The sequence below is a fragment of the Aeromonas sp. 6P genome, from assembly GCF_051919525.1.
Lineage (GTDB): Bacteria > Pseudomonadota > Gammaproteobacteria > Enterobacterales > Aeromonadaceae > Aeromonas > Aeromonas veronii.
Genome location: NZ_JBQBEO010000002.1, coordinates 4,236,573 through 4,290,464, shown reverse-complemented (window position 1 = coordinate 4,290,464; position 53,892 = coordinate 4,236,573). Strand labels below are relative to the sequence as shown.

At 61.0% G+C, this 53,892-nt stretch carries 56 protein-coding genes, 1 tRNA gene, 4 pseudogenes and 1 riboswitch (2 of these 62 running past the window's edge); of the genes and pseudogenes, 18 read left to right on the top strand and 43 right to left on the bottom strand.

Annotation, left to right across the window (positions count from 1 at the left end; translation table 11 throughout):
* The 4 genes in view from ACTG2J_RS19995 to ACTG2J_RS19980 are tightly spaced (at most 39 nt apart) and all read left to right on the top strand, a layout consistent with a single transcriptional unit that may run on beyond the window.
* On the top strand, window positions 1-77 hold the 3' portion of the coding sequence (locus ACTG2J_RS19995; protein WP_439989192.1) for an ABC transporter permease. Its footprint begins 823 nt before the window's first position; only the last 77 of its 900 coding nucleotides appear in the window; its start codon lies beyond the left edge, outside the window; it ends in the stop codon at window positions 75-77.
* Window positions 70-846, top strand: a complete 777-nt coding sequence (locus ACTG2J_RS19990; protein ID WP_421300734.1) for an ABC transporter permease — start codon at window positions 70-72, stop codon at window positions 844-846. The genes ACTG2J_RS19995 and ACTG2J_RS19990 overlap by 8 nt, the downstream gene beginning before the upstream one ends.
* Window positions 847-852: 6 nt before the next feature.
* Complete coding sequence (locus ACTG2J_RS19985) at window positions 853-1,860, top strand: ABC transporter ATP-binding protein (RefSeq protein ID WP_439974655.1); 1,008 nt, start codon at window positions 853-855, stop codon at window positions 1,858-1,860.
* Between the two features lie 39 nt (window positions 1,861-1,899).
* A complete protein-coding gene (locus tag ACTG2J_RS19980; RefSeq protein WP_252656328.1) occupies window positions 1,900-2,553 on the top strand; it encodes an HAD family hydrolase in 654 nt (217 codons plus the stop codon).
* 115 nt (window positions 2,554-2,668) lie between these two features.
* Here ACTG2J_RS19980 and ACTG2J_RS19975 read toward each other — a convergent pair whose 3' ends face one another.
* The gene (locus ACTG2J_RS19975; RefSeq protein WP_139442752.1) at window positions 2,669-4,303 is read right to left on the bottom strand and encodes a sensor domain-containing diguanylate cyclase; all 1,635 of its coding nucleotides are present in this window, start codon (window positions 4,301-4,303) and stop codon (window positions 2,669-2,671) included.
* A gap of 83 nt (window positions 4,304-4,386) precedes the next feature.
* Between ACTG2J_RS19975 and ACTG2J_RS19970 the strand changes: the two genes are divergently transcribed.
* Both ACTG2J_RS19970 and ACTG2J_RS19965 read left to right on the top strand, forming a co-directional pair.
* Window positions 4,387-4,827, top strand: coding sequence for a DUF2214 family protein (locus tag ACTG2J_RS19970; RefSeq protein ID WP_047438803.1), 441 nt, complete (start codon window positions 4,387-4,389; stop codon window positions 4,825-4,827).
* Between the two features lie 137 nt (window positions 4,828-4,964).
* On the top strand, window positions 4,965-5,864 hold the full coding sequence (locus ACTG2J_RS19965) for a DMT family transporter (RefSeq protein WP_439989193.1): 900 nt from the start codon (window positions 4,965-4,967) through the stop codon (window positions 5,862-5,864).
* A gap of 66 nt (window positions 5,865-5,930) precedes the next feature.
* Here ACTG2J_RS19965 and ACTG2J_RS19960 read toward each other — a convergent pair whose 3' ends face one another.
* The 3 genes from ACTG2J_RS19960 to ACTG2J_RS19950 form a co-directional block, all read right to left on the bottom strand.
* Entirely contained in the window at window positions 5,931-6,557 is a 627-nt protein-coding gene (locus ACTG2J_RS19960) for a glutathione S-transferase family protein (RefSeq protein WP_162628443.1), read from the bottom strand.
* A 105-nt stretch (window positions 6,558-6,662) separates the two neighbouring features.
* Window positions 6,663-7,931, bottom strand: coding sequence for an O-acetylhomoserine aminocarboxypropyltransferase/cysteine synthase family protein (locus ACTG2J_RS19955; protein WP_113740225.1), 1,269 nt, complete (start codon window positions 7,929-7,931; stop codon window positions 6,663-6,665).
* 150 nt (window positions 7,932-8,081) lie between these two features.
* Entirely contained in the window at window positions 8,082-8,258 is a 177-nt protein-coding gene (locus tag ACTG2J_RS19950) for a hypothetical protein (RefSeq protein ID WP_005355239.1), read from the bottom strand.
* Between the two features lie 100 nt (window positions 8,259-8,358).
* On the opposite strand from ACTG2J_RS19950, the gene sgrR reads away from it, so the two are divergent.
* From sgrR to ACTG2J_RS19930, 4 genes and pseudogenes are all read left to right on the top strand, one after another.
* Window positions 8,359-10,062 carry an HTH-type transcriptional regulator SgrR gene (sgrR, locus tag ACTG2J_RS19945; RefSeq protein ID WP_162628444.1) on the top strand — a complete coding sequence of 568 codons (1,704 nt, stop codon included), beginning with the start codon at window positions 8,359-8,361 and terminating at the stop codon, window positions 10,060-10,062.
* Window positions 10,063-10,207: 145 nt separating this feature from the next.
* Window positions 10,208-12,385 (top strand): catalase/peroxidase HPI, encoded by a 2,178-nt coding sequence (katG, locus tag ACTG2J_RS19940; RefSeq protein WP_113740227.1) that lies wholly within the window; start codon window positions 10,208-10,210, stop codon window positions 12,383-12,385.
* Between the two features lie 264 nt (window positions 12,386-12,649).
* Window positions 12,650-13,041, top strand: a pseudogene (locus tag ACTG2J_RS19935) (acyl-CoA thioesterase).
* Between the two features lie 44 nt (window positions 13,042-13,085).
* Window positions 13,086-13,787, top strand: coding sequence for a hypothetical protein (locus ACTG2J_RS19930; RefSeq protein ID WP_113740287.1), 702 nt, complete (start codon window positions 13,086-13,088; stop codon window positions 13,785-13,787).
* A 36-nt stretch (window positions 13,788-13,823) separates the two neighbouring features.
* Here ACTG2J_RS19930 and ACTG2J_RS19925 read toward each other — a convergent pair whose 3' ends face one another.
* The 3 genes from ACTG2J_RS19925 to tyrS all read right to left on the bottom strand — a co-directional run bounded on the left by ACTG2J_RS19925 (window position 13,824) and on the right by tyrS (window position 16,915).
* A complete protein-coding gene (locus tag ACTG2J_RS19925; RefSeq protein WP_439997836.1) occupies window positions 13,824-14,573 on the bottom strand; it encodes a lipase secretion chaperone in 750 nt (249 codons plus the stop codon).
* Window positions 14,570-15,481 carry a lipase family alpha/beta hydrolase gene (locus ACTG2J_RS19920; protein ID WP_031227935.1) on the bottom strand — a complete coding sequence of 304 codons (912 nt, stop codon included), beginning with the start codon at window positions 15,479-15,481 and terminating at the stop codon, window positions 14,570-14,572. The genes ACTG2J_RS19925 and ACTG2J_RS19920 overlap by 4 nt, the downstream gene beginning before the upstream one ends.
* Before the next feature lie 168 nt (window positions 15,482-15,649).
* On the bottom strand, window positions 15,650-16,915 hold the full coding sequence (gene tyrS / locus ACTG2J_RS19915) for a tyrosine--tRNA ligase (RefSeq protein ID WP_113740229.1): 1,266 nt from the start codon (window positions 16,913-16,915) through the stop codon (window positions 15,650-15,652).
* Window positions 16,916-17,061: 146 nt separating this feature from the next.
* On the opposite strand from tyrS, the pseudogene ACTG2J_RS19910 reads away from it, so the two are divergent.
* A pseudogene (locus ACTG2J_RS19910) lies at window positions 17,062-17,909 on the top strand (helix-turn-helix transcriptional regulator).
* Between the two features lie 12 nt (window positions 17,910-17,921).
* Here ACTG2J_RS19910 and ACTG2J_RS19905 read toward each other — a convergent pair.
* Both ACTG2J_RS19905 and ACTG2J_RS19900 read right to left on the bottom strand, forming a co-directional pair.
* Window positions 17,922-18,698 carry a substrate-binding periplasmic protein gene (locus tag ACTG2J_RS19905; RefSeq protein WP_257686502.1) on the bottom strand — a complete coding sequence of 259 codons (777 nt, stop codon included), beginning with the start codon at window positions 18,696-18,698 and terminating at the stop codon, window positions 17,922-17,924.
* Window positions 18,699-18,807: 109 nt separating this feature from the next.
* Window positions 18,808-20,040 carry a hypothetical protein gene (locus tag ACTG2J_RS19900; RefSeq protein WP_164535862.1) on the bottom strand — a complete coding sequence of 411 codons (1,233 nt, stop codon included), beginning with the start codon at window positions 20,038-20,040 and terminating at the stop codon, window positions 18,808-18,810.
* A 223-nt stretch (window positions 20,041-20,263) separates the two neighbouring features.
* Between ACTG2J_RS19900 and ACTG2J_RS19895 the strand changes: the two are divergent.
* Window positions 20,264-20,580 (top strand): annotated as a pseudogene (locus ACTG2J_RS19895) (DUF1496 domain-containing protein).
* Window positions 20,581-20,891: 311 nt separating this feature from the next.
* On the opposite strand, the gene ACTG2J_RS19890 reads toward ACTG2J_RS19895, so the two are convergent.
* Window positions 20,892-22,340 (bottom strand): catalase, encoded by a 1,449-nt coding sequence (locus ACTG2J_RS19890; RefSeq protein ID WP_005336438.1) that lies wholly within the window; start codon window positions 22,338-22,340, stop codon window positions 20,892-20,894.
* A gap of 161 nt (window positions 22,341-22,501) precedes the next feature.
* Here ACTG2J_RS19890 and ACTG2J_RS19885 point away from each other — a divergent pair, with 161 nt between their 5' ends.
* Window positions 22,502-22,999 (top strand): GNAT family N-acetyltransferase, encoded by a 498-nt coding sequence (locus ACTG2J_RS19885; protein ID WP_113740233.1) that lies wholly within the window; start codon window positions 22,502-22,504, stop codon window positions 22,997-22,999.
* A 4-nt stretch (window positions 23,000-23,003) separates the two neighbouring features.
* Complete coding sequence (locus ACTG2J_RS19880) at window positions 23,004-23,864, top strand: AraC family transcriptional regulator (RefSeq protein WP_113740234.1); 861 nt, start codon at window positions 23,004-23,006, stop codon at window positions 23,862-23,864.
* 97 nt (window positions 23,865-23,961) lie between these two features.
* On the opposite strand, the gene ACTG2J_RS19875 is transcribed toward ACTG2J_RS19880, so the two are convergent.
* Window positions 23,962-24,549 carry a superinfection exclusion B family protein gene (locus tag ACTG2J_RS19875; protein ID WP_005336432.1) on the bottom strand — a complete coding sequence of 196 codons (588 nt, stop codon included), beginning with the start codon at window positions 24,547-24,549 and terminating at the stop codon, window positions 23,962-23,964.
* A gap of 172 nt (window positions 24,550-24,721) precedes the next feature.
* A riboswitch (yybP-ykoY riboswitch) is annotated at window positions 24,722-24,829 on the top strand.
* Window positions 24,830-24,916: 87 nt separating this feature from the next.
* On the opposite strand from ACTG2J_RS19875, the gene ACTG2J_RS19870 reads away from it, so the two are divergent.
* The gene (locus ACTG2J_RS19870; RefSeq protein ID WP_162628445.1) at window positions 24,917-25,903 is read left to right on the top strand and encodes a sodium:calcium antiporter; all 987 of its coding nucleotides are present in this window, start codon (window positions 24,917-24,919) and stop codon (window positions 25,901-25,903) included.
* 67 nt (window positions 25,904-25,970) lie between these two features.
* On the opposite strand, the gene ACTG2J_RS19865 is transcribed toward ACTG2J_RS19870, so the two are convergent.
* The 3 genes from ACTG2J_RS19865 to pepA all read right to left on the bottom strand — a co-directional run bounded on the left by ACTG2J_RS19865 (window position 25,971) and on the right by pepA (window position 31,026).
* Entirely contained in the window at window positions 25,971-28,823 is a 2,853-nt protein-coding gene (locus ACTG2J_RS19865) for a valine--tRNA ligase (RefSeq protein ID WP_439997835.1), read from the bottom strand.
* A 64-nt stretch (window positions 28,824-28,887) separates the two neighbouring features.
* Window positions 28,888-29,343, bottom strand: coding sequence for a DNA polymerase III subunit chi (locus tag ACTG2J_RS19860; protein WP_204420108.1), 456 nt, complete (start codon window positions 29,341-29,343; stop codon window positions 28,888-28,890).
* A gap of 174 nt (window positions 29,344-29,517) precedes the next feature.
* Window positions 29,518-31,026, bottom strand: coding sequence for a leucyl aminopeptidase (gene pepA, locus ACTG2J_RS19855; protein ID WP_005336423.1), 1,509 nt, complete (start codon window positions 31,024-31,026; stop codon window positions 29,518-29,520).
* A gap of 172 nt (window positions 31,027-31,198) precedes the next feature.
* On the opposite strand from pepA, the gene lptF reads away from it, so the two are divergent.
* Together lptF and lptG are read left to right on the top strand one after the other, a co-directional pair.
* Complete coding sequence (gene lptF / locus ACTG2J_RS19850; RefSeq protein WP_043821844.1) at window positions 31,199-32,311, top strand: LPS export ABC transporter permease LptF; 1,113 nt, start codon at window positions 31,199-31,201, stop codon at window positions 32,309-32,311.
* A gap of 25 nt (window positions 32,312-32,336) precedes the next feature.
* The gene (gene lptG / locus ACTG2J_RS19845) at window positions 32,337-33,407 is read left to right on the top strand and encodes an LPS export ABC transporter permease LptG (RefSeq protein WP_164535868.1); all 1,071 of its coding nucleotides are present in this window, start codon (window positions 32,337-32,339) and stop codon (window positions 33,405-33,407) included.
* Window positions 33,408-33,481: 74 nt separating this feature from the next.
* Here the strand turns inward: lptG and ACTG2J_RS19840 are convergent, their stop codons facing one another.
* Window positions 33,482-34,015 (bottom strand): RDD family protein, encoded by a 534-nt coding sequence (locus ACTG2J_RS19840; RefSeq protein ID WP_162628446.1) that lies wholly within the window; start codon window positions 34,013-34,015, stop codon window positions 33,482-33,484.
* Window positions 34,016-34,158: 143 nt separating this feature from the next.
* On the opposite strand from ACTG2J_RS19840, the gene ACTG2J_RS19835 reads away from it, so the two are divergent.
* A tRNA-Leu gene (locus ACTG2J_RS19835) sits at window positions 34,159-34,244 on the top strand.
* A gap of 145 nt (window positions 34,245-34,389) precedes the next feature.
* On the opposite strand, the gene ACTG2J_RS19830 is transcribed toward ACTG2J_RS19835, so the two are convergent.
* From ACTG2J_RS19830 to ACTG2J_RS19695, 28 genes and pseudogenes are all read right to left on the bottom strand, one after another.
* Complete coding sequence (locus tag ACTG2J_RS19830) at window positions 34,390-35,562, bottom strand: phage late control D family protein (protein ID WP_439997834.1); 1,173 nt, start codon at window positions 35,560-35,562, stop codon at window positions 34,390-34,392.
* The gene (locus ACTG2J_RS19825) at window positions 35,559-36,050 is read right to left on the bottom strand and encodes a phage tail protein (RefSeq protein ID WP_159142678.1); all 492 of its coding nucleotides are present in this window, start codon (window positions 36,048-36,050) and stop codon (window positions 35,559-35,561) included. The genes ACTG2J_RS19830 and ACTG2J_RS19825 overlap by 4 nt, the downstream gene beginning before the upstream one ends.
* Window positions 36,051-36,052: 2 nt before the next feature.
* On the bottom strand, window positions 36,053-36,637 hold the full coding sequence (locus ACTG2J_RS19820; RefSeq protein ID WP_279454102.1) for a Rha family transcriptional regulator: 585 nt from the start codon (window positions 36,635-36,637) through the stop codon (window positions 36,053-36,055).
* A 385-nt stretch (window positions 36,638-37,022) separates the two neighbouring features.
* Window positions 37,023-39,479, bottom strand: coding sequence for a phage tail tape measure protein (locus ACTG2J_RS19815; protein WP_439997833.1), 2,457 nt, complete (start codon window positions 39,477-39,479; stop codon window positions 37,023-37,025).
* Window positions 39,476-39,607 carry a GpE family phage tail protein gene (locus ACTG2J_RS19810; RefSeq protein ID WP_439997832.1) on the bottom strand — a complete coding sequence of 44 codons (132 nt, stop codon included), beginning with the start codon at window positions 39,605-39,607 and terminating at the stop codon, window positions 39,476-39,478. Before ACTG2J_RS19810 ends, ACTG2J_RS19815 begins: the two co-directional genes overlap by 4 nt.
* Before the next feature lie 8 nt (window positions 39,608-39,615).
* Window positions 39,616-39,900, bottom strand: a complete 285-nt coding sequence (locus ACTG2J_RS19805; RefSeq protein WP_439997831.1) for a phage tail assembly protein — start codon at window positions 39,898-39,900, stop codon at window positions 39,616-39,618.
* A 63-nt stretch (window positions 39,901-39,963) separates the two neighbouring features.
* Window positions 39,964-40,482: a phage major tail tube protein gene (locus tag ACTG2J_RS19800; protein ID WP_167573843.1), complete on the bottom strand. Its 519-nt coding sequence runs from the start codon at window positions 40,480-40,482 to the stop codon at window positions 39,964-39,966.
* Window positions 40,483-40,494: 12 nt separating this feature from the next.
* Complete coding sequence (locus ACTG2J_RS19795; protein ID WP_439997830.1) at window positions 40,495-41,673, bottom strand: phage tail sheath protein; 1,179 nt, start codon at window positions 41,671-41,673, stop codon at window positions 40,495-40,497.
* Window positions 41,674-41,850: 177 nt separating this feature from the next.
* Entirely contained in the window at window positions 41,851-42,171 is a 321-nt protein-coding gene (locus tag ACTG2J_RS19790; RefSeq protein WP_439997829.1) for a hypothetical protein, read from the bottom strand.
* Window positions 42,168-43,616, bottom strand: coding sequence for a phage tail protein (locus tag ACTG2J_RS19785; RefSeq protein WP_439997828.1), 1,449 nt, complete (start codon window positions 43,614-43,616; stop codon window positions 42,168-42,170). Before ACTG2J_RS19785 ends, ACTG2J_RS19790 begins: the two co-directional genes overlap by 4 nt.
* Window positions 43,617-43,625: 9 nt before the next feature.
* A complete protein-coding gene (locus ACTG2J_RS19780) occupies window positions 43,626-43,931 on the bottom strand; it encodes a hypothetical protein (RefSeq protein WP_439997827.1) in 306 nt (101 codons plus the stop codon).
* A gap of 219 nt (window positions 43,932-44,150) precedes the next feature.
* Window positions 44,151-45,623, bottom strand: a complete 1,473-nt coding sequence (locus ACTG2J_RS19775) for a phage head spike fiber domain-containing protein (protein ID WP_439997826.1) — start codon at window positions 45,621-45,623, stop codon at window positions 44,151-44,153.
* Window positions 45,610-46,314, bottom strand: a complete 705-nt coding sequence (locus tag ACTG2J_RS19770; RefSeq protein WP_439997825.1) for a phage tail protein I — start codon at window positions 46,312-46,314, stop codon at window positions 45,610-45,612. Before ACTG2J_RS19770 ends, ACTG2J_RS19775 begins: the two co-directional genes overlap by 14 nt.
* Window positions 46,311-47,209, bottom strand: a pseudogene (locus ACTG2J_RS19765) (baseplate J/gp47 family protein). Before ACTG2J_RS19765 ends, ACTG2J_RS19770 begins: the two are co-directional and overlap by 4 nt.
* The gene (locus ACTG2J_RS19760) at window positions 47,206-47,550 is read right to left on the bottom strand and encodes a GPW/gp25 family protein (RefSeq protein WP_439997824.1); all 345 of its coding nucleotides are present in this window, start codon (window positions 47,548-47,550) and stop codon (window positions 47,206-47,208) included. The pseudogene ACTG2J_RS19765 and the gene ACTG2J_RS19760 overlap by 4 nt, the downstream one beginning before the upstream one ends.
* Before the next feature lie 11 nt (window positions 47,551-47,561).
* A complete protein-coding gene (locus ACTG2J_RS19755; protein WP_439997823.1) occupies window positions 47,562-48,128 on the bottom strand; it encodes a phage baseplate assembly protein V in 567 nt (188 codons plus the stop codon).
* Window positions 48,129-48,201: 73 nt separating this feature from the next.
* Window positions 48,202-48,654, bottom strand: coding sequence for a phage virion morphogenesis protein (locus ACTG2J_RS19750; protein ID WP_439997822.1), 453 nt, complete (start codon window positions 48,652-48,654; stop codon window positions 48,202-48,204).
* Window positions 48,655-48,656: 2 nt separating this feature from the next.
* Window positions 48,657-49,106, bottom strand: a complete 450-nt coding sequence (locus tag ACTG2J_RS19745) for a phage tail protein (protein WP_439997821.1) — start codon at window positions 49,104-49,106, stop codon at window positions 48,657-48,659.
* The gene (lysC, locus tag ACTG2J_RS19740; protein ID WP_236760672.1) at window positions 49,081-49,308 is read right to left on the bottom strand and encodes an Rz1-like lysis system protein LysC; all 228 of its coding nucleotides are present in this window, start codon (window positions 49,306-49,308) and stop codon (window positions 49,081-49,083) included. The genes ACTG2J_RS19745 and lysC overlap by 26 nt, the downstream gene beginning before the upstream one ends.
* The gene (gene lysB / locus ACTG2J_RS19735) at window positions 49,202-49,672 is read right to left on the bottom strand and encodes an Rz-like lysis system protein LysB (protein ID WP_439997820.1); all 471 of its coding nucleotides are present in this window, start codon (window positions 49,670-49,672) and stop codon (window positions 49,202-49,204) included. The genes lysC and lysB overlap by 107 nt, the downstream gene beginning before the upstream one ends.
* 141 nt (window positions 49,673-49,813) lie before the next feature.
* Entirely contained in the window at window positions 49,814-50,638 is an 825-nt protein-coding gene (locus ACTG2J_RS19730; RefSeq protein ID WP_439997819.1) for an N-acetylmuramidase domain-containing protein, read from the bottom strand.
* Window positions 50,635-50,943, bottom strand: coding sequence for a phage holin family protein (locus ACTG2J_RS19725; RefSeq protein ID WP_439997818.1), 309 nt, complete (start codon window positions 50,941-50,943; stop codon window positions 50,635-50,637). Before ACTG2J_RS19725 ends, ACTG2J_RS19730 begins: the two co-directional genes overlap by 4 nt.
* A 1-nt stretch (window position 50,944) precedes the next feature.
* A complete protein-coding gene (locus tag ACTG2J_RS19720; RefSeq protein WP_439997817.1) occupies window positions 50,945-51,307 on the bottom strand; it encodes a putative holin in 363 nt (120 codons plus the stop codon).
* Between the two features lie 21 nt (window positions 51,308-51,328).
* Window positions 51,329-51,559, bottom strand: a complete 231-nt coding sequence (locus ACTG2J_RS19715) for a TraR/DksA C4-type zinc finger protein (protein WP_167565885.1) — start codon at window positions 51,557-51,559, stop codon at window positions 51,329-51,331.
* Window positions 51,560-51,561: 2 nt separating this feature from the next.
* A complete protein-coding gene (locus ACTG2J_RS19710) occupies window positions 51,562-51,765 on the bottom strand; it encodes a tail protein X (RefSeq protein ID WP_159144500.1) in 204 nt (67 codons plus the stop codon).
* Window positions 51,765-52,235: a head completion/stabilization protein gene (locus tag ACTG2J_RS19705; protein WP_376902007.1), complete on the bottom strand. Its 471-nt coding sequence runs from the start codon at window positions 52,233-52,235 to the stop codon at window positions 51,765-51,767. The genes ACTG2J_RS19710 and ACTG2J_RS19705 overlap by 1 nt, the downstream gene beginning before the upstream one ends.
* Window positions 52,236-52,340: 105 nt before the next feature.
* Complete coding sequence (gene gpM / locus ACTG2J_RS19700; RefSeq protein WP_330124719.1) at window positions 52,341-53,123, bottom strand: phage terminase small subunit; 783 nt, start codon at window positions 53,121-53,123, stop codon at window positions 52,341-52,343.
* A 10-nt stretch (window positions 53,124-53,133) separates the two neighbouring features.
* A protein-coding gene (locus ACTG2J_RS19695; protein WP_439997816.1) for a phage major capsid protein, P2 family crosses the window boundary here: on the bottom strand, window positions 53,134-53,892 show its 3' portion. The gene runs 267 nt beyond the window's last position; the window shows 759 of its 1,026 coding nt (coding positions 268-1,026); the start codon falls outside the window, past its right edge; its stop codon occupies window positions 53,134-53,136.

The window sequence follows — 53,892 nt, the reverse complement described above, 5'->3', positions numbered from 1 at the left end:
TGCTGGGGGTGGTGACGGCCGCCAACCAGTGGCTGCTGAAAAAGAGCTATGTGAACAAGGGGCAATCCCATGCATGATTTGACGCCGCGCTGGCCCAAGTGGGTGCTGGGTGGGCTGGTCGCCACCCTGCTGCTACCGCTGCTGGCTACCTTTCTCTACTCCATCTCCACCCGCTGGGGGGCGACCCTGCTGCCGGACGGCTTCACCCTCGACTGGTATCTCAAGCTGTGGGGCGACCCGCGTTTTCTGGCTGCATTTGGCCGCAGCCTCCTGGTCTGCTTCGCCACCCTGCTGCTGGGGACCGTGGTGCTGGTACCGACCGTGCTGGTGGTGGCCTACTACTTCCCAAAGCTGGATCCCTGGATGAACCTGTTGATCCTGCTCCCCTTCGCGGTGCCACCTGTGGTCTCGTCAGTGGGGCTGCTGCAGATCTACGCCGATGGCATTCTGCCCATCATCGGCACGCCGTGGATCCTGATCGGTACCTGGTTCACAGTGGTGCTCCCCTTTATGTATCGGGCGCTGGCCAACAGCCTGCAAGGGGTACCGCTCAGGGATTTGATGGATGCCGCCCATCTGCTGGGGGCAAGTAGTCGGCGCGCCTTTCTGTTGGTGGTGATCCCCTGCCTGCGCAAGGGATTGCTGGCGGCGCTGTTTCTCTCTCTCTCCTTCCTGCTCGGCGAGTTCGTGTTTGCCAACATGCTGGTGGGCACCCGCTACGAGACCCTGCAGGTTTACCTCTACAACATGCGCGCCACTTCTGGCCACTTCACCAGTGCGCTGGTGATGAGCTACTTCCTGCTGACCCTGCTGCTCACTTGGGCGGCCAACAGATTTCATCGGTGATCCAAGATGTTTCATTTAGAAGTCAATCAGTTGCATAAATCCTACGGCGAGACCCCGGTGTTCGAGGGGATCGAATTCGGCATCCGCAAGGGGGAGCTGGTGACCCTGCTCGGCCCCTCCGGCTGCGGCAAGTCGACCCTGCTGCGGGCGCTGGCCGGGCTCACTCCGGTGGATGGCGGTCAGGTGCGGGTGGCCGGTGAGGACATCACCTGGCAGGCGCCCCAGAAGCGGGGCATCGGCATGGTGTTCCAGAGCTATGCGCTGTTCCCCAATATGACGGTGTGGGACAACGTCGCCTTCGGCCTCAAGATGAAGCCCCAGCCGGGGCGCGAGCTATCGACCAGCGTGAAAGAGGCACTGGCGCTGGTGGAGCTGACCGGCTTCGAGCGCCGCTATCCGGCCGAGCTCTCCGGCGGTCAGCGCCAGCGGGTGGCACTGGCGCGCGCCCTGGTGGTGCGGCCACGTATCCTGCTGCTGGACGAGCCGCTCTCGGCGCTGGATGCCCGCATCCGCCGCAGCCTGCGCCAGCAGATCCGCGAGATCCAGCAGCGCCTCGAGCTCACCACCATCTTCGTGACCCACGATCAGGAGGAGGCGCTCACCCTGTCGGATCGGATCTTCCTGATGAACAAGGGATCCATCGTCCAGAGCGGCACGCCGGAGCAGATCTACACCCGTCCCGCCAGCGAGTTTGTGGCGAGCTTTATCGGCAACTACAACCTGCTGAACGCAGAGCAGGGCAAGTCCCTGTTCGGCCCCCGTTTTCAGGGCAAGCTGGCGCTGCGGCCGGAGTCCATCACCCTGCTGCCCGCCGGGGCGACCAGCAGCGAACCCAGCCTGCCCGGCATCATTCGTCAGCAGCAGTTGCTCGGCAACGTGATCCGCTATCAGGTGGAGTGCGAGGCGGGGCTGTTGACGGTGGATTGCCTCAACCGCTGTGCCGGCGATCTGCTGTCGGTCGGCAGCGCCGTGACCCTGGTGGTGGCCCGGGATCAACTCTGTGAGGTAGCATGACGCCTCGTTTCATTTTCGTTGTTATCGCAAGGAGCCCTCATGGCACTGGCACTGTTTGATCTGGACGAGACCCTGATTGCCGGGGATTGCGCCAGCCTCTGGCTGGAGTACATGGTGGCCGGGGAGCTGGCCCCGGCGGGCATGGTGGCCGAGGAGCAGGGGATGATGTCCCTCTACCATCAGGGCAAGATGGACATGCATCAGTACATGGCCTTCACCCTGCAGCCGCTGGCGGGCAAGTCGCGCCAGTGGCTGGAGCAGCAGTGCCACCACTTCGCCGAGCAGGTGCTGCGCGAGCGCCTCTACCCGGAGGGGTTGGCGCGCATCGAGTGGCACCGCCAGCGTGGTGACGAGCTGGTACTGATCTCCGCCTCCGGCGAGCATCTGGTGGCCCCCATGGCGAAGATGCTGGGGATGGATCACTGCGTCGCCATCCTGCTCGATGAGGAGGAGGGGATGCTGACCGGCCAGACCCGCGGCACCCTCAGCTTTCGCGAAGGCAAGGTGGCCCGCATCAACCAGCTCTTTGCAGGCAGGGACCATCTCTGGCAGGGGAGCTTTGGCTACAGCGATTCCCACAACGATCTGCCCATGCTGCGGGCAGTGAGCCATCCTCATGCGGTCAATCCGGCCCCCGCGCTCCGTCAGTGCGCCTCGGAGCTGGGCTGGCCGGTGTGGGAGTGGCAGCGCTGAGTCGTGCGCCACACAGGCTTAACGTGCGGCAAGGAGCACGATAAACAAAGAGAGAGGCAGGAGCCTCTCTCTTTGTTTTTGCTGACAGCGTTGTGGTTGATGTTGGCGGTGGTGGCTACCCCTCGTTGGTTTGTTGCCGGGGCTCGCCAAAGGCGGGAATGTCCTCCTCGGCACTCTGGTGAGGGGTGTGGCGCAGCGGGAAGCAGATACGGTTTTTCCCCTCCCGCTTGGCCTGATAGACCCCCTTGTCGGCCAGCTCCACCAGCTCTTTGGCCGAGAGCCCGGAGCGGCTGAAGGCCACCCCGCCGCTGATAGTGATAGTGAGATCGGGTTCGCGCCACTCCAGCTGCTCCACCCCGAGCCGGAACGCTTCCAGCAGGGAGGGGAGCATCGGCTGCTCTTCGCCGTAACGGAAGATCAGCACCAGCTCCTCGCCGCCATAGCGGCAGAACCAGCCCCACTCGTGGAACAGATTCATGCCCAGCTTGCTCACCCGCTTGAGCACCACATCCCCCGCCTGATGGCCGTGGGTATCGTTGACTCGCTTGAAATCATCCAGATCGAACATCACCACCCCGAAGGGAGCGCCACTGTTGAGCTGCTTCTGCAGGCACTCGTCGAAGAAGCGACGATTGTAGAGCCCGGTGAGCTTGTCCTGATTGGCTTGCAGCCGGATCTGGGCAAAGTCCTGGCTGGCGGCATCCATCTCTTCATAGACCTTGGCCAGCTCCAGCATGCGGCGGCCGTTGTAGGCGATACCGCCGGAGCGGCTGGCGCGGATCAGCAGGGTGATCTCCCCCAGCATGCGGCGGAAGTAACGGGACCAGAGCAGGGCCAGCAGCAGATAGAGAATGCAGGCGACGGCAATCATCAGCTGCACGTTGATGGAGACGCTGTCGATCACCTGTTGCATGCTGGCAGTCGGCTCGACGCTGAGCAGGATCCAGCGCTGCTCGGGGATGCGGTAGTAGGAGACCATCAGGCCGCTGGCATCATCGAGGAAAAAGCCCTGCGGCTGTTGCATCCGGGCCAGCCAGTCGGGGTGGGCGAGGGGTTTGAATACCCGTTCGCGATCCGGATGGGCCAGCACCAGCCCGTCATGGTTGAGCAGGAGCTGATAGCCATTACCCAGATGGTGACTCTGAGCATGCCGACTGTTTAGCCAGCTGGCGAGGGGGGTGAGCTGGGTATCCAGCGAGAGTACGCCAACCCGCTTGCCGTCAGGATCTTTAATTACCCGAGCCAGCGCCATGGTGAGAGTGCCCAAGGTGTAGTCGTAATAAGGATCAGTCCAGACAATCTGTCCGGGATGGCTGGCGGCCAGCAGATACCAGGGGCGGGTTCTGGGATCGAACTTCTCGTCGGCCTGCCAGGATGGGTGGATCAGCATCTTGCGATGCTCGGTGCCCACGTAGACGTAATCGAGCTCCATCACCTTGTGATAGGCCTGCCACTGTTGCAGGTAGCGCTCGCCGTTGCGGATCTCCGGACCGCTGAAATCCCGATAATTTACCTGCTGATAAATGAGCGTAAACTGGCGTTTGAGGGTCGCCAGATAGGGTTCTATCAGGGTATGGAAATACTGGGTGTTGCGAGCAATCAGATATTGTTGCTGCTCGTGGCGCAGGGTGCGCTCCATATGCAGGTAGTAGATGCTGCCGAGCAGCAACACAGGGATAAAGAGCAAGAGGAAGCCCAGCCGCATGCGGGTGATCAAAGACCAAGTGTTCTTGGGCTTGGCGGGGGACATGAACAGATCCTTTTCGTCTCGGGTGACACCAGCATATATGATGCTGTGCGGCTCGTCTAAAGGCAGAAAATGAGATGTTTCCGATGCTGAACCACACTCTGCTCTCAATGATTCATTATGGCAGCATAGCGGTGCTGATCCTTGCCCTCTGTGTCGAGTATCTGATCTTTCGGCGCGGCCTGAACATGCTGCGAGTGCGCCGCCTGCTGCTGGCAGATGGGGTGGCGGCGCTGGCGCTCTTCTCCATCTTTGCGACCGGGTGTCTGCTGGCCCTCGAGCATGCCAGCTCGGTGGCAGAGATCTTTGCCCATCCTTCCCACGGCCTCAAGATGGGGCTGTTTCTGCTGATTGTCGGCTCCCTCGTTTATCCCAGCCGCCTCTTCTATCGCTGGCGTCGCGCCCTGCGTCTGGGCAAGGCGCCGATGATCTCCATCCAGCAGCACTTCCGGGTGGTGTGGATCCTGCGGGGCAATCTGCTACTGATTGCCCTGTTGGCCGTGTTCACCAAGTCCTCGCTGCTGTAACACTCGCGGTGCTCAAAAGCAGTGCAAGGCAGAGCGTTGAGAGCGAGAGCGAAGACAAAGAGTGGAGACAAGAGGATAGGGAGGCGGGTATCTTGGATCAGATAACCCGTCACGCGCCGATTTAAGGAAGAATCGCCATGCGCTCCAATCTGATGTTGCTGATGGCTGCCACCATCTGGGGTATGGGCTTTGTCGCCCAGCGCCTCGGGATGGAGCACATGGGGCCCTATACCTTCAATGGCCTGCGCTTTCTGCTCGGCGCCCTCTCCCTGCTGCCGCTGCTCTGGTGGCTCAAATCCCGACAACCTGTTGCCGTCGCGGGTGACCATCGCCAGCTGCTGATCGGTGGTGTGCTGGCCGGGCTGGTGCTGTTCTGTGCCGCCTCCCTGCAGCAGGTGGGGCTGCTCTATACCACTGCCGCCAAGGCCGGTTTTATCACCGGGCTCTACATCATTCTGGTGCCGGTACTGGGGCTGCTGCTGCGCCACAAGAGCGGCCTCAATACCTGGATTGGTGCCCTGATTGCTCTGACGGGACTCTATGTGTTGAGCGTCACCGACGAGTTCACCATCGGCTTTGGCGATCTGTTGCAGGTAGTTGGTGCCCTGTTCTGGGCTGTGCATCTGCTGCTGGTGGATCACTACTCCAACCGGGTTGCCCCCATCAAGCTGGCTGGAGTGCAGTTCGTAGTCTGCGGCCTGCTCAGCCTCGCCACTGCTTTTGTTATCGAAACCCCGACTGTTAGCGGCGCCGTGGCAGGTTGGCAGGCGCTGCTCTATGCCGGGCTGGTGTCGGTCGGGGTGGGTTATACCCTGCAGGTGGTAGGGCAGCGGGGTGCTCATCCGGCCCACGCCGCCATCATCCTCAGTCTGGAGACCGTCTTTGCCGCCGTGGGTGGCGTATTGTTGCTGGATGAAACGCTGGACGAGCGCGCCATCGCCGGTTGCGCCCTGATGTTGGCGGGAATGCTTATCTCCCAGATCAGGCTGCGCTGGTGGTGGAAGTCGCGCCGCGACAAGTTGCCTGCGACCAAGTAAACCGCAGCCCGCTGCATAACAAAAACGCCCCGACAGTCGGGGCGTTTTGCATGATGGCGATTCGGATCAGGGGCGCTGATCCAGCTCGCGCTCCAGCTCCATGGCCTTCTGACGGGCCGGATGGGTGTTGAGGCGTTCCCAGTAGGCTTGCAGGTGCGGGAAGTGGGCCAGCTGACCGCTTTGCGCCAGCAGATCCACCAGGAAGGAGTTCATGATGTCGGCGCCGGAGAGGCGATCCCCCACCAGATAGTGGCGATTCGCCAGTACCTCATTGAGGTAGCCCAGCACCTTGGCACACTCCGCCTTGGCGTAGTCCGGCAGGAAGCGCATCGGGCTGCCATCCTTGCGCACGAACATGTCTAGCAGCAGCGGCAGAATGCCGGAGCTCTCGGCAAAGTGAAGCCACTGCAGGTATTCGGGATACTCCGGGCTATCTGGTGCCGGTGCCAGCCGATCAGCGGCATAGCGGACAATCAGGTACTCGGTGATGGCGCCCGATTCCGCCAGCACCCGGCCGTCGAACTCGATGACCGGCGATTTGCCGAGGGGGTGGATGGCTTTTAGTTCGGGCGGTGCCAGAAAGGTGGTGGCATCGCGCTGATACGCCTTGATCTCATAGGGCTGGCCCAGCTCTTCGAGCAGCCAGATGATGCGTTGGGAGCGGGATTTGTTCAGGTGGTGCAGGACTATCATAACGACCTCGATTCGGTGGCAGGATGGGGTATACGAGCGGACGAGGGGGCGGTTCACCGGTAGTAAAAAAAGAGCGGGCTGATGCCCGCTCCCTCGTTGACTGACTCAGGCCTCCAGCGCCTGATCCAGATCCGCCAGTATGTCCTCGATCGCCTCGATCCCCACCGACAGCCGGATCATCTCCGGTTTCACCCCGGCCTTGGCCTGCTCTTCTTCGCTCAACTGGCGATGAGTGGTGGAGGCGGGGTGGCAGGCCAGCGACTTGGCATCGCCGATGTTGACCAGCCGCTTGAAGATCTTCAACGCATCGTAGAAACGTACGCCGGCTTCATAACCATCCTTCAGGCCGAACGAGAGAATCGCCGAGGGGCGACCTGCCATGTACTTCTCCGCCAGCAGATAGTGGGGGTGACCCGGCAGACCGGCATAGCTGACCCATGCCACCTTGGGGTGATGCTTGAGGTGGTTGGCGACCCGCAGGGCGTTGTCGACGTGGCGCTCCATGCGCAGGCTGAGGGTCTCCAACCCCTGCAGCAACAGGAAGGCGTTCATCGGCGCCAGTGCTGCGCCGGTATTGCGCAGCGGCACTGTGCGTACCCGCCCGATAAAGGCGGCCGGGCCAAAGGCCTCGGTATAGACCACCCCGTGGTAGGAGGGTTCGGGTTTGGTCAGCTGGGGGAAGCGCTCGGCGTGATCCGCCCAGGGGAACTTGCCCGAGTCGACCACCACGCCGCCCAGCGAGTTGCCGTGGCCGCCGACATATTTGGTCAGGCTGTGGACCACGATGTCGGCACCGTGTTCGATGGGCTTGCACAAGACCGGCGTGGCGACCGTGTTGTCGACGATGAGCGGCACGCCGCGGGCATGGGCTGCCTTGGCCAGTGCGGCCAGATCGACGATGTTGCCCGCCGGGTTGCCGATGCTCTCGCAGTAGACCGCCTTGGTCTTGTCGTCGATCAGGGCGGCGATGGCTTCGGCACTGTCATCCTTGGCAAAGCGCACCTCGACCCCGAAATTCGGCAGCATGTGGGCGAACAAGGTGTAGGTGCCACCATAGAGCTGGGGTGTGGAGACAATGTTGTCACCGGCGGCGGTCAGCGCCTGAATGGCGTAGGTGATGGCGGCGGAACCTGCCGAGACCACCAGCGCGGCGATCCCCCCTTCCAGCGCGGCCATCCGCTGCTCCAGCACATCATTGGTGGGGTTCATGATGCGGGTGTAGATGTTGCCCGGCACCGCCAGATTGAACAGATCCGCCCCGTGCTGGGCGCTCTCGAACTCGTAGGCCACCGTCTGGTAGATGGGCACGGCGACCGCCTTGGTGGTGGGGTCGCTGGAAAAGCCGTGGTGCAAGGCCAGGGTCGCATCTTTCATCACACACTCCTTGTTGGATGTTGCTTGTCGCAGTTATAGATGGATAGACGTCCAATCTATCAGGCTCGTGGCCGATGTAAACAGCAAGATCCGGCAAAGCAGTGTCTCCCGCAGGGGATGCGTGTCCCGAGTGGTTGGCATGGCCCTCATTCAGAGGCGACGGCGATACTCCTTGTCATCGATCTGGTTCATATCCCACTGCATCAGGCGGTTGAGCTGCTGCATGGGATCCTCGATGAGCGGCAAGGGGCGTGGCAGGATCCGCTTGAAGTAACGGCGCAAGGTCTGCTGGATCCGGTTCGGTTTGATGGGGTTGGCGTGGCTCATGATGGTGCTCCTGTGCAGTGGTTCTCACGTTCATCAGCAGTATTGAGCTAAAATGCGGAAGTAAAAACTGATGACTTATAGCAACAGGATTTCCTCTTTTATGCCGACCGGTCGCCTCTATCAGCAATTTCAACGACTCGCCCAGCTGCTTGGCTGCGATGAGCGGGAGATCAGCCTCGCCGAGGTGGCGGATCTGCTCTGCTGCACCCCGCGCAACGCCCGCCTGCTGCTGCGGCGGATGCAGGATCAGGGCTGGCTCAGCTGGTCGGCGGAAGCGGGTCGGGGGCGGCGCTCCCGGCTCACCCTGCTCGATAGTCAGGAGAGCCTGACCCGGCGCCGCTTGCGGGATCTGCTCAGTCAGGGCCAGCTGGCGCAGGCGGTGCGGTTGGCCGAGGATCGCCTCGATCTGCTCACTCCGTTGCTGATCGAACAGCTCGGTCAGGCCACCCGCGAGGGGCGCCAGATCCTGCGGGTGCCCTACTACCGGCCGTTGCCGCAGTTGCTGCCCACCGGCCCGATGCGCCGCTCCGAAATTCACCTGAGCCGCCAGATCTTCAACGGCCTCACCCGGCGAAATGAGGAAAATGGGGAAATCGAAGGGGATCTGGCTCACCACTGGGAGTGTCTGGGCCCCTGTCACTGGCGTTTCTACCTGCGCCCGGCGGTGCGTTTTCACCACGGTCGCGAGCTGGTGGTGGAGGATGTGATGGAGAGTCTGTTGGCCCTGCGGGATCGCCCGCTGTTCGCCCATCTGGATCGGCTGGAGAGCCCCTGGCCGCGCACGCTGGATCTCTATCTCGACAGTCCGGATCCCTGGCTGCCCCACCTGCTGGCCGAACCGGTTGCGACCATTTTGCCACGGGAGCTCAAGGGGGAGACGGGCTTTGCCCTGCAACCTGTGGGCACCGGCCCTTACCGGGTGGCCGCCAACGATCCCCTGCATCTTTGCCTTGCGGCGTTTGACGACTACTTCGGCCTGCGCGCCCTGCTCGACGAGATCGATATCTGGATGCTGCCGGAGCTGGCGGAGCGACTGGAGACCCACCTGCAGCTGGGGCGCGACAGCCCTGAGCTCGGTACTATGCGCGGCGAGTCGGAGCTGGAGTCGGGCTGCTACTTCCTGCTGCAGGACGATCGTTCCGGATCCTTGCGGGATCCCGCCCTGCGCCAGTGGCTCGGCCAGCTGCTCAATCCGGTGGCCCTGATGGGGCGGGTCGCCCCCGAGTTGCAACGGGGCTGGACCAGCGCCCTCGGCCTGCTTCCTCACTGGCGCGAAGCGTTGCCCGCGCCCTTGCCCACACCTGCGCAGTTGCCGGGGAGACTGGTGCTCGCCTGCTTCAACCAGCATCTGGAGTTCAACGAGTGCGCCAACGCCATGAGCAGCCTGCTGGCCGAACAGGGGATCAGGCTCGAGGTGCGCACCCTCGATTACGGTCGCTGGGTGAGTGGCGAGGATGAAGACGTGGATCTCTGGCTCGGCACCCTCAACCTCGAACATGCCGGCCCCTTTGCCCCCTACGTCTGGTTGCAGGGCACCCCGTTGCTGCGCAAGGTGTGGAGCAGTCAGCATGAGTTGTGGCAAGGGTTGATGCAGTGGCGCGCCAGCGGTGAGGAGCCTGGCCCCCGCGCCCTGCTGGCAACGGTGCAGCAGCAGAGCTGGTTTGTGCCGCTGTTTCACCACTGGCTGGAGCTGGAGAGCCGGATCGGCGTGCACGGGGTGCGGATGACAGCGCTCGGCTGGTTCGATTTTCGCAGCGCCTGGCTGCGGCCCGAGCCGCCCCATCAGCCCGCAGAGGCGCCATAGTTCGTCCAATTTCTGTCGCGGCCGACGAGTGCTCCGTGGCCGCTTGCGTGAAAGATCCGTAAATCGGCCGCTGCTGCACAGTTTGTGTCACGCCTCTGTGCCATGCTGTTTCAGGTTATGGACAGCAGAGCAAATGAGGAAAACGATGAGCAACAATTCAGACAGTTCCGCAGGAAAATGCCCGGTCATGCACGGGGGAACCACCTCCGTCGAGACGTCCAGAATGGAGTGGTGGCCGAAGAGCCTCAACCTCGACATTCTTCACCAACACGATACCAAGACCAATCCGCTGGGGGCCGGTTTCAACTATCGGGAAGCCTTGAAGGGGCTCGATATGGCGGCCCTCAAGCAGGATGTGACCGCCCTGATGACCGACAGTCAGGAGTGGTGGCCCGCCGACTGGGGCCACTACGGCGGCCTGATGATCCGCATGGCCTGGCACTCGGCCGGGACTTACCGCATCGCCGATGGCCGCGGCGGCGGTGGCAGCGGCAACCAGCGCTTTGCCCCTCTCAACTCCTGGCCGGATAACGCTAACCTCGACAAGGCCCGTCGCCTGCTGTGGCCCATCAAGAAGAAGTACGGCAACAAGATCAGCTGGGCCGATTTGATCATTCTGGCGGGCACCGTGGCTTATGAGTCCATGGGGCTCAAGACCTTCGGCTTCGCCTTTGGCCGCGAGGATATCTGGCATCCGGAGAAGGATATCTACTGGGGATCGGAGAAAGAGTGGCTGGCGCCCAGCGGCAAGCCGGGCGGTCGTTACTCCGGCGAGCGGGATCTGGAAAACCCGCTGGCGGCGGTGATGATGGGGCTTATCTACGTCAACCCGGAAGGGGTGGATGGCCAGCCCGATCCGCTGAAAACCGCGCAAGATATGCGAGTCACCTTCGCCCGCATGGCGATGGATGATGAAGAGACGGTAGCGCTGACCGCCGGTGGCCACACCGTCGGCAAGGCTCACGGCAACGGCGATGCCAAACAGCTTGGGCCCGAGCCGGAAGGGGCCAGCCTCGAGGAGCAGGGGCTCGGCTGGATTAACCACCACAACCGCGGCATCGGCCGCAACACTGTGACCAGCGGCATCGAAGGGGCCTGGACCACCCACCCGACCCAATGGGACAACGGCTACTTCGAGCTGCTGTTCAAGTACGACTGGTGGTTGCAAAAATCACCGGCGGGGGCCCATCAGTGGGAACCGATCAATATCGCCGAAGAGGATATGCCGGTGGATGTGGAGGATCCGTCGATCCGCTGCAAACCCATGATGACGGATGCCGATATGGCGCTCAAATTCGATCCCGAGTATCGCAAGATTGCCGAGCGCTTCCGCGATGACCCGGCGGCCTTCTCCGACGCCTTTGCCCGCGCCTGGTTCAAGCTGACCCACAGGGATATGGGGCCGAAGAGCCGCTATGTCGGCCCCTATGTGCCGACAGAAGATCTGATCTGGCAGGATCCGGTGCCTGCCGGACGTGCCGATTATGACGTGGCGACGGTGAAGGCCAGGATCGCCGCCAGCAGCCTCTCCATCAGCGAGCGGGTGAGTACCGCCTGGGATAGCGCCCGTACCTTCCGTGGCTCTGATAAGCGGGGCGGTGCCAACGGCGCCCGCATCCGGCTGGCACCGCAGAAGGATTGGCCGGGCAACGAACCGGCGAGGCTGGCGAAGGTGCTGGCGGTCTATGACAAGCTGGCGGCCGAGTGTGGCGTCAGCGTCGCGGATCTCATCGTGCTGGGGGGCAACCTCGCCATCGAGCAGGCTGCCCAGGCCGCCGGAGTGACGGTGAGCGTGCCGTTTGCGCCGGGCCGGGGAGACGCCACTCAGGCCCAGACCGATGTGGCCTCGTTCGAGGTGTTGGAGCCGCTGGCCGATGGCTTCCGCAACTGGCTCAAGCAGGACTATGTGGTAACGGCGGAGGAGCTGCTGCTGGATCGCGCCCAGCTGATGGGGCTCACCGCCTGCGAGATGACGGCGCTGGTCGGCGGGATGCGGGTGCTCGGCACCAACCACGGCGCTACCGGGCACGGAGTCTTTACCGATCGGGTCGGGGTACTCAGCAACGACTTCTTCGTTAACCTGACCGACATGGGCTACCAGTGGCTGCCGAAAGCGAGCAATCTCTACGAGATCCGCGATCGCCGCAGCGGCGCCCTGAAATGGACGGCCACCCGGGTGGATCTGGTGTTCGGCTCTAACTCGGTGTTGCGCGCCTATGCCGAGGTCTATGCCCAGGATGACAACAAGGAGAAGTTTGTCTGTGACTTCATCACCGCCTGGAACAAGGTGATGAATGCGGATCGCTTCGATCTGCTCGGCTAGTCCCCAAGCCGTTTGGTTATCTGCACCAGCCCCACACAGCCAAGATGTGCGGGGCTTTTTACTGCCCGCTTTTCTGTGCAGCCCTACAATCCGCCGCGCTGCGACACCCGCTGGCCGGTCGCGCAGGGCCGTGGGCATCCCTGTGCTTGGGCCAGCAGTATCATGTAACATGCTGATCCGCTGGTGATGCCCGGCGGCCACCCATTGGCCACTGATGTCCCATGAACGGACAAGGACAGAAACAAAGAGACAAGGAGTCAACCCATGCTGGAAATGCAGATCCAACCCCGCTTTCAGGAGACGGATGCCCTCGGCCATATCAACAATACGGTGCCGGCGGTCTGGTTCGAATCGGCGCGGGATCCCCTGTTCCGGATCTTCTCCCCCGATCTGGATGTGCATAACTGGCATCTGATCATCGCGGGCTACACAGTGCAGTTCAAACGGGAGCTGTTCTACGGCCAGCCGGTCACCATCAAGACCGGCGTACGCCGCATCGGCACCAGCTCATTTACGGTCTGGCAGGAGGCCTGGCAGGGCGGCGAACTGTCACCGCCGAAACTACCCTGATCCATTTTGACTACCGGGCCCGCCAATCCCTGCCCCTGAGCGATGCTCACCGGGAAGGACTGCGGGCCTGGCTGACAGAGAGTTAACCACGGGCCGGATGGCCCATCACAGGAGTGTTATGTACAACTCAATGCGCAACACAGCGATCGCGCTGACCCTGGGATTCTGCTCCCTCCCTTCTCTGGCCGCTTCTCTCGCCGAGCAGTTTACCCTGATGGAGAAGGGGGCCGAGAGCGCCCTCGATACCCGTCAATTCAGCCATGACGGCGTCGATATCAAGGCCTGGATCGATGGCGCCCCCGTTATCATCGCCGTGCCCATCATGAACGAGCTGGGCAAGCTGGAAGGGGAGAGCCGCTACTACTTCAAGGGCGGCAAGCTGTTCGGGGTCAAAGAGCCCGCCGCCCAGTTCGCCTTTGACGACAGCGGCAAGCTGACCCAATGGCTGGACGAGAAGGGGCAGCCCGCCGAGTTCGTCAGCAAGATGAGCATGCAGCAGCGTCAGGAGTGGCTCACCAAGCGAGCCGCCGAGTTGAGCAAGCTGTTTGTGGTGAGCGCGACCGAACAGAAGGCGGCCAAGGGGGGCGTCAAGCTGAAGGGGGCGGATCTCGCTCACTGGCTCTGCAACGGCAAACTGATGGATCTCGCCCACGGCGACAAGGTGATCTTCGAGCAGGATAAGCTGAAGATTGGCGAGCAGGGGATCGAAGGGGAGGTCTCTCTGCGTCAGGAGAAGGGGTGGCAGGAGCTGAGCCTCAAGTGCGAGGTGCAGGGCACTCAGGTGACCCGCCTCACCTGGCAGCCGCTGCCGGGGGCCAACAAGCCGCAATAAGCGCAATAGCAAGGGGGCCCATCACGGGCCCCCTTCTCATTCGGTGTGTGGCTCCCCCAGCTTGAGCCGGGTGAGTGCCTCGACCCGGCGCCACTGTCCTGGCTCGAACCAGCGTGCCAGCAGTTCCTGCTGCTGTTCGGCCCGGGCCTCGTTCGGCAGTTGTCTGAGCTCGGCCAGAAAGCCGCTGAGCTGCTCCTCGAACCCTTGCCGGTTCTGCTCCAGCTGGCGCATCCGATCCACCGCTTCCGGCCCCCCCGTCTCCAGCAGCAGAGCCTCCCGTTTGGCTGGCTCCATCTGCGCCAGCTCTTGCAACTCCTCAAGCAGGCGGCTGTTGGCCTCCGCCTCGCGAAACCAGCCCGGTTGCTCCGCCAGCCAGAGATCCAACTCGCTGGCCAGCTGCGACTTGTCGCTGTCTCTTGCCTCCGCCAGCGCCCTGCGGCGCAGGGTCAGCTGCTCCATCAGTCGATCCTCGGCAAACAGCTGGGCCTGCTCCGCCGGGGTAAAGCTCTGCTGGCGCAGCTGCTCCCGCTCGTCAAACAGGATCTGCAGGCTGGCGAGGGAGATCTCGGTGGGCACCGTCAGGCTGCTCTGGGCGGAGACAAAGGTGCGATAGCGCGCCTGCAGGGCATCGGCGGTCTCCTGCTCGGGATCGTGCGGGTGGCTCTGTGCATGCTGGCTGGCTTGAGCGGGGGATGAGTCTGCCGTCGGTGCCGTGGGCCAGAGCAACCCCCCGCCAAGCAGCAGGGTGATGGCGCAGGGCACGACGAGCAGGGTGGCTATCTTCATAGTCCCAGCTCCTTGAGACGGTTGGCATGCTGGCGATAGAGGGTGACCGGATCGGTCTCGAACAGATGGTGGATGCCGAAGGACTGGTTCACTTCGTCCAGATGGTTCATCCGGTAGTCGGTGCCGATCACCTTGCCGAGGTGGCTGCTGCAGACCCCGACCAGTCCGTCATTGGGCTCCTTGAAGAAGGCGCCGGTCAGCGCCAGCGCCGGATCCACCGGATCCAGCAGATTGGTCAGGTTGCCGCGCCCGCTCCAGGAGAAGTAGTAGACGCCGTTGCTGGCCTGCATCGGCCCCTCGCCGCAATAGCGGCTGGGCAGCCCCTCCGGGTAGCGCTGGTTGAACTGGCTGGCCCCCTTGCTGGTGAGGGCATCGAGGGCGGCGACCGGATCTTGCGGCAGCTGGCTTCCCCCCGAGAGCAGTGAAATCATGCCGGAGAGGGCGTGGGCCGCGGCGGCAGCCAGCTTCTCGGCGGCGCTGCCGGGGGCGGCATTGGCCCGCACCAGATCGGCAATCTCAGAACCGTAGTTGACGCCGCCGACGCTGGTGGCGGAGGCGACCAGCTCGGGGGCGACCGAGGCGACATAGCGGATGGTAGGGCCGCCGTGGGAGTGGCCGATCAGGTTGACCTTCTCGGCGCCGGTGGCAGCCAGCAGCAGCTCAACCTGGGCGAGTAGCTGCTCCCCCCGTTGTTCCGAACTGGCGGTGGCCGATACCTGAGCCACGTAGACTTTGGCACCATCCCGGCTCAGGGCCTGGGGAATGCCGTAGAAGTAATCGACCCCGAGCAGCTTGTCGAAACCGAACAGGCCGTGCACCAGCACTATGGGGTAGCGGGTCTGGGTGTATCCGCTGGCGTGTGCCAGCATGGGCAGGGTGCAGAGCAGCACCAGAAGCCATCTCTTCATCATCAGCATCCTTGTTGATTCGTGAGGAACAGATTGTGTGGCGTACTCCATGTTCGCCGGTGCCAGTATGGTGGCTGCTGACGGGAGAGGCTGTGAGGGGGATCGCAACTCGGGAGTCAAAAGGGATTCAAGGGGCGGGCAGGGAGGCTGTGCTCCCCGCCCTGTGGCTTATTGCCACTCCACCAGGTGATACTGCTTCTTGCCCCGGCGCAGCAGCAGGTAGCGACCAAACAGCCGATCAGTGGCGCTCAGCTGATCATCTTGCTTGAGCACACCATTGAGACTGATGGCGCCCGCCGCCAGCAGCTCGCGGGCGATGCGTTTGGAGTTAGCCAGACCGCAGCTGATCAGCAGGCTGACCAGATCCGTCTCGCCGTTGACGGTGCTGCTCGGCATACCATCCTGCGCCAGCTGGGCCAGATCGCTCTCGCCGAGGCGAGCCACATTGCCGCTAAACAGCAGCTCGCTGATGCGCTGCACCGCCGCCAGCGCCGCCTTGCCGTGCACCAGCTCGGTCAGCTCGTTCGCCAACACCTGCTGGGCCTGCTTGCGCCCCTGCCGCTTGGCGTCTTCCGCCTCCAGTGCATCAATCTCGCTCAGCGACATAAAGCTGTAGTAGCGCAGGAAGCGGTAGACATCCTCATCCGCGGTGCCGAGCCAGAACTGGTAGAAGGCGTAAGGGGAGGTGAGCGCCGGATCGAGCCAGACCGCGCCCCCTTCGGTCTTGCCGAACTTGGTGCCGTCTGCCTTGGTGATAAGGGGCAGGGTCATGCCGTGTACCTGCGCCTGATGGAGGCGACGGGTCAGATCCATGCCGCTGGTGATATTGCCCCACTGGTCATTGCCGCCAATCTGCAGGGTGCAGCCGAGCCGCTGGTGCAGCACTGCAAAATCGTAGGATTGCAGCAGAGCGTAGGAGAACTCGGTGAACGAGATGCCCTGATCCGGACGGGCCAGCCGCTGGCGCACCGATTCCCGCGCCAGCATGGCATTGACCGAGAAGTGCTTGCCGATATCCCGCAGAAAATCGAGGGCGGACATCTGCCCCATCCAGTCGCCATTGTTGACCAGTTGCGGGGCCGACAGGCCCTCATCGGCGGGCAGCAGCGCCCTTATTTGGGCAGACAGGCTGGCGACCCAACCCTGCACGGTATCGGCACTGTTGAGGCTGCGCTCGGTCGCCTTGAAGCTGGGATCGCCGATAAGGCCGGTCGCCCCGCCCACCAGAGCCACCGGGGTGTGGCCCGCCAGTTGGAAGCGGCGCAGCATCAAGAGCGGCACCAGATGACCGATATGCAGGCTGCCGGCAGTGGGATCGAACCCGCAATAGACGGTGCGCGGGGTGGCAAGATGATCGGCCAGGGCCGCGGGGTCGGAATTCTGGGCCACAAGGCCGCGCTCAGTCAGCTCATCGAGCAGGTGGGGGTTGATCATGGGTGCTCCAACAACAGGGGGAAAAGCCGTCATCCTCGCCGTTCTGGCTGGTGGCAGATATGTCCCCTGAGGGACAGTTTTGCCACTCTCGTGCTAGCATGCAGCCATAGCGGGGAATCGCTCCCCGTCACCGGAAACGAGCCACCATGACCCAGCCATTCACCACAGATGCCTTGACCCGCCGCATGACCGAGGTGGTCGATGCCCTGCACAGCAGCGCCTTTCCGGCGGCGCTGGTGCGGCTGATCCAGCAACAGGTGGTGTTTGATTGCGCCCTGCTGCTCGGGGTGGGGCTGCGCCCCGTCTACCTCTACGACAACCTCAACCATCAGCGTGCTCTGTTGTTTGACCGCTACCTCACCAGCCACTTCAGTCAGGATCCCTTTATGCAGGCGCTGGAGCAGGGCTTGCCTGCCGGCGTCTGGACGCTGGCGCAGGTCTCCCAAGGGCGGCTCGATCCCGAATATCGCCACCACTTCTATCAGGCCACCGGCTGGCAGGAGGAGGTGGGGCTGATCCTGCCGGTGCGGGACGGGCTGACGCTGATGCTGTTTCTGGGGCGACTCGACAAGCGCAGTACCCTCAGCCGTGACGAGCAGGCAAGGCTGGAGCAGCTGTTCCCGCTGGTGCATTCGCTCTGTCGTCAGCAGTGGCGGCAGAGTCAGCCACTTCTGGCCCAGAGCACTGCGCAGCCAGACAGCGCCAGCCTCCGGAGTGCGGTGGAGCAGGCTATGTCGAGTGTCGGGGGGATCGGCTTACCCGGCGCGAGCGGCAGGTGGCGGAGTTGCTGCTGCAGGGGCTGGATACCGAGGCGATTGCCGCGGAGCTCGGGATTGGCAGCGGTACGGTGAAGAATCACCGCAAGCACCTCTACGGCAAGTTGCGGCTCGGCTCGCGGGCCGAGCTGTTCAATCTCTTTCTGAACCACCTCATTACGGCTCCGGTGGAGGCATCACAGGCATCATCGGCGGGAGATAGAGAGGGCCCGCCATAGGGCGGGCCGGGGTTACTCGAGACGCGGGAGGGTGGGAGTGGTTTCGGGCAGGATACTGAGCAACTGGTAGCGCTTCATCAGCTGCTTGTATTCATCCCCCTGTCTGACCTTGTCCAGCGCCTGTTGCAGGCGGGCAACCTGTTGCTTGTTTGCCCTCAGGTTGAAGGCGAAGCAGTTATCCTGCTCTTCAATAATCGCGACGGTGACAAAATCCTCGCTGGGGAAACCCAGCTCCTTGGCCTGATGGCGCAGCATCACCTCGTTGCCCGCCACCAGATCGGTGCGTGCCATGATGAGCTGGCGCACCACCTGATCCATGCGCTCTACCGACATCATATTGCCCGGGCTGATCCCGCGGTTGAGCAGCAACTGCTCCCCGACATCCGCCTGCATCACACCAATCTGCAGCTTGGCGAGATCCGCTTTGCTGGCCACTTTGGGGGCATCCTGCTTGCGGCCGACCAGCGCGACCCTGGAGTGGCTGATGGGGCAGACCCAGAGGAAGTGGGGATCCCGCTCCTTGGTATGCGCTGTGGTAAAGAGCACTGCCTCTTGCTGCTGGGTCAGCAGATACCAGCCGCGGGCCCAGGGCAGAAAGTGGATGGGTTGCTCCGGCTCCCCCATTTCGCGCCACATCAGGCGCAGCAACTCGACCGCTAACCCCACAGGCTGACCATTTTTATCCTGGCCATTGAGTGGCATGTTCTGCTCCGAATAGTAGATAAGTGCCGGAGCAGGGAGCGCGATAAACAGGGCGAGAGAAGCGAGAGCAGGGAGCAGACGACGCATGATGTACTCCTTGTGCGGGTAGTTACCTAACAGTCTATGTGGCCTTTTCCATAACGTCATGATCCGGTAGCGGGATAAAAAACAGGCCACCTTGCGGTGGCCTGTCGGTTTATTTGAGCAGGGCTTCCATCTCCGCCTCTGCCTTGGCGCGAGCCTTGGCCTCCGCCGCTCTGGCGGCATCGGCGACGCTCTCTCCGGCCGTATGGGATGCGGCACTGACGGCCTGCCGGGCTGGTTCTGCAACGGCCTTGGTTGCCTCTTGCGTCGCGGTTGCTGCGGCACTGCTGACTGCCTGTTTGGCAGGAGCTGTAACAGCCTTGGTGGCCTCTTGCGTCGCGGTTGCAGCGGCGCTGTTGACGGCTTGCTTGGCAGGAGCGGCAATAGCCTTGGTGGCTTCTTGGGTCATGGTCGCAGCGGCGTTGCTGACGGCCTGTTTGGCAGGAGCGGCAACGGCTTTGGTGGCTTCTTGGGTCGCGGCCGCAGCGGCACTATTGACTGCTTCCTTGGCAGGAATGGCAACGGCTTTGGCCGCTTCTTGCGTCGCGGTTGCAGCGGCGCTGCTGACGGCTTGCTTGGCAGGAGCAGCAACGGCCTTGGTAGCTTCTTGCGCCGCGGTGGCGGTGGTGCTGCTCACCGCCTGTTTGGCGGGGGCAGTGACTGCGGTGGTTGCAGTGCGGGTAAGTGCGGTCGTGCTTTGGCTCACCGCTTGAGTTGCCTGTCCTGTGACGTTGGCGGCTGCACCGCTGATGGCCTGGCTGGCGCTGTTGGTCAGCGAGCCGGTGACGCCGCTGGTCACTGTGCCCAGAGCGCTGCCAAGGGAGAAGGGGGAGGCGCCACTCTGACTGGTCGCCGCCCCAGTCAGGGCATTGGCCGCCGGGGTGAGCTGGCTGGTGGGGGTCTGCCAGCCCTGCATGGCGGTTGGCCATGTCGGTGCCGTGCCCGCCAGATTTTCGCCGAAGGTCAGGGTGGAGCCATCCCCTTTTTGCAGCAATACAGACATCTGGTTGGTTTGCGAGTTCCACACCATCCCCGCCTGCTTGGCGATATCCGGCACCGGCGCATACTCGGAGACCACATAGAAAAGCGGCCCCTCCTGCTGTAACTTGTCGGCAGTCTTGAGCAACTGCATGGTGCTGTCGTAGTTGGGGCCAAGGATGGCGGTCATCCGATCCTTGATCAGGGGTTGTTCGAACAGATTGACCTCGTTCGGGTCAAAGCCGACCAGCGGCTTGAGCAGGGCCCACATCAGCTGGCTGGTGGGGCTCATCATCAGCAATGGGGCAACGCAGGCGGACAACATCAGGCTCAGACAGGCCGCCTGAAGCAACGGCATGATACGCATTGGGATAATATCCAAATAACGATTTGATAAGTAAGGTTATATTTTGTCAGGACGTGACAAATTCACCGGAAGTTTGCGCGTGGCAGTGAGAGACTGCCCGCAGGCGCTGGCAGGCTACCATATTGGTTCCACAATGCCAGCAGGCAGTATGATTGTCAGTCAAGTAAACCCCGGGGCTGGTCGATTCTTCGAGAGTGCTCCCCATCGCAACAGGATCCCTCTCATGAAAAATGTACTGCTCTGCCTGCTGGCCTCCCTTTGGCTCGCCCCCGCTCTGGCCGCGCCCAAAACCACTGTGGTGGGTGAATCTGCCAGTCCCGAGCTGGTGTTGCCGCTGGGCTCATTGCCCGAGCGGGTCTGCTGGTTTGCGGATCAGAAATATTCCGAAGGGGCCGCATTCTGCAGGGAGATATCTGGCTGGAGTGCGGCCCGCAGAACGACCTCGAGAGCAATGGCCCGATGGTCTGGCGCTCTCCTGCGGTGGTGTTGCCTGCCACCCGTGGTGCGAAAGATCAGAAGACGATTTCCGTGGGTCAGTGAGGCTTTTCTTGATCCAGCTAAAGACATGGACGTGATCCCTGTCGCATAATGCAGCTCCTTTCTTCTCTTGGCTGGAACCTAAGAAATGGCTCGTCGCTCTTCCAATGCACAACGTCGTCGCAGTAGCTGGTGGTACAAACGCCTGTTGGCAAGGGAGCGGGAAGAGCGCGAAGCGCGTTCCGTCCGGGATTGATACAGCAGTGAAAACAGAGCCTTGGGCTCTGTTTTTTTTATTTATCAAATACCGTCATGACGAGAACGGGGGCCATCAGGCCCCCGTTTTGTTTTTGCAGATCTTGCCTGCCTGCGACTTAGCGCTGCAGGGCGGCCAGTGCCAGTTCGACCCGTTTGGCGTACTCGGGGTCGGCCTGCTCGAAGTGTTTGAGCTGGGCCGCGACGATGGCGTCATCCTCCACATTGATAAGGGAGCGGGCCAGGTTGGCGGCGAGCCGTGAACGCTGCCCCTCGTCCATGATGCGGAACAGGTTACCCGGCTGGCTGTAGTAGTCGCTGTCGTAGTCACGGAAGTCGTAGTGCAGGGCGGCCCCTTCCAGACTCAGCGCCGGTTCGTGCTGTTCGCTCGGCTGCTGGGTACCGAAACGGTTTGGCTGATAGTTGGGGCTGGCGCCGCCATTGCTGTCCGCCCGCATGGCACCGTCACGATGGGCACCGTGATGGAACGGGCAGCGCGGGGCGTTGACCGGCAGCAGACCGTGGTTGACGCCAAGGCGATAGCGCTGGGTGTCACCGTAGGAGAAGAGTCGCCCTTGCAACATGCGATCCGGCGAGAAGCCGATACCGGGCACCACGTTGGCCGGGGTAAAGGCGGCCTGCTCCACATGGGCGAAGTAGTTGTCCGGGTTCTGGTTGAGCTCCAGCACGCCCACCGGGATCAGCGGGTAGTCGCTGTGCGGCCACACCTTGGTCAGGTCGAACGGGTGGATGTTGTAAGTCTGGGCTTCGGCCTCTGGCATCACCTGCACATAGACCTTCCAGCGCGGGAAGTCGCCCCGCTCGATGGCATTGAACAGATCCGCCTGACTGGTCTCCCGATCCTGCCCGACGGCGGTGGCGGCCTCTTCGTCGGTGTAGAAGCTGTGGCCCTGCTCGGTCTTGAAGTGGAACTTGACCCAGAAGCGCTCGTTGGCATCGTTGATAAAGCTGAAGGTGTGGCTGCCGTAGCCGTTCATCTCCCGCAGGCTCTTGGGGATGCCGCGATCGCTGAACAGTATGGTGACCTGATGCAGGGATTCCGGATGGCGTGACCAGAAGTCCCAGGCTGCGGTGGCGCTGCGCAGGTTGGTGCGCGGATCCCGCTTCTGGGTGTGGATGAAGTCAGGGAATTTCAGCGGATCGCGGATGAAAAAGACCGGGGTGTTGTTACCCACCAGATCCCAGTTGCCCTGCTCGGTATAGAACTTGAGGGCGAAGCCGCGCACATCGCGTTCGGCATCGGCGGCGCCTTTCTCACCGGCCACGGTGGAGAAGCGCAGGAAGACCGGGGTCTGCTTGCCGATGGCGCTGAACAGATCGGCCTTGCTGAACGCTCTGATGTCGTGGGTCACGGTAAAGGTGCCGTAGGCGCCCGAGCCCTTAGCGTGAACCACCCGCTCGGGAATGCGCTCGCGGTCGAAGTGGGCGAGTTTCTCCATCAACCAGATATCTTGCATCAGGATGGGGCCGCGCGGACCGGCGGTGAGGCTGTTGTTGTTGTCGACGACGGGGGCGCCGTTGGCGCTGTGCAGGGTCTTGTCAGTCATGGCTTCTCTCCTTGTTGATATGGGGTCAGCCTACGGATCTGCGCCGTGCTCGGCCAATGGGCCTTTCCTCGTCCTTTGATAGGCAAGACAAATGGGTGTGGGTAGGGGATGTGTAACCGCGCCGGATATTGCATGATGGTGGCTTCGAGAAGGAGCTTCATATGCAGATTACTATCCGTCATGCCGAACCCGCCGATGCCCCCGCCTTGCGGGATCTATACGCCATGCCCAATGCCCAGGCGGGCACTTTGCACCTGCCTATGCCACCCCTTAGCCAGTGGCAGAAGCGGTTGGAGAGCGACAGCGTGGTGGCACTGGTCGCCGAGGTTGACGGCCTGCTGGTAGGCCAGCTATCGCTGCTGGTTGAGCCTAATCCGAGACGCAAGCATGTGGCCGGTATTGGCATGGGAGTGCGGGATGACTGGGCAGGCAAGGGGGTTGGCTCTGCCCTGATGGCCGCGGCGCTGGATCTGGCCGATAACTGGCTCAACCTGCACCGGATTGAGCTGACCGTCTATACCGACAATGAGGCCGCACAGGCGCTTTATCGCAAGTTCGGTTTTACCGAGGAGGGGCGAGCCCGTGACTATGCCTTCCGCCAGGGGCGTTATGTGGATGCGCTCTATATGGCCAGAGTCGCGGGGGGCGCCAGTCGCTAACGGTATGGTCGATTATCAGGCCAGATTGCGCCCGGTGATCCGGGCGCTGGAGCAGAATCCCGATCTCTCCATTGAAACGCTGGCAAGCAGTGCCTGCTTGTCTTTCTACCATTTTCACCGGGTGTTTACGGCTGTGGCGGGGGAGACGCCCGGGGAGATGTGTCGTCGTCTGCGCATCCAGCGGGCTGCTTGGCAGCTCTGCTATACCGATGCCAGTGTCACGGCCATTGCGTTGTGGGCGGGGCTCGCCAGCTCCCAGGCGTTTGCCAAGGTATTTCGCCGTTACTATGGTTACACGCCGGGAGAGTTTCGCCGCGACAAGAGCAAGAATGGACACTTGATGAGCAAGGATGGACACGCACTTGTGCTGCCTAATCCTTATGCTGAGGGTCACTCATCAGCAAGGAGCAATACCATGAAAACCATCGAGATGGACGCCCGCACTCTGGCTTATATGCGTGTCACCGGCCCCTATGGCGAGGGGTATGGTCCCGTTTGTAGTCAGCTGCATCAGTGGGCCAGCGCCCGCGGTCTGGAAGGTGGGGAGTGGATCTTCATCTATCACGATAACCCCGAGGTGACTCCGCCAGCCCAGTGTCGCACTGACATCGGGGTGACGGTGCCTGCGGGGACGGTGGGGATGGGTGCGGTCGAGATCCAGATTATTCCCGCCGGTCGTTACGCCCAGTCCCGTTATCTTATTACCGACCGCAGTCAGTATGGCCCGCGTTGGCAGGAGCATATCGGCGACATCGTTGCTGCCGGGCTGGAGTTTGGCAATGGTCCCTGCTTCGAGCTTTATCACAGCATGAGCGATGATCCTGTGCAGGACGATGTCAGCTTTTGCTCCAGCCTCAAGGGGTAGGACGCAGCAAGACGGAAGGGATGGTACAGAACGTCGCGCAGAAACGAGAGAGCCGGACAGTGTCCGGCTCTTTTGCATCTGGCGGATAGGGCGGCGGTTAGCGCTGGAACCCCTTCTGGGCGAACTTGGGACGGGCGTTCATGATCTGTTCCACCTGCTCGTCGCTCATCTTGCCGCGCGACAGCCCCAGCACCTTGTAGGTGAGCAGCGGTCGGGCGGGCAGGGCGATCATCAGGGCGCGGATCTGGTTCTCGTCATCCTTCTCCCGGGTCGGCTTGCCGTAGGCGTAGGTGAGGACGCCGGCATCCATCAGGTTTTTGACGGCGGGCTCGGTGATCGGCAAGTTTATGACGCTTTTACGCTGCAGCACGAACTCGCGCAGCACCGCCTTCTCGTTGAAGTCGAGGAAGCCGATCATCTGGGCCAGCTGGTCCTGCTGACGGCGCGCCTGCCACTCTTCGCATGCCCACTCCCAGGCGATCAGGAAGCCCTGACTGCAGAAGTAGGAGATGGCGATCAGCATACCGACCCCCAGCCAGGCCGCATGATCCGCAGCCCACTGGCTGACGGCCCCTTTCATAAGCCCGGCCGGAAACAGCAGAATGATGCTGCAGCAGAGCAACAACCAGACCATCAGCCAATTGAGGCGGTTCAGTTGATAGAAATGTTGGATCCACCGTTTCATTGTTCATCCTTCCCAAACTGTTGTGGATAGTGAACTACCTAGAGCAATCAGTGTGCCAACAGCGCAATAGCGGTGGGGAGGAGGGGCTGGCGAGGTTACATTCCCTTACAACTTATTGAATGAGTTGTCATTAATTTGCCTTGTGAGGCGGCGGTCGAGTTGCTAAAACGTCCCCTCAGTCATTGGGGAGTAGCAACCCGCCCGCATTCCGGGCCGGGCCCATGTCAACACTCTTGGATCCTCGCATCCATGGCATGGGCGGCGATAGGCACTATCGCTCTGCAAGACCTTTGGCCTCGATATGCACGCCAGCCGGGCGAGCCATGTCGGGTCCATCGGTTATTCTGCTCGCCTGGCGGTATCTATTATGTTGATTACCCTGCTGTTATTTCTCGTCTCTGCGGTCACCATCTACCTTGCCTGCGAATATTTCGTCAATGGCATCGAGTGGACCGGCCACCACTTCAAACTCTCCCAAAGCGCCACCGGCTCCCTGCTGGCGGCACTGGGTACTGCGCTGCCCGAGTGTATCGTGACCCTGACCGCCCTGCTGATGGGCAACACGACCGCCCAGCAGGAGATCGGCATTGGCGCCGCCCTTGGCGGGCCGCTGGTGTTGGCGACCATCGGCTATGCGGCAGTCGGCCTCACCCTTCTGCTTTGCATGGGGCGTACCGAACGGGCCATCGATGGCGAGGTGCAGCGCGAGATTGGGCGGGATCAGCGCTGGTTTATCGGCATCTTTCTGGTGGCGACCGCGCTGGGGCTGGTCGCCTTCACCGGCAAGAGCTGGCTGGCCCCGCTCTTCCTGCTGGTCTACTTCGTCTATGTAAGGCGCGAGCTGAAACAGAGTGACAGCCACGAAGTCGAATTGCCGGAGCCCCTCAAATTGGCACCCGATGCCGGGATCCCGCCCCTTGGCAAGGTGTTGCTGCAGACGTTGGCTGCGCTGGTGGTGGTAGCGCTGGCGGCCCAGCTGTTTGTCCATCAGCTGGAGAGCATGGGCGAGCTGTTTGGCCTCTCTCCGGTGCTGGCGGCCCTGCTGCTGAGTCCGGTGGCGACCGAGATGCCGGAGCTGATGAACGTGCTGATCTGGGTGCGGCAGGGCAAGAACCGGCTGGCGCTGGCCAATATCTCCGGGGCCATGATGATCCAGGGCACCATCCCCAAGGCGTTCTGTCTGCTCTTCACCCCCTGGCTGCTGGATGGCGCCATGATGGCCTCCTCGCTGGTGACGCTGCTGGCGGTGGGGTTGCTCTGGTGGGGGTTCAGAAAGGGAGTGATGACCGCCGGGCGGTTGGCGCTGGTGGGCTTGCTCTATCTCGGTTTCTGCGGCTGGCTGCTGGTGAGCTGAAACGGGAAGCGCGGATATGAAAAAGCCCCCTTGGCAGGGGGCTTTGTTGTATCGGTTGGGGCGGTGCTTACAGCGCGGCGATTTCGGCCTGCTGGGCTTCCAGCTTGGTCAGCTGGAGACGGTAATCTTCCAGCTTCTCGCGTTCTTTGGCGATGACCGCTTCCGGTGCCTTGGCGACGAAGGCTTCGTTGCCGAGTTTGCCTTCGATACGGCCGCACTCGCCCACCAGACGGGCAACCTCTTTGGCCAGACGGGCCAGTTCGGCATCCTTGTCGATGAGACCGGCCATCGGGATCATCAGCTCGGTGGCACCGATCAGCTTCTTCACTGACAGCGGGGCGGTTTCACCGTCCGCCAGTACGCGGATAGACTCCAGACGGGCCAGCGACTTGAGGAAGGCCTCGTTGTCGGCGGCGCGCTGGGCATCCTTGGCATCGCACTGGAGCAGCACGTTGAGGGGCACGCTCGGTGCCACGTTCATCTCGGCGCGGATGTTGCGGATGCTGACGATGAACTCCTTCACCCACTCCTGATCCGCCATCGCTGCTTCGTCCACCTTGGCGGCGTCGAACTCCGGGAAGGCCTGAATCATGATGGTGTCGGCGTGTACGCCAGCCAGCGGCGCGACCGATTTCCAGATGGTCTCGGTGATGAACGGGATGATCGGGTGCGCCAGACGCAGCAGGGTTTCCAGCACAGTCACCAGGGTATGGCGGGCAGCGCGCTGCTCGGCCTCGGAACCCTTGGTCAGCACCGGCTTGGTCAGCTCCAGATACCAGTCACAGAACTGGTTCCAGATAAATTCGTACAACACACCGGCCGCGATGTCGAAGCGGTAGGTATCGAGGGCGGTACGGAAGTCACGGATGGCCACTTGCAGCTGGGACTGGATCCAGCGATCCGCCAGGCTGAACTGCATTTCGCCACCGGCAAAACCGCAATCCTGATCTTCGGTGTTCATCAGCACATAGCGGGAGGCGTTCCACAGCTTGTTGCAGAAGTTGTTGTAGCCGTCCAGGCGCTTCATGTCCCAGTTGATGTCACGACCGGTAGAGGCCAGCGCGGCCAGAGTGAAGCGCAGGGCGTCGGTACCGTGGGCATCGATCCCTTCCGGGAACTGCTTGGCGGTACGCTTGGCGATCTTCTCGGCCATCTGCGGCTGCATCATGTTGCCGGTGCGCTTCTCCAGCAGATCTTCCAGCGAGATGCCATCGATCATGTCGAGGGGGTCCAGCACGTTGCCCTTGGACTTGGACATCTTCTGGCCCTCTTCGTCACGGATAAGGCCGGTGATGTAGACGGTCTTGAACGGGACTTGCGGCTGGCCGTTTTCGTCCTTGATGAAGTGCATGGTCATCATGATCATCCGGGCAATCCAGAAGAAGATGATGTCGAAGCCGCTCATCAGCACGTCGGTCGGGTGGAAGGTCTTGAGTGCCTCGGTGTTGTTCGGCCAGCCCAGAGTGGAGAAAGTCCACAGGGCGGAGCTGAACCAGGTGTCGAGCACGTCTTCGTCCTGACGCAGTACGGTTACGGCCGGGATGCTGTGCTTGGCGCGCACTTCATCTTCGCTGCGGCCAACGTAGACATTGCCTGCGTCGTCATACCATGCCGGGATGCGGTGACCCCACCACAGTTGACGGGAAACGCACCAGTCCTGAATGTCGCGCATCCAGGAGAAGTACATGTTTTCGTACTGTTTCGGCACGAACTGGATACGGCCATCTTCCACCGCCTCGATGGCGGTCTTGGCCATCGGAGCCACGCGCACGTACCACTGGTCGGTCAGCATCGGCTCGATGGGCACGCCACCGCGATCGCCGTACGGCTGTTGCAGTATGTGATCCTTGATCTCGTCCAGCAGACCCAGCTCTTCGAGCTTGGCCAGAATCGCCTTGCGGGCGGCGAAGCGCTCCAGACCGGCGAACTCTGCCGGCAGGGTTGCGTCATAGGCGGTGCTCGGGTTGCCGTTGCTGTCGACCACTTCGGCCTCGGCACGCACGTGGGCGTCCAGAGTGAAGATGTTGATCATCGGCAGGCTGTGGCGCTTGCCCACTTCGTTATCGTTGAAGTCGTGGGCAGGGGTGATCTTCACGCAACCGGTGCCCTTCTCCATGTCGGCGTGTTCGTCGGCGACGATGGGGATCAGGCGGTTCACCAACGGCAGCAGGATGTGCTGGCCGATCAGCGCCTTGTAGCGCGGGTCTTCCGGGTTCACAGCCACGGCGGTATCGCCCAGCATGGTCTCCGGACGGGTGGTGGCGACGATCAGGTAATCCTTGCCTTCGGCGGTCTTGGCGCCGTTGGCCAGCGGATAACGCAGGTGCCACATGTGGCCCTTGATCTCGCGGTTTTCCACTTCCAGATCGGAGATGGCGGTGTTGAGTTTCGGATCCCAGTTCACCAGACGCTTGCCGCGGTACATCAGGCCATCTTCGTAGAGACGGACAAACACTTCCTGCACGGCGGCGGAGAGACCCTCATCCATGGTGAAGCGCTCGCGCTCCCAATCCACGGAGTCGCCCAGACGGCGCATCTGGCGGGTGATGGTGCCACCGGACTCTTCCTTCCACTGCCAAATCTTGTCGATGAAGGCATCGCGGCCGTAATCGTGGCGAGTTTTGCCCTCTTCTGCGGCGATCTTGCGCTCAACCACCATCTGGGTGGCGATACCGGCGTGGTCGGTTCCAGCCTGCCACAGGGTGTTTTTGCCCTGCATGCGGTTGTAGCGGATCAGGGTATCCATCAGGGTTTGCTGGAAGGCGTGACCCATGTGCAGGCTGCCGGTGACGTTCGGCGGCGGGATCATGATGCAGAAGGAGTCTTTGCTGGTGTCGCCGTGGGGCTTGAAGTAACCCTGGGCTTCCCAGTGCTGATAGAGCGCCTGTTCGATGGCGTTGTGATTAAAAGTCTTTTCCATGGTCTCGCCGTAATCTGGATGGATGGAGTCTGGTGTTGATTCTTTATGGATCAATTGGTTGCAGTCAGGGCTGCGCCGGATCCGGTGCGGCAAGGACGGGCTGATCCCTCATTTCGAGGGTATGGCCTGCCTGGCGATAGTGCTTGTAGCGCTCGCGGGCTTGCTGCTTTTGTGTTTCGTCAGTGGGGACAAAATCTACCACTTGAGCGAAGTGTCCTGCAAACAAAGGTGTCGCAGTGGCCAGATTGATGAGGCGGGCGTAGCGCCGTTTCGGTGGCTGATAGCCGATCTCCACCGGGGCAATGCCGCTTTCGCCTTGCAGCTGGTGCGGTACAAAGCGCTCCGGCGGCAGTTGCCACAACAGCTCGTCCAGACGCAGGGCCTGGGCCTCATCGTTGCAGAACAGGTAGATATGGCCCGCCCCCCACGACTCGGCCGCGATAGTGCAGGCCAGTCGCTCGACCGCAGCGGCCTGCGCGTCATCCTGTTCGCTCATCAGGTAAAAGGTCACTTGGCTCATCAGGTTGATCCCGTTTTGCGGTGACGGACTGTTGACCGCCTCATGAGGCTGACGGGGCGTTTCCCGTCCGCAGCTCACTGATTCAAGAATGAAACAAGGAAGAGGCGGGCCTCTTCCTTGTGGTTCAGGGTAACGCCAACCCTTCCGATGCAGCCATCGGCAGGGGCCGGAGAGTTACTCTTTCTCTTCGATATCCACGCCAGCCCGGTTCAGCAGGAACTGGGTCAGCAGGGGCACCGGACGACCGGTGGAGCCTTTATCCTTGCCACTCTTCCAGGCAGTCCCGGCGATATCCAGGTGAGCCCAGTTGTACTTCTTGGTGAAGCGTGACAGGAAGGCGGCTGCGGTGATGGTGCCGGCCGGACGACCGCCGATGTTGGCCATGTCGGCGAACGGGCTGTCGATCTGCTCTTGATACTCGTCGAACAGCGGCAGACGCCAGGCGCGATCACCCGCCTGCTCGGAGGCGTTGAGCAGCTCGTGGGCCAGCGGGTTGTGGTTGGCCAGCAGACCCGAGGTGTGGTGACCCAGCGCGATGACGCAGGCACCGGTCAGGGTCGCCACGTCGATCACGGTTTCCGGATCGAAGCGGTCCACATAGGTCAGTGCATCACACAGCACCAGACGACCTTCCGCATCGGTGTTGAGCACTTCGATGGTTTGGCCGGACATGGAGGTGAGAATGTCACCCGGACGATAGGCGTTGCCACCCGGCATGTTCTCGCAGCCTGCCAGTACGCCGATGACGTTGATCGGCAGTTGCAGCTGGGCCAGCGCATGCATGGTACCGAGCACGGAGGCGGCGCCACCCATGTCGTACTTCATCTCGTCCATGCCGTCGGCCGGTTTGATGGAGATGCCGCCGGAGTCAAAGGTCAGTCCCTTGCCGACCAGCACGATGGGCTTGGCATCCGGATGACCCTTGTATTCGATGATGGCCATCATGGCTTCGTTATCGGAGCCGCGAGCCACCGCCAGATAGGAGTTCATGCCGAGCTCGGCCATCTCCTGCTCGCCCACCACCTTGGTGGTGATGTTGTCGTAGGCATCGGCCAGACGACGTGCCTGGGAGGCCAGATAGGCCGGGTTGCAGACGTTGGGCGGCATGTTCGCCACGTCGCGGCAGACCCGCACACCCTTGGCCACGGCCAGACCGTGAGCGATGGCTTTTTCACCAATGGTCAGTTCCCGACGCGTCGGCACGTTGAATACCAGCTTGCGCAGTGGGCGACGTGGCTCGGCCTTGTTGGTCTTGAACTGATCGAAGCTGTAGAGGCCCGCCTTGGTGGTTTCTACCGCCTGGCGCACCTTCCAATAGGTATCCCGACCCTTGACGTGCAGCTCGGTGAGGAAGCAGACCGCTTCCATGGAGCCGGTTTCGTTCAGGGTGGTGATGGTCTTGTTGATGATCTGCTTGTACTGGCGTTCGTCGAGTTCCCGCTCCTTGCCGCATCCGACCAGCAGTACGCGCTCGCTGAGCACGCCCGGTACTTGATGCAGCAGCAGCATCTGGCCTGGTTTCCCTTCCAGGTCGCCACGGCGCAGCAGCGAACTGATATAGCCATCGCTGATCTTGTCCAGTTGTTCGGCAACCGGAGAGAGGCGACGAGGCTCAAATACGCCGACTACGACGCAGGCGCTCCGTTGCTTCTCTGGACTGCCACTCTTTACACTGAACTCCATGGAATCTCCTACATCCTAAAGACAAAAGGCACCTTTTATTGAATAATGCGGTGCTTGTTGGGGTATCAGAGGCGGAGCGAACAGCCACAGGCTCCGCAGTTCAAACTGGTAAAAATCCAATATACGGCCCTATTTTTCAGGCATTCGACTAAAAACACAAGTTTACTTGGGAATGACTGTGATCGTTTTCCGATATTTGTTCAGGGAAACCCTGAAAACCCAGCTGGCAGTGTTATTCGTATTGCTGCTTATCTTTGTCAGCCAACAATTTATCAAGATCATCGGTGACGCCGCCGATGGCGAGGTGCCGACACGTCTGGTCTCCACCCTGCTGCTGCTCAACTTGCCCAATATGGCGCTGTTGATGCTGCCTATCAGTCTCTTTTTAGCCATTTTGTTTGCCCATGGTCGCCTCTACGCCGAAAGCGAGATGACGGTGATGCATGCGGTCGGCTTCAGCCACCGTTTTGTGATGCGCAGCGCCATGTTGCTGGCCTTGCTGACGGCGGTGGTTGCGGCGTTCAACACTGGCTGGATCGCCCCGCAGGCCAAGGAGCGCGAGTATCAGGTGATCGACGAGTTCAAGGCGGATCCGGGTATCTCCTTCCTGCAGGCTGGCCGTTTTATGGAGCTCGACAAGGGGCGTCTGGTTGCCTATATCCAGGATTTGAACGACAACGGCTCAAAACTGCAAAAGATCTTCGTGCTGCAGCGGGCGGAGGGGAACAATCCTCCCTCGGTGGTGGTGGCGACCGAAGGGGTGGTGACGGTCGATGAGAACGGTCTGCAGTGGCTGACCCTGATGGATGGCTCCCGTTACGAAGGGAACTTCTCCGGCAAGCAGTTCCAGATCTCCGATTTTCGCGAATATGGTCTGGTGATCCGCCAGCAAGAGATGGAGCGTTCCAACCGCAAGGCGGCGGCCAAGCCGACCATGGAACTGTTCGGTACCCAGGACAACGCCATGATGGCGGAATTGCAGTGGCGTATCTCGCTGCCCCTCTCCATTCCGGTGCTCACCCTGCTGGTGGTACCGCTGGCGCGGGTCAACCCCCGTCAGGGGCGCTACGCCAAGCTGTTGCCGGCCATCATGCTCTATCTCTCCTACTTCCTGCTGCTCAGTGCCGCCCGTTCGGCCATCGACAGCGGTCGGCTGCCCTACTGGCCGGGGATGTTTCTGGTGCCGCTCGGTTACCTGCTGTTTATCGGCCTGCCCCTCAATCTGCAGGGCACCAGCTGGTGGAACGGGGTGAAAGGGCGCTATTTCAACAGAAAATCAGCATGATGCTGCAACATAGGAACTTCTGCTGATGTTTGGCATTCTCGATAGGTATATCGGTCGGGTCATTTTCATGTCGATCCTGCTGTGTGAAATCACGCTCGTTGGTCTGGCGGGGCTCATCAAGTATGTGGAGCAGCTCAAGTCGGTCGGTGACGGCAACTACGACATGATCAACGCCCTCTACTATGTGCTGCTCTCCATGCCCAAGGAGGCGGTGCTCTTCTTCCCGCTGGCCGCGCTGCTGGGTGGCCTGATTGGTCTGGGTCAGCTGGCGACCAGCTCCGAGCTGGTAGTGATGCAGGCGGCGGGTCGCTCCAAGATCAGTATTGTAATGGCGGCGCTCAAGACGGCGATCCCGCTGATGATCATGGTGGGGCTGATGGGGGAATATGTGGCCCCTATCGCCAAGCGGATGGCCGAAGATATTAGAGCTGGTGCGATTTCCGAAGGACGTCTGACTATCTCTGTTTATGGGGTGTGGGCTCGCGATGGCAACAACTTCGTCAATATCAACGGGGTGCGCAACGATGGCGCCCTCACCGGCATCACCCTCTATCGCTTCACCCCCGAGCGCAAGCTGATCGATGTGGTGCAGGCGCAGGAGGGTGTGTTCGAGCGTCACCACTGGCTGCTCAAGCAGACCCAGGTTACCCGCTTCGACGACCCGGCGCAGATCCGCAGCGAACAGCACGACAAGATGGAGTGGAGCTCGGAGCTGACGCCCAAACAGCTGGGGGTGGTGAGTATCGACCCCGAGAACCTCTCGGTCTCCGGTCTGCTCGACTACATCGGCTATCTCGATGCCAACAAGCAGGATGCCGGTCGCTACAAGCTGGAGATGTGGCGCAAACTGCTGTCACCGCTCTCGGTGGTGGCGATGATCCTGCTGGCCTCCTCCTTCATCTTTGGCCCGCTACGCTCGGTGAGCATGGGGGCTCGGATGCTGATGGGGATCATGACCGGCTTTGCCGTCTATGTGAGTGATCGGGTGTTTGGCCCCATCAGTCTGGTCTATGCGGTACCGCCCATTCTGGCGGCTATCGCGCCCAGCCTGCTGTTTGGCGGTATCTCCTTCTACATCCTCAGCCGCAAGCAGTAATCCGCACGAGGTTATGAGGAAATGCAAAGAGGGCACCTGTTGGTGCCCTCTTTCGTTGCTGCATTGCTCCGGTATTACTTGTTAAGCAATTCCAGATTTGCCTCTTTGCTCAGCACGATCACTTCGCACTCGGCCCAGATATCCTGAAACGCCCGCGGGCGCTGGCGGTTGAACAGGCACATCAGGTTGCCCAGACCAAAGGCGGCAGTGGCGAGACGGATCAGCGCCTGGGTAACGCGGATGTGGCTGCCATCTTCGTTCTGAATGCGCAGCCGCCAGGCGCGCATGCCGACGGTCTGGCCAGCGCGGGTCCAGAACCAGGTGTAGAAACCACAGATGACGAAGGCGAGCCACAGGGTGTAGATCAGGCTTAGGTGGTGGCGGGTCAGCAACCAGACGGTATCTTCACCCGCCGGTACGCTGGCCATGCCGGTGACCAGCAACAGCTTGGCGACACCCATGCCGATAAAGCCGGCGATGATCAGCAGCGAAGTCACCACCAGCGCATCATAGATCAGGGCGCCGAGGCGACGCAGCAGACCCGCTGACGGGTATGGCTGAGTGGCGGGAGAGGGGGATTTTTGTTGGACTTTTTTAGGCTTGGCCATCGTTTTTATTCCATTAAGATGATGGCGGCATTCTATGTAACTGGCCCCGCATCGGCAATGCGTTGAATAAATGAACAAACGGGAGTGTTCAATCGAAAAACACCTTGCATGGCATCGCGCCATTCGTATAATCCCTCGCAGTTGCCCGGGTGGCGAAATCGGTAGACGCAGCGGATTCAAAATCCGCCGGTGAATAACCGTGTCGGTTCGAGTCCGACCCCGGGCACCATTAGAATTCAATGACTTAAGGCCATCCAATCGGATGGCCTTACGTTTTTATGGCCCCAAGTGGCGGCAAAATGGCGGCAGTGAAATCTGATGATCGGAAAAGGCGGCAGAGCGTTGGCTCTGCCGCCTTTTTGTTTTGGGCTTGGTTACTCCTCGACTTCCGGCAGGTCGTCGATGGCGACTTCGAGGTTGATGGTGTTGGTGTATCCGCTGTTGCTCAGGCTGTGGCTGACTTTGGTCAGCACCCAGTTAGCCTCGTCGATCTGCGGCTTGAATCCCCTGACTGTGGTGGGTTGTTCCGGGTATAGCTCGGGGCGGCCTTTGGCGAGGGTGATCTCGAACTCGGCAACGCCACGTTGCAGCCGTTCCCACTCGGCGCGGGCGTAGCGCAGGGCGTTTGTTTTATTGGCGTAGATGTGGCGCAGCACTTTGACGTTCCCACTGTCGCCAATCAGCAGCTCGCGGCCCTCTTTGTCGACGGTGGTGTCACTCGGTAGTTCCTGTTCCGGCTTTGGCTTCTTCTTGCGTTTGCGCTTGAGGGTCGTGCCCTCGGTGGTGGCCTTCTTCGGGTCGTGCCAGTTGGCCGCGACTCCGGTGTAAGCGTCACGGTCAGCGACGGCGAAGCGGTGCTGATCGCCGTCCTGGCGGGTGATGGTGACGGAGGGGAGCGGTTTGCCGCTGGCGGTGAGCCCCTTGCCCTGGCCGATAAAGAGCAGTCGCCACGATTTGACGGTAGTGATGGCGCCGCATTGACCGGCCAAGCGGGTGAGGAAGGCGGGATCGCTTTCGTTCTGCTGGTCGATGTGGTCAATCTGCATGCCCTTGAAGCGTTCGGCGCAGGCGGGGATCAGCCCGTGGCGCTGGGCGATGGCGTCGATAATGCTGCCGACGGTCTGCTGGTGATAGCTGGTCTGGCGCAGCTTGTTGAGGTTGCCGCGCAGATCGGCAGATTTGCCCCGGATGGTGAGCTTGTCCGGTGTGCCGGTGTGCTCCACCTCGTCGATTGTGAACTCCCCCTTATCAACCAGCGGTTGGCCCTGCCAGCCGATCATGACGCGCATTCTGGCGCCACGGCGCGGCATGGCCAGCTTGCCATCGCTGTCGTCGAGTTCGATGTCGATGGTGTCGGCTTCAAACCCGCGATTGTCGTTGATGTTGAGGCTTATCAGGCGGGGCCGGATAGTGGCGGAAACATCCTGGCCGTCGATCAGCAGCTGGTAAGCCGGGGCCGGATGATCGGCCCCGGTGATGCTGAATTGCCCCAGCTGGCTGGTCAGGGTGCTGGTGACAGCCGTTACCACGTTATCTGTCAGGCTCACAGCAGCCCCCCGATCTTGTTGCCGATGGTGCCGACGATGTTGCTGATGCCCAGCCGACTGGCGATGCCACCGATGGCGCGCCCCATCAGCTTGTTGCCCAGGGTGTTTTCGTCGTCGTCCACCCGCTTGAGGTTCATGGTGAAATCCAGCTTGCGGGCGGCGCCGTCCGAGAAAAATTCGGAGCGGGTGACGCTGGTGCGCTCGATGACGAAATAGCCCCGCATCACGCCATCCCCCTGGATCAGGGGGAAGGCTTTGCCGGTGGCGGCCATTTCATGGAGCAGGTCGAGGGTGACCGGCCCGCCCGTCAGTTCAGGGTAGAGGGTGCCGGATAGCACGGTGGTTTCATCATCCGGCCCGGTGAACTGGTAGGCCGGACGGGCGCCGACCCGAGGATTGCCCGGGTGGCGCCATGCGCGGTCATCCTGTTGTGACTGGGGGGCGAAGGTGCTGCGCTGGAACACGAACCAGCCCAAGGTCATCATCATGGTCAACTCCTTCTTGGCAGCGCGAAGCGGGCGGTGATGCCGATATGGTCAGCCAGATCGCGGGCGATGGTGTGGTTACGGTGGATGGCGCGCATGTCGTCGCGCAGGCGGTTCATCTCTTCCATCAGCAGGAAGAGGCGATCTTCGAGCTGGCGTTCGAGCAGCACGTTGTCACGGTCTGCCTTGCGCAACATGCTGGTGTAGTTGTCGATGGTAGCGAGGGGGTTGGCGTAGTCCGGTTGGGTGCGGGCGGCGAGCTGGGCTGCCATCCAGTTGAATGCGTTGATGTACGCCTCTTTGATGGCGGCGGCCTGTTTGCCGGTGAAGCCCATGACCAGAAAGATAAAGCCGTCTTTGGTCATGTTGTAGAACGGAATCGGCTTACCGTTCTGTAACTCATTGTTTTTAGAGCAAACCTCAAAATTGAGGGCAGTAAATTCAGGTGAGCAACCCAGACTTTCTATTTTGCGCAGTACGTTGTCATGACGCTTGCCAAAGACTTCGGCCACCTTGATGGAGGTGGTCATGGGCTGGCCATGGTTGAGGCTGATGATGTCGGCAGGGGTAAAGGTGGTGATAGTGCTCATGGCATGATCCTTCTGTGGAAGTGGATCGCCACTGAAGAGACCAATCTTACTGGTGGCGAACTGAGCGAGATTGGTCTTACCGGCCACAGAAGAACCCGGCGCCCCGAAGGGCTCCCGCCCAGCCCGCCATAACTGACAGGTACAACTGGGCCGCACAAAAAAACACGCAGGCGCGTGTTGTGCGCTTCTATGGATTCGGGAGACCAATCCCGACAACGGATTTTGCCGTTGCTTGCGCAGTATCGCGCAACCTTGCGCAATGAGCAACATCCTAACAACTGCGGCAAGCGCCATTGATGGCAATCTCACCAGCCACGCACCGACACAGGGTAAGGCGGGCCAGCGCGGCCCGCTATGTCTGTTTTGGGGGAAAGTCCACACTTGGTCAGCTGTTATCACGGAGTGATGCCCTCCCTTTTGCTCTTTCCTCTCGCTGCATCTTCATCACTTCATCCCGTACTGTTTTCGCCACATCCTGCGGGCTCTGCCCTGGCTGCGGGTATACGTGGATCGGGCTGTTGACTGAGTTGTCGATGATCTGTTTGTTGGCTGGCTTTATCCGCGCCGGTTCGACAATACGTGGACCGTATCCACTGGCCCCAGCCAGTGCGAATGCGCCGCTGCCATTGCCTGTTTGATAACCGGTAGGGTTAGCCACTGGGATCTCAAACTTCGGGATCTTCTTGGTTTCGAGGATGCCGAGCGATTCGAGCAGCCACTCGATGCCCTTCAAGAAGGCTTTGAGCGGGGTGAGGGCCAGATTGAAGGCTTCGCCCAGGATGCGACCGACGATCTGGCCGGCACTGCCGAACCCTTCCAGCGTCTCTTTCGAGAACTTGATCGGCTCAAGCAGGTCGCCAAACCAGCCCGATAGGGTTTTGACGCCGCTACTGATGCCATCAAGCAGCGGGGCGAACGGCTTGAAGGCGTCAAAGACGGGGGCAAGCCCTGTCATGATGCCCTGCCATAGGCCGCTGAAAAATGCGCTGATGGGTTCCCAGAACTTGATGATGGCAATCCCTACTGCGGCAAAGATTGCCAATGGAGCCAGAATCGCGGTGATGCCACCAAGCAGCCCGCCGAAGGTGACCCCCAGCACCCCGAATGTCAGTTTCATGATGGCCATCGGGCCGAGCAGGGCGGCGACGGCCAGCGACAGACCGCCGAAAGCAATGGCGATAACGGATGTTACTGCGGCCACCTTCACCAAGGTGTTTGCCAGTGCAGGGTTTGCCTCTACCCATTTTCTTACGGCTCCGACAGTTTTCTGGATGTAGCCGATGATGTCCATCAGCGAACCACGTAGCTGCTCGCCCAGCGATGATTGCAGGTTTCCGATCCCTGCTTTCAGCAGCAGCCATTGTGATGAAAGCGAGTCTTTGTCTATGTCTGACTCGCGTTGCATCGACCCCTTAGATTTTTCTGCATTCACCAGTTTCAACTGGCGATAGAGCTCATCCAGATTGTTGGCGAGTTTGGCCGCATCATCGCCGTACTCCTTGCCAAATAGCTGAGTGGTGACCGTCATCTGGTCTTCCGCTTTCAACTTCTTTATTTTTTCCAGCACATTGGTGATGGTGCCCATGGCATCTTTGCTCATGGCTTTCTGCAGGGCCTTATCATCCAGCCCCAGCATCTCTAGACCAGCTTCAAATCTGTCACCTTGCATGGTTGCAATCGATAGCTCTCGCACCATTGCATTGGCAGCGCTTGCGGCTACTTCAGGCGCAGCACCTAGGCTTAAGAACGTTGACCCGAGCGCGGCGGCTTTCTTGAAGTCAAGTTTGTCTGCCACGCCGCCCATCCTTTGCAGCACGTTGATGATGTCACCCCCCTTTGACTGGGCGTTATCGTCAAGGAAGTTGATTGCATCACCGAGTTGCTCGATGTTGCTGATAGGGATCTTGTAGAGGTTGGCAATCTTGCCCATGTCTTCGGCGAGCTGATCTGCTGGCAGTTCAAATGCGGTGGCCGCCTTAGCGGCTGTTTTGGCAAAGTTGAGCAGGTTGCCTTGACCCTGCACGCCCATGCGGGCAGCCCCTTCAACCAAGCGGGCTATGTCTATCGCGCCGTTCACCTGTGGCAGCTCTTCTGATATGGCCTTTATCTGCTTGGCCATGTCGTAGTAAACGCTGGTCAGGTTTCCGTTGTCGTCGCGGGCGCCATCCACCTGCTTAGCGACCCCCTTCATTGCATCTTCAAAGCTGGTGTACTCCTTGATTGCGCTCAACACCGGCAACCCCATTGCAGTGCCTGCTGCAATAGCTCCGGCGCCATGACCGGCGAGCTGGCCGCGTAGCTCTTGGGTCTGGCGGTAGTTGGCTTTGACCTGATTCATGCGCTTTTGCTGATCGGCCAACTGGCCCAACTTGGTGCGTTGGGCGTCGAGGGTGGTATTGGCGGCGGCCAGATCGGTTTTGAGGCGGCGCTGTGCTTCGCTCAGGTTGCCCGTCTTGATGCCGGTCTTGCGCATCTCTTCGCCCAGCTGGCCGTGGCGGGTGATCATTTCCCCCTGTTTGGTCTTGAGCTGGTTGAAGGCGCGTTCGGCCTTGTTGAGCTCGTTGATCATCAGGCGGGTTGGTTTGGGGGTGTCGGCAATCTTGCGTTGCAGGTCGTTGAAGGTGCCTTCGGCCTGTTTTAGCTGGGCCTTGGTGACGCCGATCTGGGCACCCAGTTTTTTATAGCCGTCAATCTGCGCGCTCTGGCGCTCCAGATCGCGGACTTTGGTCTTGGCGTCGGCGAGGTCTTTGGCGGTAATACGGCTTTGGCCGGTGACGGCCTTGAGGGGGGCGGTGAGTTTGTCCACCGCCCCGAGCAGGATTTGTAACTTGAGGGTGCTCATGATTCTTCTGCCCCGTTGATGTGGTTGTATCGCTCAACAAGGCGTTGGTGCCAGCCCATCAGCTCGTCGAGCTCCATGGCGTCCATCTCTGACGGTGGCCAGTGGACGATGATGGCCAAGTCGGCCATCAGGTCGTCTATGCAGTGAGGTAAGCCTCCTGCTGCGAGCCCATCAAAAAACCGACCACCACTACCCCGGCTTTGAGCAGATCAGCCGGGTCCATGTCGCCCACTTCTTTTTCGGTCAGGTCGGTGATGCGTGGCAGCAGTTTGATGAGGGTGTCGACGTTCATCTGGACGATGTCCATGGTGTTGAGCCCGCGCAGGTGGCCTGCCTTTTTCGGGCTGCGGACAATCAGGCTGTTGAGGGTGGTTTCGCCGCGCTGGATGGGGGTGTCGAGGGTGATTTCTTTCTGTTCCATGGTGTTTTTCCTGTTCGCTATGTAGTAACGGGCGGCAGTGCCGCCCGGATGTGGTTGGGTGGATTAGAGGCCGATGGCCTTGCGGTGTGCTTCCATGCGGTCGACGCCATCGGGGCCGATTTCGATCATGTTGACCAGATCGATTTCGTGGATGACTTGGCCGTTGATGGTCAGCTTGTAGTAGGTGTTGACCATGCTGACCTTGGCCTGGCTGTTGTCGCCGACTTTGGCGGTGCCCCAGTCGATCTCTTTCATGCGGCCGCGGGTGACGATTTCGACCGGCTGTACTTCGGCAATGTCGTCACGCTGGATGGAGCCCGCAAAGCGGAGCATGACGCCGTCGATTTTGCTGCTGCCCATCTTGCCGACGATCTCGGCGTTGTAGCCGCCCATGGTGAACTCGGTGTCGAGTGCGCTGTCATCGAGCCCCATGTCGATATTGACGGCGCCCGGCATGCCGCCGCCGCGATAGGATTCGAACTTGCGCGACAGTTTGGCAAAGGTGAAATCTTCCGCTTCACCAATCCAGTTGGTGCCGTCGATGAAGATGTTGAGCTGTTTGACCTTTCTTGGCAGTGCCATTGTTGATGCTCCTTATGCTGCGGCCACGCGGGCGGCGAAGTCGACCAGATAGCGGTCGGTGATGCGCTGCTGGAACATGAGGTTTTCAAGCGGCGGCACGGGGGTGTAGTCGTAGTCGATGTAAAGCTTGCCCGCCTTGAGGGTGTCTTTGTCGTTGACCTCTTCGTTGTACCAGCAGTCGAAACCGATGAGGTAACCGAGGCTGACCAGCTCGCGGCCCTTGGCCTTGATGCCTTCGATGATGTCTTTGACCAGGGTGGGGGTCATCGGCTTGTCTACCGCCCACATGTGGGCCTCGGCGATGGTGTCGGCGAGGATTTGCGCGGTGCGGGTGTAGTTCTCGAACTGGAACAGTGGATCATCCGAGCAGGTGCGGGAGCCCCAGAAACGGAACCCTTCGGACTGGATCAGGCAGGTGATGTCTTTTTCGTTGAGCAGGCCCGCGTCGGTATCGGGGTCTTGCAGACTCCAGAACACTTGCTTGGTCAGCCCTTGTACGCCAGTGACGGCGACGTTGGAGAGGGTTTTATGCCAGCCAACCTCTTTGTCAATCTTGGCGCGCATGGCCATGGCTTTGGCGGTGGCCCAGACTGGCGCCTCTGCATTGGCTGCGGTATCCCACTTTTTGAAGTCGCCATGCACCAGCATGACTTCGCGCTGGCCGAAGTTCTGGCGGTAGGCCAGCGCCTCGGTCGGGGTGTTGCAGCCGTGGGTTGAAACGTAGGCGAAGGCGCGCAGCTTGACCGCCACGGCGGCCAGTTCGGTGGCGACCGGCAGGGTGTCGAGCCCCGGTGCGCCGATGATGCGCGGGGTGATGCCGGTGGCAGAGCTGGCCCGTTGCAGTGCCTTGAGGCCGGTATAGCTGCCATCCGGCTTGGCGGCGCCGATGACGTTGGAGGTGGTCTCTTCGTCGGTGGCGCCTTTGGCAACGCGCACGACGATGGTAATGGTGTTGACGGTGTCGGCGATCGCTTGCAGTGCTTTGGCTAGAGTGCCCTGGGTGCCAGCTTTGCCAACGGCTTTTTGCACGTCGGTAATGATGACCGGGGTGTTGAGCGGGAAGGTGGTGGCGTCGGCATCTTCCGCATGGCCAAGCAGGCCGATCACGGCGGTGGCAATGGTGCGGATGGTGCGGGTGCCTTCGTTGACTTCGACGACGCGCACGCCGTGGTGGTAACTGTCGAGTGCCATAGTGGCGGTTCTCCTGTGTCCGGACGGAGTGATCTGAAGTGATCAATATGAGCACGGTCAGGATGCAGGGGCGGCGCAGGTTGGGCGAGTTGGCGCGGGTGTGTGGGGCCACTACACACCCGCAGACGGTGGCAGGCAGAAAGAAAACACCCCGCACAGGGCGGGGTGGTGGATCGTTCACTCTGATTGATTATTTGCTGGCCATGGATACATGGCTGCTATCTCTGAGGCACGGGTGATGCCTGCAGCTATAGCGGCGGCGATATCCTCTGCTGGCGCTGTCATTGCAGTCAGACGTGATGCCTCTGAAAAATAACGGTCAGAGCCAGTTATTGGATCCGAATACGCAATAAGTCTTTGCGATTCAACAAGGTCAATAGTTTGGTTTGTTTTGATAGCCACTGGAGTTTCACTATAATATTCATCTGCCGCAACATCATCGCGCGATTGAACAGCGCGCCATGCTGAGAGATCATTTCTTATCGCATAACCAATCATATTGCATCTCTCCACCCATAAAAATATGCGCTACCGCCCGTGTTTGATGAGTAATATACCTTTTGCGGGACAGTCATAATTACATCACATGAAATTGATGCTGATGAGGAGCCCAAGCCGGATGATTGCCGGATAGAAGCTGGAGCATTTAAATCTGTATAGCCACTAGTGTTATCTGGAGCTACATACGTATAACATGCTACCGCTGAGTTGCCCACCCACGAGACACCGACACGCACACTATATGATGTTGGAGCAGCAGGGACTGCTACCATCGCAGATTGTGCCCCTGATGCAATCTGCACGGGATTTTTCAGCTGAATTATATTATCGCATTGAATAAATGGAATGATGGTAGCTGTAGCAGTCGTTTTTATCCACCCCACTCGTATCCGATGCGTGTAGCCGTCTGGCATAGTTGGCGACGTAGCAGATAATGAAAGTAGCGATGATAATTCAGTACCGTTATAAATAACCCATACGCTATACCACGTACCTGCGGCAAGCGCCCCTGTGTCCAGGCCATTTATGCCAGACGCGCTGGCCTCAGCAGTGACTGAAACATTTTTAGCTAAAAAAACTCCGTCACCGCTAACACTATCAAGCATTAACCGCTCAGCAGAAATGGCGATATTTACTGAGTTAACATCAGTAAATATTTTTAGCGCGCGATAACCGCCAGACACAGGGGAATATTTAGCAATCACAGCAGGTAAATGTTTTGGTGGTACAGCGAGATCTCCATCTGCAGCATCGGTAGCCTCAGTTTTTGTGGCAATGCGTAGTGATCCTCGCGTGGTCTCTGAGGCATTAGCAGCAGCAGAACGCAGCACAGTAAAAACACGGGCGATGCTGGCAGCTAAAGATTTGCTAGCTTCCTTTTCACTTGTTGGAGTTGCTTCTTGTTCTGTGGCAAAGCGTGAAAATCCCTTTTCTTTTTCGCTGGCTTCAGGGTGATCTCGACTATCCTTGTGTACCGTCATCGCGTCATCGATATACTTGCGGGTTGCCAGCACCACGGCGGGATCAATCTTTAGCTCGACGGCGCTGGTATCGCTGACGATCAGCACCATGCGGATAACCTGAGTTCGGCCGGAGCCTTCTGACAGCTGCGGCTTGTAGGTATCCGGGCAGTTGGCCATTGCGATCAGTGTACCCGCCTCATCATAGACCCCTAGCTCACGGATCCACCACCCGCCGACCGATTCCGGAATGATCTGTTCCGATACCAGCTGGCTGGCATTGAGCGGGTCAGCAAACAGGGCGTTGAGCGGAGCTCTGCGCCTTTCGTTGACCAACTTTGTCGCGGCCGGATTCGGGGTGACCACCTGACCATTACCATCCCCCACGGCCATCTCGGTCAGTTTAAGAGGAATGCCGAGCGCGACAGCGTTGGCCAGTTTGGCTGCTCCCGCATTGGTCAGTATTGCAAAAAAGTTTGCCATTGGAGCTCCTTATGCCCACTTGCGGACAGGGGTTTCTGGGTAGGTGCGCAGCTCATAGAGGGCAGCGGCCAGTTCTTCCGAGGTGGTTCGCACATTGACGTGGTAGCCAGGCATGGCTTCCATCACTGGCACTGACTCACCATCAACGATCGTGGTTTCACCTGTCGGCTGGTAAATTGTGCCAATCACGCTGATATCAGAACCCTGGCGATACAAGGTTCCGCTCTCGCTGTCTTGGGTGAAACCGGCGGCCTTGAGGGCGATAGTCATGGCAGACTTGCTGCCCGCCTTGAGATAAAGATCAATCAGTTCCATGTGGTTTATCCTTCCAGAAATACCCGCCGCCAATGCGGCAGGCGGCCCATAACAACCAAGCCAGCACAGGCTTGCCATTGGCAGTCATGCATTGACGCAGGCGCCGGTCAGCCTCGGCGCGGGATACCGCGCATTTGGCGCCATAGTCATGGTCGTGCTGCTGGCAGCAGCGGTTAGTACCAGGAGAGACGGGGCCAAGCCCCGTGCAGTAGTGGCGGGTCATTTGATGGCCCGGAGTTGCGCCTCAGGCGATGGGCGATTCCACTGCCTGAAGTTGCGGATTCGGACGCTGCACTGATGGCCTCCGTTCCCTAATGTTCCAATTTCAAGTCGCTCATAAGAAACCTCAGCTTGCCCAGGTTTGACGGCACAAGGGACGGAGGACTTCACGATCGGCCCACCATTAAGGCTGAACATGACGTAGCCGCCGTCGTAATCGAACGAGGCGGAGATAACATTTCTCTTTTTCAAGGTGTACTGAGTAGTGTATGCCTTAACATAGTCGTTACTTGCCTGTAATTGGCCATCACTCCATATCCCTAAAAAGGTGCGCGTCGGGTAAGCGCCGTCACAGATAAAAGTTATATATCCACTCGCACTAGGACTAATCAACTCGAACTCAAACGCATAGGTTCGACTCTTGCCGTACCCAGGCGAGTTTGCCGGTCCCGGCAGCCATACAGATTCAGCGGCTCGGGTTGCAGCCGCCGTGGTTGTCGGGATTAAGGATGTTGGCGGGCCTTTCTCAACTTGAATAGAAAGAAGTTCAAACACTGTAGAACCGTCACCCTGCCAGTTTTGATTACCTCCAAGAATCGGCCAAACATACGGTTGAACTGTTGTTCCGGTAACCGTTGATTTATGCGTTATAACGATCGGCTTGCCAATATCGGAAGGTAACAAATTAAGGTTCGCCTTCACGTCAGTGAAAGTGTTGCATCCCAGCTGAATTGCTGTAAGCCCTACCTTCAATGGGACAAGCTCTACACTTATAGAAACCTCATCACCGACATTAAATCCCGAAAGGTTTTTGCCCCACAGGTAGTGAGATCCGTTAGTTGAATCTTCAACATACTTAACGGTAGATGTCTCGCCAAGTAACCCAGACCCTGCAGACGTGACAACGCTACCTCTTACGGCACTGCAACCCGATGAGCCATCGTGAGGGAAGTAAAGGTTTGTTGAACCTCGCTCCTTGACCAATGCGCCCCCCTCGTAACGCGGCTCACCGGCTGGCACCAGGCGCAACTTGCCATCTTTCTGGCGCTCTGTCGCTGCGCTAAGCCGTTCAAACTCCCATCTTCTGGAGACTACCTCATCACTAATCTTGATTTCCTTACCCTTTCCTGTAACCAATCGCAGGCTATCAACAAGCGGTGACCACACGTCTGGCATCGGCATGGCCGCTAGGCCAATGGCATCCGCTACAGTGTCAAGCCCGGAGATTTGTGCTGCCTGTTTGGCTGATTCATCTGCCGCTTTGGCGCTGGCGGCTGCCTGCGTGGCAAAACCTGCCGCCGCGTCTGTGCTTGGCTTGAGGTTCTGCTTGACCCGTTCAGCCAGGGTCGGTTGTGGGTTTTTACCCGGCACCGCAACTGTTTGCCCTTCTGGCCCAGTTATGATCTCTTCAAACGCAGTGACGGCAGCATCAAGCCGAGCAACTGCGTCATCGCCCTGGTTAATGGACGCCATTAGTTATCTCCGTAAAGCCAAGGGTGCAGCCGGTTTCAACGGCAGCGGCCCATTTGTTGAAGTGGTAGTCGCCAGCCTCCGAGCTGATGCTGGTGATGTCGATGGTGTGCACGGCGGCGCCATATACCTCGCGGCCTGATACCACGATTGGCCCCGGCTGATAGGGGTAAACGGTGAGTTCTTCGCCCAGGTGGCAGGCTGCGCCCAGATAGAGCTGGCCACGGGTTTCCATGCTGATGGCGAGCCCCGTCATGTGGCGGGTCAGCCCCTTGGCGTCGTCAATGAGCCGTTCCAGCTCGGCATACATCTGATCGTTGATGCCGGTGTCGAGCACGCCGACATCGAGCTTGAAGGTGCCCGGCTTTGCGTTCGGGGTTTCTTGGTACCAGTGCAACACGCGGATCAGGTAGCCGAGGGGTTCGACGGCGCGGCGAATGGCGCCGACGGTGCCCTTGTGGCGGTGCACGAACGGGGCGTTGGCAATGACCTTGCGCTTGGTGGCTTCCGGCCAGTTTTCATCCCAGCGATCGACCGACCGCTCGGCGGCCAGACTCGGCAGGCGCCAGACCGGGCAGGTGTGCGGGTTCCAGAGGGTGCGCAACACATCGACCGGCAGGTCGCAGGCTTTGGCGTTGACGGTGGCCAGCTTGCGTTCGGTCGGCGTGGCAGAGGGTGGCAACAGGTCGGTCATGGTGCGACCTCGACGGTGTAGCCGGTGCAGTAGGCTGCCTGGGTGTCGGTCGGGATGATGTCGGTCCAGCCGACCAGCTCAACCCAGACGACGCCCGGCACATGCAGCACGGCATCAATCCCGAGCGCGCGATGCGCACGCCGATCCGTTTGCGCGGGTTGACCCATGCGGCCAAGGCGTCGCGGGCGGCGGTCAGTGCCAGTTCGGCCTCGGCTCCGGTGAGATCCATGTGCAGTTTGGCGGTGATGGTGTAGGTCAGAATGCCCGCACTCTGCACGGTGAGGCGGTCGGCAACCGGCAGGCGGTCTTCGTCACTGCATTCGGCGGTGGCTTTGGCGAGCAGTTCATCGCTGGCGGTGCCGTTGCCCTCGCTGCTGATGATGGTGACCACGGCGACGGCCGGACTGGGGCTGATGGCTTTGGCGTCGATGATGCGACCATCTGCCGAGCGGGCCCAAAATTCGTAGGCGCCGCGCGGGCCTGCGGTGCTCATGGCATCCCACGCCATCAGAGAACGTTCGCGCAGGGCTTCGTCACTTTCCATGATGGTGGTGATCGGCGGGGTGGCGGTGTCGTCACCCTGTTGCACGACCAGCCGTTCGACATCCCAGTTTGCGACCAGTCCATCGAGATCACTGCCTTTTGACCATGCCACCATATTGGCCACTGCGGCACTGTTGATGCGGCCGCGCAGGATCAGCTCACGGTAGGCGCTCTCTTGCAGGTGTTTGGTTATGGGTTCCGATTCGAGCGCCAGCGTGGCGGTGATAGCTGCCTGCTGGTCTGCCGGATAGAGGGCGATCAGCGCCGCTTTACGCTCGGCAAGGATGGCCTCGTAGTCGGGCAGCTCGACGGCATCCGGGGCGGGCAGTTTGGAGAGGTCGATGATGTTCATGAGGTTGCTCCGGTCGGTAGCTGGACGGTGCCGGATTCGAGCAGGCCGTTGTCGGCGCGGCGCCATGTAAGGGTGACGGCGCAGCCGCCGCCCAGTTCAGGGGCGCCAATCTCGACCTTGGTGATGCGGATGCGCGGCTCCCAGAGGGTGAGCGCGTGAACGGTGGCGGCCATCAGGCGCAGGCGCGTCGCGCCGTGCTGGGGCTGGTCGATAAGGCTGAATATCTCGCTGCCGTAGTCTCGGCGCATGATGCGGGTGCCGATAGGGGTGGTGAGAATATCCCGCACCGATTGCAGGATGTGGGCGGTCTCGCTGATGGCGCGGCCATTGGCTGCATTCATGCCCTGCCAGTTCATACGGGGCCCCCGCTGGTGCCGCTGCCCGGCATGGTGTCTTTGTGCTTGTGGGTGGTGACCTCGATGCCGCCTATGGTGGCATTTGGAGCGGTAATCTTGCCGCCAGCGCTGATGGTGGTGCCGACCTTGAGCGCCTTGGTGCATTCGACCAGCGGGGTGATCAGCTTGACCGCCACGCTGGCGGTGATGGCGGCGGTTTTGATGCCTGATGCGGTGAGTTCACCTGTGGTCGGGTTGTATTTGATGACCGCACCATCCGGGTATTCGACGCCATCGAGATCGTCGTTGTCATCGTCGGCCAGCGGCTCTGGGTGTTCGTCCTGGTAGATGCCCGCCAAGACAAAGGCGTTGCGCAGGTCACCGCCAAGGCTTAACAGGATCACCTGCTCGCCGACGCTCGGGCGCATGCGGCGGCGGGTTTTACCTGCGCGCAGCACCAGATAGGGCCGCCAGTTGGTGTGGTTGCCCTTGGTTTTGACGCGGCATTCACCGGATCGCACTTCGGTCACGGTGCCGATGCGGATCAGGTCGTCGATTTTGCTGAGTAGCTCGATGATGTTCATGAGGGTGAGTGTGTAGCGGCGTCGTTTGCGCTGACCAGCGGCGGCGGGTGTGTGGCGGCGCTACACACCCGCGCTAGGTGGTGAGGTGTTTAAGCAGGGCGTCTTCAACGCTGTCGATGTCGGCGTCAGTGATGCCGATCAGTTGGCGCTCTGGGTATTGCACCGCTTTGCCGTTGATTTTGTCGCGCAGGCCGAAGTGATGGACGGTGGCGAGCCGGTTGGCGCTGCCTTTGAACTCAACGGCGGCCTCGGAGGCGGTGGCGGTGGCCTTGAACCATGCAGGCTTGACCAGTTTGGCGAACATCTTGCGGCGGGTGCCACCGCGGCGATCGCGCAGCCTTGGCTGTGGTTTGCGCTGGGTCATGGCGGTGCCATCCGGCTGTTTGTTGGCGCGGATCCGTTCTGCCTGGGTGGCCCGCATGGTGCGGGCCAGTTCGGCAGCCAGCTTGCGGCGCTCGGTGGCGCTGAGTTGCTGGAGCAGGGCGGCGGCTTGGTCGCCCAGTTGCTGGAGGGCGTCGGCGGCCATGGCTATTGCCCCTCTTTGGTGAAGCGTTCCCAGGTGATGCCGTCATAGGGGTCTTCTGGCGGTTCCGGTACGTGCTGCCAGCCGATCCCCTCTTCTGTCTGGGTGACGATGACGCGCTCGGTGAGGGGTATGGTGATCAGCAGGTCGTAGAGATCACCGGCCAGCAGTTCAGACTCGACCTTGATGGCGTTCTCCCGCTTGTCGGAGTTGGTGAACAGCTCCGACTGGTGTTGGCGCAGCCATGCCAGCAGCGGCACGACCAGCTGATCGGGGTGGCCCGCAAAGTCGATGACGCCGATGGATAGCGGGTATTGCCACTCGAACGAGAGTGACTGGGCGCCGGTGGCAACGATGCGGCCATCGCCCACGGTGAGGATCAGGCGCTCTGGGTTTTGTGCCAGTTGCGGCGAGCAGCGGGCAAGCACGTCACGGATTGCGGCTGGTTTGAGCATGGTGCCTCCGGTTGCACTGGATCACGTCATCGACCTTTGCCGCGCAGGTTGCCCAGGCGGCCTCTGTGGTGGTCAGCAGGTCGAGCAGATCGCCGTTATTGAGTGGATCCGCCGGCGGCAGCTGGCAGGGGGCCGGAGCGGGACATGTGAGCCTGATAATCTGCGGCGCCGGTGAGGGCGGGGCGCTGGAGCAGGCCGACAGCAGCAGCAGGCAGAGGGCGATCAGCCCAAGACTTAAGTTCAGCATTTTCACGTTTGAGCCTCGCGATGGTTTGTTCACGGGTGGCGGCGGTGGTGGCCAGCTGGTCGAGCTGGCCCTGCAACTGCTGGGCGGCGGTGGCCTGCGCTGCCAGCTCGATGGTGAGGGTGTTGATGGTGCTGTCTTTGGCGCTCTCCCGCAGTGCGGCCTCTTTGGCCTTGTCGTCGGCGGCCTTGAGGTCGCTTTGCAGGGTTGAGACCTGCCCCTCTGCCTTGGCGGCAGAGCGGGCCGACCAGCCCCAGCCGCCCAGGGTGACGGCCAAGGCCAGCAGCAGCCATGCTATGGGTGAGCGCAGTAAGGTCATCATGGTTTCCTCGGTGGTGGCGTTGGTTGCGGCTTATTCTGGCTGCTTCCCCTGAACGGGCAGAGCAGACAGCCACCAATCCAACGCAGTTCCAGACACTTCGCATCCAGCTTGGTGCAGGTTTTCCCGACCAAGTGACCGCACTTAGGCCGTGGCATCTGCCACCTCCTGCACCGGATAGACCTTGGCAAAGTGGTCGTATGCCTCGGCCAGCTTGGTGTCGTAGCGATTTTCTTTGTAGGCGGGGCCGTTGTAGCGGCGGGCCACGTCGCTCCACTTGCCTGCCTTGAGCGCCTTGTGCAGCACCGGATCCAGCTCGATAAAGCCGACCACGGCGCGCAGGTGCTCGCGCTCGCTTTGCTGCATGGCGGCCAGCCAGTCGTCTGCCGAGGCGTAGCCCAGTGCCTGCCAGTGGTAGCCCATCACCTGGAACATGCCCCAGCTGGCCGACTCGATGGCGGCGGTGCGGTGCAGGGTCATGGCGGTTTGCAGGCGGGCCCATTCAGCCGGGCCGCCCTGATAGCCGCCGCGCTTGGTGTTGCAGAGGGCCGGATAGAGGCCCGCGAGGCGGTTGGCTTCGGCTTCGCCTTGTTGCTTGGCGATCTGCTTGAAGAACACATGACGCTCGAACAGCAGGCGCGGGCGCTGGCATTCGTCAAACCCTTCGCCAGCGGCTTCGACCTGGGCGAAGGCGGCGAGCTTGGCCAGTTCGACACCGAGGCGATCGGCGGCTTGCTGCAGATCGGTGATGGTGAGCTGGTTGCCGATGGCGGCCCCGCGCAGGGCGGCCATGGTGCGCGGCCCTGCCTGCCCGATGGCAACGATGAGGTGATCGCGCTGGAAGGCGAGCACGGCTTGCTCGGTGGCGTCACCGAACCAGCCATCGGCGGCTACTTGGTAGCCTGCCCGGGTGATCAGTTGTTGCAGTTCGGCCACCGGTGCGCCAATGGCGCCTTTTTTGAGGGTCATGGTTGATACCTCCGGTAGATGTCAGTGGCATGGCTTGGGCGCGGGTGGCGGCGCGGCAGCAGGCGCATGACCGAGCCGCGCGAGCCGAGCAGGGCGGTGAGCACCACGGCGGCCAGCAGCACGGCGGCTGGATCCGGTGTTGGCATGACGCCGAGCAGGGCGCGCAGCGGCACGGAGCCCGCCGCCACTGTGATGACCCATGCCAGCAGGGCAGGGAGGGGGCGATAGTCTCCCCCGTTGCGGTTGAAGGTAACCAGCCGGATGGCGATGGCGGCGCAGATCAGGGTGTAGAGGATGGTCAGCATGTCAGCCCCCTTTGCGGATGTTGAGCAGTTCATCCGGCGCTTTGCGCAAGATCCACTGCAGCAGGTGGACGGCCAGCGCCGAGGCAAGCAGGGCGCCGACGGCCTTGGGTACTTCGACGCTTTGCGGCATGACGCTGGCCAGCATGGCGGCAACCAGCGGGGCCGCCAGCGCACCGGCGACAAAGGCGGCGATGAAAAGACCCGCCTTGCGCAGGTTGCCGAGTTCGGCGGTGGTGGCGATGAATACCAGCGCCCCGGCGAAGGCGCCAAGGAGCACGCCGGGATCTACGCCGGGGAATAGCGACAGCAGGGCCAGACCGGTGAGGGCGCTGGTTGCTGCACTGGATGAGATAGGTTCTGGCATCGTGCTCTCCTGGTGCTGTTGTTATCGTCTGCCGCCGAATTGGCGGTCGTGTTGAAATTCGTGGATGGTCTGGCAGTCGGTACAGCGTTCGCAGCCCCGGATCGCCTCTCTGCGCTCCTGCGGGATCGGGTCGTCGCAGTCGATGCAGTAGTGGGGGCCGGTGCCGCTGATGCGGGCTGCGTGGATTTTTGCCGCGAGCTGTTGCTCTCTGATCTCTGCCAGTCGTTCAAGTTCGTCGTCGAGGCGGCTCATGGTCAGTCCCATAGCTGGATCAGGGGCGCTTCGGCCTGAGTCGGGGTATCCGGCAGGGTGATGAGGGTGCCCATCGGCAAGATGGGCCCCTTGTCTGCCAGCCCCGGATTGAGGGTCAGCACCTGTTCGGTGATACCCGCGGTGTAGCCGTAGTGCCGGTTGATGATGAGGTCGAGGGTTTCCCCCTGTTGGGCGCGCAGTTGCATCAGATCAGCTCAACCGTGGTGTGGGTTTCGCCAAGGATGTCGCGGATGGCGAAACGGGCGTCGCGGTAGAGGTCGTTTGCGGTCTGGTCGCGGGCGTCGGTGTCTTTGACGGCGTCGGCGGTGGCCGAGCTGTCGAGGTAACGCTCGTAGAGGTTGGCGCGGGCCATGCTGTAGACGGCGCGGCGATACCAGTGAACCAGCACGGATTCGTTGTTGACGGTCTGGGATGGCACGGCGGCCAGCTGCTCGTATCCTTCGCCCTGGCGGTTGATGGCCCAGCCGCTCAGATCGCTGTTGACGGCGGCGACGGCGTCAATCACTGCATGGCGCAGCCGTTCGGTGGTGATGGTGCCGTCGGTGCGCATGATGGCGCGCAGGGTGTTGAGGTTAATGACCGGCCAGAACTTGGCGCTGGATACTTCGCCTTCGTCTTTGTTGGTCGGATTGGTGGGGAGAAATCCTGATGTCATGGCGGCTCCTTGCCCCTGCCCTGTTTGTTGGGCGGTGGTCGGGCCGTCTGGTATGCCGTTGGCATTCGTCAGGCCCGAGCCGCCCAGGGTGCGGGGTACGCTCGGTTAGCTGGTCTCGCCGTCGGCGGGGCCTTGCTGTTCGGTGGTTGGCTCTTGCTCCGGGCTGGCCTCGGCGATAGCCGGTGCCGTAACAGAGGCTGCGCTAACGTCGCTGGCGACTGGCAGTTCTGCGGTTTTCTGCTTCTTAATCTCCCGTTCCAGCACTTCCAGATCCTTCTTGAGGCCGACTTTGTCGTGCAGTTCGAGGGCGCGGCGGTAGTGCTCGGCTGCCGGCTCTTTGAACCCTTCGGCCAGTGCGGCACGGCCCACGGCCTTGTGCAGCTTGGCGTGTACCTGGTCGAACATGTCCGAGCCTTTCAGCAGCTCGATGTAGGCCGAGAGCAGGCCATAGCTTGGGCCGGTGCCCGCCTCTTGCAGTTTGATGGCGGTGTCTGCCACCTCTTCGGCAATGAGGGTGGGGGCGGTGCGGTCGTATTGATCCGGGGTGTTGAGGCCATGGCGGATCACGTAGTCGGCCATGTTGAAGGCCCCTTCCAGATCGCCGGTGTCGAGGTGCCAGAGCATGATGGTCACCAGTACGTCATCCTGACCGCCGCGATCGGCAGCCAGCAGGCCGTCAATCCACGGTTTGTAGGTCGCCAGCATGGTGCGCTTGGCGTCAATCTTGCGCTCGATGCTCTGGATGCCCTTGAGGGTGCGGCGGTGTTCTGCCAACTGCATCAGCTGGAGTTCGTAGGCGTTGGCGGCGGTGCGGTCCTGTTCTGGAGAAGCCGCCCCTTGCAGGGCGGCCAGCATACGTTCGCGGTGAGCGCGGGCGGGTGATGTCATGTCGTTCCCCTTACGCGGCCGGTTTCGGTGCGATTACGATGTTTTCAACCAGCGCCGCGCAGTCGTAATCCTCAACCACGTAGGCATCGTTGGAGCTTTCGTAGTTGACGATGCGGTTGCGCTTCGGCTCTTCTTCGATGTGGCGGCGGCGGGCGCCTTCCTGCCAGTAGATGGAGAGGTTTTCAAGCTTGGTGACAAGCAGGGCATCTTCCGGGAAGAAGGGGACGCGCACGGCCTTGAGGCCGCCGATCTGCTTCTGGCTCACCAGCACTTGGGCGGCCAGCTTGTTCTGATTGTCGCCCGCGTCGTTGATGATGGGGAAATACTTGTCAGACAGCAGTTTGCGGCCACAGATGACCACCAGATCGGTGTCGTCCTGATACCACGGCTTGATCATTTCGCTGACGACGTCGAACACCACTGCGTCGATGTTCTTGTAGTCGCCATTGGTCTGGTCGATGTAGATCTTGCCGCTGCCCGGCTTGACCTCTTTCATGACCTGGGCCGGTGCGTCCTGGCGGATATGTTCCAGCCAGCCGATGTTGACATCTTGCAGCAGCGGGTTGGCATTGCGATCGGTGTCTTTGACGGCACTGGTGCCGTGCCAGCCGATCATGATGCGGTCAAGCCCCTGACGGGTGATGATGGCGTCGCGGATGCGGGTCTGGAAGTCGGGGAACTTGGCCCATGCATCCAGTTTGGCATAGCCGATCATGGTGTCGTAGTTGGTCTGGGCGCACTCATAACTGTGGTCATAGAGGGCGCTCGG

What these genes read in the sequence shown, in the direction of transcription:
- ACTG2J_RS19990 (WP_421300734.1), top strand. Translation starts at nt 70, where the DNA reads ATGCATGATTTGACGCCGCGCTGGCCCAAGTGGGTGCTGGGTGGGCTG.
- ACTG2J_RS19985 (WP_439974655.1), top strand. Translation starts at nt 853, where the DNA reads ATGTTTCATTTAGAAGTCAATCAGTTGCATAAATCCTACGGCGAGACC.
- ACTG2J_RS19980 (WP_252656328.1), top strand. Translation starts at nt 1,900, where the DNA reads ATGGCACTGGCACTGTTTGATCTGGACGAGACCCTGATTGCCGGGGAT.
- ACTG2J_RS19975 (WP_139442752.1), bottom strand. Translation starts at nt 4,303, where the DNA reads ATGTCCCCCGCCAAGCCCAAGAACACTTGGTCTTTGATCACCCGCATG.
- ACTG2J_RS19970 (WP_047438803.1), top strand. Translation starts at nt 4,387, where the DNA reads ATGCTGAACCACACTCTGCTCTCAATGATTCATTATGGCAGCATAGCG.
- ACTG2J_RS19965 (WP_439989193.1), top strand. Translation starts at nt 4,965, where the DNA reads ATGCGCTCCAATCTGATGTTGCTGATGGCTGCCACCATCTGGGGTATG.
- ACTG2J_RS19960 (WP_162628443.1), bottom strand. Translation starts at nt 6,557, where the DNA reads ATGATAGTCCTGCACCACCTGAACAAATCCCGCTCCCAACGCATCATC.
- ACTG2J_RS19955 (WP_113740225.1), bottom strand. Translation starts at nt 7,931, where the DNA reads ATGAAAGATGCGACCCTGGCCTTGCACCACGGCTTTTCCAGCGACCCC.
- ACTG2J_RS19950 (WP_005355239.1), bottom strand. Translation starts at nt 8,258, where the DNA reads ATGAGCCACGCCAACCCCATCAAACCGAACCGGATCCAGCAGACCTTG.
- sgrR (WP_162628444.1), top strand. Translation starts at nt 8,359, where the DNA reads ATGCCGACCGGTCGCCTCTATCAGCAATTTCAACGACTCGCCCAGCTG.
- katG (WP_113740227.1), top strand. Translation starts at nt 10,208, where the DNA reads ATGAGCAACAATTCAGACAGTTCCGCAGGAAAATGCCCGGTCATGCAC.
- ACTG2J_RS19930 (WP_113740287.1), top strand. Translation starts at nt 13,086, where the DNA reads ATGCGCAACACAGCGATCGCGCTGACCCTGGGATTCTGCTCCCTCCCT.
- ACTG2J_RS19925 (WP_439997836.1), bottom strand. Translation starts at nt 14,573, where the DNA reads ATGAAGATAGCCACCCTGCTCGTCGTGCCCTGCGCCATCACCCTGCTG.
- ACTG2J_RS19920 (WP_031227935.1), bottom strand. Translation starts at nt 15,481, where the DNA reads ATGAAGAGATGGCTTCTGGTGCTGCTCTGCACCCTGCCCATGCTGGCA.
- tyrS (WP_113740229.1), bottom strand. Translation starts at nt 16,915, where the DNA reads ATGATCAACCCCCACCTGCTCGATGAGCTGACTGAGCGCGGCCTTGTG.
- ACTG2J_RS19905 (WP_257686502.1), bottom strand. Translation starts at nt 18,698, where the DNA reads ATGCGTCGTCTGCTCCCTGCTCTCGCTTCTCTCGCCCTGTTTATCGCG.
- ACTG2J_RS19900 (WP_164535862.1), bottom strand. Translation starts at nt 20,040, where the DNA reads ATGCGTATCATGCCGTTGCTTCAGGCGGCCTGTCTGAGCCTGATGTTG.
- ACTG2J_RS19890 (WP_005336438.1), bottom strand. Translation starts at nt 22,340, where the DNA reads ATGACTGACAAGACCCTGCACAGCGCCAACGGCGCCCCCGTCGTCGAC.
- ACTG2J_RS19885 (WP_113740233.1), top strand. Translation starts at nt 22,502, where the DNA reads ATGCAGATTACTATCCGTCATGCCGAACCCGCCGATGCCCCCGCCTTG.
- ACTG2J_RS19880 (WP_113740234.1), top strand. Translation starts at nt 23,004, where the DNA reads ATGGTCGATTATCAGGCCAGATTGCGCCCGGTGATCCGGGCGCTGGAG.
- ACTG2J_RS19875 (WP_005336432.1), bottom strand. Translation starts at nt 24,549, where the DNA reads ATGAAACGGTGGATCCAACATTTCTATCAACTGAACCGCCTCAATTGG.
- ACTG2J_RS19870 (WP_162628445.1), top strand. Translation starts at nt 24,917, where the DNA reads ATGTTGATTACCCTGCTGTTATTTCTCGTCTCTGCGGTCACCATCTAC.
- ACTG2J_RS19865 (WP_439997835.1), bottom strand. Translation starts at nt 28,823, where the DNA reads ATGGAAAAGACTTTTAATCACAACGCCATCGAACAGGCGCTCTATCAG.
- ACTG2J_RS19860 (WP_204420108.1), bottom strand. Translation starts at nt 29,343, where the DNA reads ATGAGCCAAGTGACCTTTTACCTGATGAGCGAACAGGATGACGCGCAG.
- pepA (WP_005336423.1), bottom strand. Translation starts at nt 31,026, where the DNA reads ATGGAGTTCAGTGTAAAGAGTGGCAGTCCAGAGAAGCAACGGAGCGCC.
- lptF (WP_043821844.1), top strand. Translation starts at nt 31,199, where the DNA reads ATGACTGTGATCGTTTTCCGATATTTGTTCAGGGAAACCCTGAAAACC.
- lptG (WP_164535868.1), top strand. Translation starts at nt 32,337, where the DNA reads ATGTTTGGCATTCTCGATAGGTATATCGGTCGGGTCATTTTCATGTCG.
- ACTG2J_RS19840 (WP_162628446.1), bottom strand. Translation starts at nt 34,015, where the DNA reads ATGGCCAAGCCTAAAAAAGTCCAACAAAAATCCCCCTCTCCCGCCACT.
- ACTG2J_RS19825 (WP_159142678.1), bottom strand. Translation starts at nt 36,050, where the DNA reads ATGATGATGACCTTGGGCTGGTTCGTGTTCCAGCGCAGCACCTTCGCC.
- ACTG2J_RS19820 (WP_279454102.1), bottom strand. Translation starts at nt 36,637, where the DNA reads ATGAGCACTATCACCACCTTTACCCCTGCCGACATCATCAGCCTCAAC.
- ACTG2J_RS19815 (WP_439997833.1), bottom strand. Translation starts at nt 39,479, where the DNA reads ATGAGCACCCTCAAGTTACAAATCCTGCTCGGGGCGGTGGACAAACTC.
- ACTG2J_RS19810 (WP_439997832.1), bottom strand. Translation starts at nt 39,607, where the DNA reads ATGGCCGACTTGGCCATCATCGTCCACTGGCCACCGTCAGAGATGGAC.
- ACTG2J_RS19805 (WP_439997831.1), bottom strand. Translation starts at nt 39,900, where the DNA reads ATGGAACAGAAAGAAATCACCCTCGACACCCCCATCCAGCGCGGCGAA.
- ACTG2J_RS19800 (WP_167573843.1), bottom strand. Translation starts at nt 40,482, where the DNA reads ATGGCACTGCCAAGAAAGGTCAAACAGCTCAACATCTTCATCGACGGC.
- ACTG2J_RS19795 (WP_439997830.1), bottom strand. Translation starts at nt 41,673, where the DNA reads ATGGCACTCGACAGTTACCACCACGGCGTGCGCGTCGTCGAAGTCAAC.
- ACTG2J_RS19790 (WP_439997829.1), bottom strand. Translation starts at nt 42,171, where the DNA reads ATGATTGGTTATGCGATAAGAAATGATCTCTCAGCATGGCGCGCTGTT.
- ACTG2J_RS19785 (WP_439997828.1), bottom strand. Translation starts at nt 43,616, where the DNA reads ATGGCAAACTTTTTTGCAATACTGACCAATGCGGGAGCAGCCAAACTG.
- ACTG2J_RS19780 (WP_439997827.1), bottom strand. Translation starts at nt 43,931, where the DNA reads ATGGAACTGATTGATCTTTATCTCAAGGCGGGCAGCAAGTCTGCCATG.
- ACTG2J_RS19775 (WP_439997826.1), bottom strand. Translation starts at nt 45,623, where the DNA reads ATGGCGTCCATTAACCAGGGCGATGACGCAGTTGCTCGGCTTGATGCT.
- ACTG2J_RS19770 (WP_439997825.1), bottom strand. Translation starts at nt 46,314, where the DNA reads ATGACCGACCTGTTGCCACCCTCTGCCACGCCGACCGAACGCAAGCTG.
- ACTG2J_RS19760 (WP_439997824.1), bottom strand. Translation starts at nt 47,550, where the DNA reads ATGAATGCAGCCAATGGCCGCGCCATCAGCGAGACCGCCCACATCCTG.
- ACTG2J_RS19755 (WP_439997823.1), bottom strand. Translation starts at nt 48,128, where the DNA reads ATGAACATCATCGAGCTACTCAGCAAAATCGACGACCTGATCCGCATC.
- ACTG2J_RS19750 (WP_439997822.1), bottom strand. Translation starts at nt 48,654, where the DNA reads ATGGCCGCCGACGCCCTCCAGCAACTGGGCGACCAAGCCGCCGCCCTG.
- ACTG2J_RS19745 (WP_439997821.1), bottom strand. Translation starts at nt 49,106, where the DNA reads ATGCTCAAACCAGCCGCAATCCGTGACGTGCTTGCCCGCTGCTCGCCG.
- lysB (WP_439997820.1), bottom strand. Translation starts at nt 49,672, where the DNA reads ATGATGACCTTACTGCGCTCACCCATAGCATGGCTGCTGCTGGCCTTG.
- ACTG2J_RS19730 (WP_439997819.1), bottom strand. Translation starts at nt 50,638, where the DNA reads ATGACCCTCAAAAAAGGCGCCATTGGCGCACCGGTGGCCGAACTGCAA.
- ACTG2J_RS19725 (WP_439997818.1), bottom strand. Translation starts at nt 50,943, where the DNA reads ATGCTGACCATCCTCTACACCCTGATCTGCGCCGCCATCGCCATCCGG.
- ACTG2J_RS19720 (WP_439997817.1), bottom strand. Translation starts at nt 51,307, where the DNA reads ATGCCAGAACCTATCTCATCCAGTGCAGCAACCAGCGCCCTCACCGGT.
- ACTG2J_RS19715 (WP_167565885.1), bottom strand. Translation starts at nt 51,559, where the DNA reads ATGAGCCGCCTCGACGACGAACTTGAACGACTGGCAGAGATCAGAGAG.
- ACTG2J_RS19710 (WP_159144500.1), bottom strand. Translation starts at nt 51,765, where the DNA reads ATGCAACTGCGCGCCCAACAGGGGGAAACCCTCGACCTCATCATCAAC.
- ACTG2J_RS19705 (WP_376902007.1), bottom strand. Translation starts at nt 52,235, where the DNA reads ATGACATCAGGATTTCTCCCCACCAATCCGACCAACAAAGACGAAGGC.
- gpM (WP_330124719.1), bottom strand. Translation starts at nt 53,123, where the DNA reads ATGACATCACCCGCCCGCGCTCACCGCGAACGTATGCTGGCCGCCCTG.